Annotated in this window: 47 protein-coding genes, 1 tRNA gene, 1 riboswitch and 1 other annotated feature (1 of these 50 running past the window's edge); of the genes, 12 read left to right on the top strand and 36 right to left on the bottom strand. The window is 53.0% G+C overall.

What is annotated here, in order from left to right; genetic code table 11:
• The 15 genes from tgt to FZ041_RS09330 all read right to left on the bottom strand — a co-directional run.
• Positions 1–197: the start of a tRNA guanosine(34) transglycosylase Tgt gene (tgt, locus tag FZ041_RS09400; protein ID WP_149189375.1), read on the bottom strand. Its footprint begins 922 nt before the window's first position; 197 of the gene's 1,119 nt are visible here — the first part of the coding sequence; its start codon is at positions 195–197; its stop codon lies beyond the left edge, outside the window.
• 153 nt (positions 198–350) lie between these two features.
• Complete coding sequence (locus FZ041_RS09395; protein ID WP_149189374.1) at positions 351–18,371, bottom strand: hypothetical protein; 18,021 nt, start codon at positions 18,369–18,371, stop codon at positions 351–353.
• 77 nt (positions 18,372–18,448) lie between these two features.
• A complete protein-coding gene (locus tag FZ041_RS09390) occupies positions 18,449–20,107 on the bottom strand; it encodes a ShlB/FhaC/HecB family hemolysin secretion/activation protein (RefSeq protein ID WP_255449332.1) in 1,659 nt (552 codons plus the stop codon).
• Positions 20,108–20,198: 91 nt separating this feature from the next.
• Positions 20,199–20,360: a M15 family metallopeptidase gene (locus FZ041_RS14575; protein WP_222931153.1), complete on the bottom strand. Its 162-nt coding sequence runs from the start codon at positions 20,358–20,360 to the stop codon at positions 20,199–20,201.
• Positions 20,361–20,527: 167 nt separating this feature from the next.
• The gene (locus FZ041_RS09380; protein ID WP_149189371.1) at positions 20,528–21,379 is read right to left on the bottom strand and encodes a shikimate dehydrogenase; all 852 of its coding nucleotides are present in this window, start codon (positions 21,377–21,379) and stop codon (positions 20,528–20,530) included.
• A gap of 29 nt (positions 21,380–21,408) precedes the next feature.
• Entirely contained in the window at positions 21,409–22,866 is a 1,458-nt protein-coding gene (locus FZ041_RS09375; protein ID WP_149189370.1) for a nicotinate phosphoribosyltransferase, read from the bottom strand.
• Positions 22,867–23,032: 166 nt separating this feature from the next.
• Positions 23,033–23,257, bottom strand: coding sequence for a hypothetical protein (locus tag FZ041_RS09370; RefSeq protein ID WP_149189369.1), 225 nt, complete (start codon positions 23,255–23,257; stop codon positions 23,033–23,035).
• Between the two features lie 86 nt (positions 23,258–23,343).
• Positions 23,344–23,679, bottom strand: coding sequence for a hypothetical protein (locus tag FZ041_RS09365; protein ID WP_149189368.1), 336 nt, complete (start codon positions 23,677–23,679; stop codon positions 23,344–23,346).
• Positions 23,680–23,694: 15 nt separating this feature from the next.
• On the bottom strand, positions 23,695–24,108 hold the full coding sequence (locus FZ041_RS09360; RefSeq protein ID WP_149189367.1) for a UPF0158 family protein: 414 nt from the start codon (positions 24,106–24,108) through the stop codon (positions 23,695–23,697).
• Between the two features lie 84 nt (positions 24,109–24,192).
• On the bottom strand, positions 24,193–25,089 hold the full coding sequence (locus FZ041_RS09355; RefSeq protein WP_149189366.1) for a prephenate dehydrogenase: 897 nt from the start codon (positions 25,087–25,089) through the stop codon (positions 24,193–24,195).
• Positions 25,086–26,099: a 3-deoxy-7-phosphoheptulonate synthase gene (gene aroF / locus FZ041_RS09350; protein WP_149189365.1), complete on the bottom strand. Its 1,014-nt coding sequence runs from the start codon at positions 26,097–26,099 to the stop codon at positions 25,086–25,088. Before aroF ends, FZ041_RS09355 begins: the two co-directional genes overlap by 4 nt.
• Positions 26,100–26,183: 84 nt before the next feature.
• Positions 26,184–26,415 (bottom strand) — a binding site (T-box leader).
• 96 nt (positions 26,416–26,511) lie between these two features.
• Positions 26,512–26,964 (bottom strand): N-acetyltransferase, encoded by a 453-nt coding sequence (locus FZ041_RS09345; protein WP_149189364.1) that lies wholly within the window; start codon positions 26,962–26,964, stop codon positions 26,512–26,514.
• Positions 26,965–26,999: 35 nt separating this feature from the next.
• The gene (gene nth, locus FZ041_RS09340) at positions 27,000–27,635 is read right to left on the bottom strand and encodes an endonuclease III (protein ID WP_149189363.1); all 636 of its coding nucleotides are present in this window, start codon (positions 27,633–27,635) and stop codon (positions 27,000–27,002) included.
• 76 nt (positions 27,636–27,711) lie between these two features.
• Positions 27,712–29,073, bottom strand: coding sequence for a PFL family protein (locus FZ041_RS09335; protein WP_149189362.1), 1,362 nt, complete (start codon positions 29,071–29,073; stop codon positions 27,712–27,714).
• A 91-nt stretch (positions 29,074–29,164) separates the two neighbouring features.
• Entirely contained in the window at positions 29,165–29,434 is a 270-nt protein-coding gene (locus FZ041_RS09330) for an ACT domain-containing protein (protein ID WP_075428198.1), read from the bottom strand.
• Positions 29,435–29,640: 206 nt separating this feature from the next.
• Between FZ041_RS09330 and dat the strand changes: the two genes are divergently transcribed.
• Positions 29,641–30,501, top strand: a complete 861-nt coding sequence (gene dat, locus FZ041_RS09325; protein ID WP_187626356.1) for a D-amino-acid transaminase — start codon at positions 29,641–29,643, stop codon at positions 30,499–30,501.
• A 20-nt stretch (positions 30,502–30,521) separates the two neighbouring features.
• On the top strand, positions 30,522–31,295 hold the full coding sequence (locus FZ041_RS09320) for an acyloxyacyl hydrolase (protein WP_149189360.1): 774 nt from the start codon (positions 30,522–30,524) through the stop codon (positions 31,293–31,295).
• Positions 31,296–31,368: 73 nt separating this feature from the next.
• Here the strand turns inward: FZ041_RS09320 and FZ041_RS09315 are convergent, their stop codons facing one another.
• The 6 genes from FZ041_RS09315 to FZ041_RS09290 form a co-directional block, all read right to left on the bottom strand.
• A complete protein-coding gene (locus tag FZ041_RS09315; protein WP_149189359.1) occupies positions 31,369–32,688 on the bottom strand; it encodes a Na+/H+ antiporter NhaC family protein in 1,320 nt (439 codons plus the stop codon).
• An 82-nt stretch (positions 32,689–32,770) separates the two neighbouring features.
• Positions 32,771–33,421 carry a potassium channel family protein gene (locus FZ041_RS09310; protein WP_149189358.1) on the bottom strand — a complete coding sequence of 217 codons (651 nt, stop codon included), beginning with the start codon at positions 33,419–33,421 and terminating at the stop codon, positions 32,771–32,773.
• 13 nt (positions 33,422–33,434) lie between these two features.
• The gene (locus tag FZ041_RS09305) at positions 33,435–34,751 is read right to left on the bottom strand and encodes a TrkH family potassium uptake protein (RefSeq protein ID WP_149189357.1); all 1,317 of its coding nucleotides are present in this window, start codon (positions 34,749–34,751) and stop codon (positions 33,435–33,437) included.
• Positions 34,752–34,910: 159 nt separating this feature from the next.
• Entirely contained in the window at positions 34,911–35,342 is a 432-nt protein-coding gene (locus FZ041_RS09300) for a flavodoxin (RefSeq protein ID WP_149189356.1), read from the bottom strand.
• 38 nt (positions 35,343–35,380) lie between these two features.
• Entirely contained in the window at positions 35,381–35,914 is a 534-nt protein-coding gene (locus FZ041_RS09295; RefSeq protein ID WP_075428454.1) for a DUF3793 family protein, read from the bottom strand.
• A gap of 880 nt (positions 35,915–36,794) precedes the next feature.
• Positions 36,795–37,469, bottom strand: a complete 675-nt coding sequence (locus FZ041_RS09290) for a YczE/YyaS/YitT family protein (protein WP_149189355.1) — start codon at positions 37,467–37,469, stop codon at positions 36,795–36,797.
• Between the two features lie 255 nt (positions 37,470–37,724).
• Here FZ041_RS09290 and FZ041_RS09285 point away from each other — a divergent pair, with 255 nt between their 5' ends.
• On the top strand, positions 37,725–38,831 hold the full coding sequence (locus FZ041_RS09285) for an HAD family hydrolase (protein WP_187626355.1): 1,107 nt from the start codon (positions 37,725–37,727) through the stop codon (positions 38,829–38,831).
• Between the two features lie 76 nt (positions 38,832–38,907).
• Complete coding sequence (locus FZ041_RS09280; protein WP_149189353.1) at positions 38,908–39,513, top strand: DUF1847 domain-containing protein; 606 nt, start codon at positions 38,908–38,910, stop codon at positions 39,511–39,513.
• A 24-nt stretch (positions 39,514–39,537) separates the two neighbouring features.
• On the opposite strand, the gene pstA is transcribed toward FZ041_RS09280, so the two are convergent.
• From pstA to FZ041_RS09265, 3 genes are read right to left on the bottom strand one after another with little or no spacing between them, the layout of a single operon-like run.
• Positions 39,538–40,386, bottom strand: coding sequence for a phosphate ABC transporter permease PstA (gene pstA, locus FZ041_RS09275; protein WP_149189352.1), 849 nt, complete (start codon positions 40,384–40,386; stop codon positions 39,538–39,540).
• Complete coding sequence (gene pstC, locus FZ041_RS09270) at positions 40,386–41,303, bottom strand: phosphate ABC transporter permease subunit PstC (protein ID WP_255449331.1); 918 nt, start codon at positions 41,301–41,303, stop codon at positions 40,386–40,388. The genes pstA and pstC overlap by 1 nt, the downstream gene beginning before the upstream one ends.
• A 16-nt stretch (positions 41,304–41,319) precedes the next feature.
• A complete protein-coding gene (locus tag FZ041_RS09265; RefSeq protein WP_149189351.1) occupies positions 41,320–42,183 on the bottom strand; it encodes a phosphate ABC transporter substrate-binding protein in 864 nt (287 codons plus the stop codon).
• A 174-nt stretch (positions 42,184–42,357) separates the two neighbouring features.
• On the opposite strand from FZ041_RS09265, the gene FZ041_RS09260 reads away from it, so the two are divergent.
• A complete protein-coding gene (locus FZ041_RS09260) occupies positions 42,358–44,160 on the top strand; it encodes an ATP-binding protein (protein WP_149189350.1) in 1,803 nt (600 codons plus the stop codon).
• Here the strand turns inward: FZ041_RS09260 and phoU are convergent.
• The 11 genes from phoU to modA form a co-directional block, all read right to left on the bottom strand.
• Positions 44,144–44,848: a phosphate signaling complex protein PhoU gene (phoU, locus tag FZ041_RS09255; protein WP_149189349.1), complete on the bottom strand. Its 705-nt coding sequence runs from the start codon at positions 44,846–44,848 to the stop codon at positions 44,144–44,146. The two genes, FZ041_RS09260 and phoU, sit on opposite strands and share 17 nt — an antisense overlap.
• Before the next feature lies 1 nt (position 44,849).
• On the bottom strand, positions 44,850–45,599 hold the full coding sequence (gene pstB / locus FZ041_RS09250) for a phosphate ABC transporter ATP-binding protein PstB (protein WP_149189348.1): 750 nt from the start codon (positions 45,597–45,599) through the stop codon (positions 44,850–44,852).
• Positions 45,600–45,691: 92 nt separating this feature from the next.
• On the bottom strand, positions 45,692–46,372 hold the full coding sequence (locus tag FZ041_RS09245; RefSeq protein ID WP_075428213.1) for a winged helix-turn-helix domain-containing protein: 681 nt from the start codon (positions 46,370–46,372) through the stop codon (positions 45,692–45,694).
• Between the two features lie 18 nt (positions 46,373–46,390).
• Complete coding sequence (locus FZ041_RS09240; RefSeq protein WP_074514564.1) at positions 46,391–46,636, bottom strand: DUF1653 domain-containing protein; 246 nt, start codon at positions 46,634–46,636, stop codon at positions 46,391–46,393.
• On the bottom strand, positions 46,629–47,087 hold the full coding sequence (locus tag FZ041_RS09235) for a YaiI/YqxD family protein (protein WP_149189347.1): 459 nt from the start codon (positions 47,085–47,087) through the stop codon (positions 46,629–46,631). The genes FZ041_RS09240 and FZ041_RS09235 overlap by 8 nt, the downstream gene beginning before the upstream one ends.
• Positions 47,084–48,016 (bottom strand): DMT family transporter, encoded by a 933-nt coding sequence (locus FZ041_RS09230; protein ID WP_074514567.1) that lies wholly within the window; start codon positions 48,014–48,016, stop codon positions 47,084–47,086. Before FZ041_RS09230 ends, FZ041_RS09235 begins: the two co-directional genes overlap by 4 nt.
• A gap of 145 nt (positions 48,017–48,161) precedes the next feature.
• Complete coding sequence (locus tag FZ041_RS14825) at positions 48,162–49,499, bottom strand: MBL fold metallo-hydrolase (protein WP_255449330.1); 1,338 nt, start codon at positions 49,497–49,499, stop codon at positions 48,162–48,164.
• A 123-nt stretch (positions 49,500–49,622) separates the two neighbouring features.
• On the bottom strand, positions 49,623–50,390 hold the full coding sequence (locus FZ041_RS09215) for a Rossmann-like domain-containing protein (protein WP_149189346.1): 768 nt from the start codon (positions 50,388–50,390) through the stop codon (positions 49,623–49,625).
• Between the two features lie 11 nt (positions 50,391–50,401).
• Positions 50,402–51,142 (bottom strand): ATP-binding cassette domain-containing protein, encoded by a 741-nt coding sequence (locus tag FZ041_RS09210; RefSeq protein ID WP_149189345.1) that lies wholly within the window; start codon positions 51,140–51,142, stop codon positions 50,402–50,404.
• Entirely contained in the window at positions 51,126–51,938 is an 813-nt protein-coding gene (locus FZ041_RS09205) for an ABC transporter permease (protein ID WP_149189344.1), read from the bottom strand. The genes FZ041_RS09210 and FZ041_RS09205 overlap by 17 nt, the downstream gene beginning before the upstream one ends.
• Positions 51,935–52,732, bottom strand: coding sequence for a molybdate ABC transporter substrate-binding protein (gene modA, locus FZ041_RS09200; protein WP_222931152.1), 798 nt, complete (start codon positions 52,730–52,732; stop codon positions 51,935–51,937). Before modA ends, FZ041_RS09205 begins: the two co-directional genes overlap by 4 nt.
• 76 nt (positions 52,733–52,808) lie before the next feature.
• Positions 52,809–52,943: riboswitch (molybdenum cofactor riboswitch) on the bottom strand.
• A gap of 355 nt (positions 52,944–53,298) precedes the next feature.
• Here modA and FZ041_RS09195 point away from each other — a divergent pair.
• A complete protein-coding gene (locus FZ041_RS09195; RefSeq protein WP_075428215.1) occupies positions 53,299–53,628 on the top strand; it encodes a DMT family transporter in 330 nt (109 codons plus the stop codon).
• A gap of 124 nt (positions 53,629–53,752) precedes the next feature.
• A tRNA-OTHER gene (locus tag FZ041_RS09190) sits at positions 53,753–53,827 on the top strand.
• A 219-nt stretch (positions 53,828–54,046) separates the two neighbouring features.
• On the opposite strand, the gene FZ041_RS09185 is transcribed toward FZ041_RS09190, so the two are convergent.
• On the bottom strand, positions 54,047–54,754 hold the full coding sequence (locus FZ041_RS09185) for a site-specific integrase (RefSeq protein ID WP_187626354.1): 708 nt from the start codon (positions 54,752–54,754) through the stop codon (positions 54,047–54,049).
• Between the two features lie 153 nt (positions 54,755–54,907).
• Between FZ041_RS09185 and FZ041_RS09180 the strand changes: the two genes are divergently transcribed.
• The 5 genes from FZ041_RS09180 to FZ041_RS14570 all read left to right on the top strand — a co-directional run.
• The gene (locus FZ041_RS09180) at positions 54,908–55,525 is read left to right on the top strand and encodes an N-acetylmuramoyl-L-alanine amidase family protein (RefSeq protein ID WP_439653968.1); all 618 of its coding nucleotides are present in this window, start codon (positions 54,908–54,910) and stop codon (positions 55,523–55,525) included.
• A 397-nt stretch (positions 55,526–55,922) separates the two neighbouring features.
• Positions 55,923–56,462: a hypothetical protein gene (locus FZ041_RS09175; RefSeq protein WP_149189342.1), complete on the top strand. Its 540-nt coding sequence runs from the start codon at positions 55,923–55,925 to the stop codon at positions 56,460–56,462.
• A gap of 29 nt (positions 56,463–56,491) precedes the next feature.
• Entirely contained in the window at positions 56,492–57,001 is a 510-nt protein-coding gene (locus FZ041_RS09170) for a hypothetical protein (RefSeq protein WP_149189341.1), read from the top strand.
• 133 nt (positions 57,002–57,134) lie between these two features.
• Positions 57,135–57,332, top strand: a complete 198-nt coding sequence (locus FZ041_RS09165; protein WP_187626353.1) for a zinc-ribbon domain-containing protein — start codon at positions 57,135–57,137, stop codon at positions 57,330–57,332.
• Between the two features lie 77 nt (positions 57,333–57,409).
• A partial coding sequence (locus tag FZ041_RS14570; protein WP_222931151.1) for a hypothetical protein occupies positions 57,410–57,671 on the top strand: 262 nt, incomplete at its 3' end.

Genomic DNA, 57,671 nt, shown 5'->3' with positions numbered 1-57,671 from the left:
AAGTGATACGTATTCGATAGGATAATGCCAGCGCCCAGGTCCTTGAGCTCGTCGGGGCTCACACCCTTGACTGAAGCCTGCGTGCCCACCGGCATGAATATCGGTGTAGGGAAACTGCCATGCGGCGTATGGATGATACCCGCACGCGCCCCCGTCTTTTCATCTTTGCGAATCAATTCATAGGTAATCGCTGTCAAACAAAAACCTCCAATTTTCTTGCGATTTCAAGGCAGTAAAAGATACACTGCCATCAAGTCTATATCATAACATATATGATAGAAAAATACAAAAACATACACGAAAAAGGCTCCCAGGGAATCATTTCCTGAGAGCCTTTACCAGCTATTACTTCAAGTCTCCTCTTTACCGTCTTTTTTCTCCACTAAGATTTCCCCATAACCTGCCTGCTGTTGCCGGATAGCAGCAGCAGGCTCCATCTCAAAGAAAACTTGTTCCCGCAAGGTGCTGCCTGGTTCTGTCAACAGCTTGCTGTCAAAAGTGAAATTACCATGCGTATTGGTTACACGCTCACGCATCATATCCACTACACTAAGGTTATCACCGTAGAGTTTTGTGAGATTCTTACCGGCATCAATCAAAACAGTCCGGCTTGTCCGGAGTCTTCCATCTTCATAAAGATTGAAGACTCGTGCTTTTCTGTAGGCCCAATCCAAATTGTTCCAGTAAACCAGCTGTTCACCATCTCTAGTCGGGGTGCGTCCATAGATGGCCACATCGGTCTGCGCATTATCGAGATGAATTTTATTGCCTGCCAGCAAATCACTTGACTTGAAACTGCCCTCATCAATATGCACATAACCATTCTTCGACCAAAGCGTAGGCATCCAAGAACCAGTCGCAGAACTCAGTCTATCTACTGAGAACTCTTCAGCAATGTATCTCTCCCCATTTGCGCCAATGGCGGAAATCTGGAACGTTGAGCCGCCATTCTTCTTAGCAATCGAGCCAATACGGATATAGTTGCCCGTCAGGTCTATATCCGCTTCCATTGTACCGTTGGCATTCGCCTTGATTTCACCCACATAGGATATATCCGAATTGTTCTCCATCCGCAGCGTGACTTTCTTGCCGTCTGCAAGATTCAGGCAAAGATCGCCATTCTCCAGCGATATATAGACTTCCTTCTCCGACTTCACTTCATCACCAGGGAAGAAAATCCTGCCTTTACCCGTAACTGCAGCGTTCACATCCCGCCCCGCATGAATCCTGTCAGTGACAAGTATATCATCGTTCAATGCGCCGAGATTAACATCTCTGCCGGCCTCCACCATACCATTTTGTTCAATGATGATTGTATGTTCATCACTGTTGTACTGAGCTGCACCAGCGTATAGCGTAACATCTTCCAGATCCGCTGAGGTTTTGCCATAGATGGTAACAATTCCCAGACCAGTGCCAACGGTAGCGTTCTGTTTTGCCGTCACAGTTGGAACGTCTGGACCATTGTCGCCAATGAGAATATTACCCTGTACGGTGGTAACATCGATGTCTTTTCCAGCGGTAACTGCCTTCAGTACTTCAATATCGCCGTTGCCGGAATGCAAATTAACCGTCCCTTCATCCGAGTTGACAGTATGACCAACAGTAATGCTGCCTTTATCTGTGGAAATATCCACGTTCTCTGTAACAGACAACTCCCTGCCAAAACTAGCATTACCTTGCTCGGCAATATTAACGGTAATACCTTTAGTGGCCTGAATGTCATCCGTGATCTCGATATCGCCATTACGTCCGTAAAGGCCAATGCCTCCACCAGAGACTAGCTTGCCATCATCTCTGATGATGAAATTGCTATGAGCCGTACCTTCTTCATAGGTCTCCTTTCCTGCTTTCATCGTGATGTCGCCATCTTGCGTGATGGTCTGTCCCAAAATATAGACAGTGCCAAGATTGGTCCCAACAGTAACGTTCTGTTTCGCCTTTATTGTCTCATCATCTGTCATATTATCGGTACCAATGCTTATATCACCTTCTCCTGTCTGCACTGAGACACTCTCATCCTTGGATTGGATTGAATTGTCAATATCGATATTGCCTTTACCGGAAATATTAATATTAACATCTTTCGTCGCTTCAACTTTGCCCCACATCTCAATGTCCCCGTCGCCGTTCACATTGAAGCGAGCCTCATTGCCTGCTGTAAGTAAAGAGGTTCCACTAGACAAGTTAGCAATCCGGATGCCGCTCTCCTCGAAAATAGGCTTTTGGACCTGCATGTCAATATCATGTCCTGCCTCAATGGTTCCAATAAATTGAATCGCATTGCCCACTGACACATTGACATCGTTTCCTGCCACCATACCTCTGCCAAGCCCATAGAAAGAGCCGCCTTTGTTACTGTCAATCACAATATCATGTTTCGCATTGACATTTCCTAGCAACATCACATCCTGACTGGCCGTCAGGACCAGATTGCCTTTGGCGCCATTGCCGCCAAGGAGCTTAATTTCCTTATCATCATCAGGCTCCTTGATCAGAATTCCCAATTCACCATTTTGATGGAGATTCGTAAATTCCGCATCGCCACGAATACTTGTCCCTACCCCTACCGTAAAGGTATCATCACAGCTAGTCACAGCTTTGACACTGCCATTAATCGCCGTGTTTCCTTCCAGAGCATCCGCCAGGAATACTACAAATCCATTCTTCACGCTTTCCAGGGATACGCCATTTCCGCTGTAAGACTCTACCACCGGCGCTGTTATGTTCACGCCTGCTGCTTCATCCACAGCGCCACCTGCATGAATGACAAGAGAATTATGTGGACCTTCCAACGCAAGTGTTTCTTCATTCATATCAGGCATATTTCCTCCAGTGGTAATGTCACCATTGATAGACACATTACCTGTGGTGGAGGTGAACGCCACATTATTGGCTGCTGTAATCTTCTTGTCCGTCTGCATGCTGCCGTCGGATTTCAGCGTGATATCCCCCTTAGCAGCTGCTTCGTCGCCTGCGGCCTGAAGATCCGACAAGACTTGCAGCGTGCCTTGCGCTTTCAAGTTTTCTACCGCAATATTGCCATTGACAACGGGCTGCACCGAAAGCGCCAGCTTATCTGCACTATCCTTGACTAGAACGCTGCCATTGATGCCTGCATCCGCCACGGAACTTTGTACGGTGATTGCCTCGAACTGGTTGCCTGTGCCCTGCAAATCAACAGTCTTGGCGCTGGTAGCAGTGATATTGACAGCCTGGATGCCTGCATCAGCAGCCTGCCGGATAGCATCGCCTACCGAAGTCAGCGCTACATCCTTTCCAGCTGCAATGGTAGTATCTGCTGCCTGTGACAAATCACCTTTCGCATTAAGGGCAATATCCCCCGTGGCGATAAAGTTGCCAGCATTAGTCAGTGTGCCGCTGTCACGGAGGTTGATGATAGAGATATCCCCTGCCACCTTCCGCTTGACAGCCGTAGTCAAGGCGTCAGCGTTATCTACGATGCGCACATTGCCAGCAATATCCGGCTTTTCTGCCGCCGTGGTTTCAATGCCGTCCACTTCAATGCTGTTGAAGGCATTCTCTTCATTTTCCAGGAGCAGGGACTTGCCATTGAAGGTCTTGACCTTATCAGCGATGATGGCCCCTTTATCCGTCTGGGCAATATCGCCATTAACCGCTTTCAGCGTCAAGTTCTTCCCCTCTGCCTTCACGTTGCCGTCAAGGGTCAGACTGTCTGCAGCCTCAAGGTTTACATGGCCACCGGCAGTGATAGCACCAGCTACCGCCTCCTTCTTGACAGTTCCAGCATTGTCCTTCTCCTCTTCACGGCCCACAGTCAAGGAGCCTTCACTGACAGCAGTGAACTCACCGACCGTCTTGATGTCGCCCAAGACCAAGGTGCCATTCTGTATGCCCTGAGCCAGGCTGCCCAGGCCCTTTATATGGGCGGACTCAGCCGCGATGTTCACAGCAGCACGATCGTTCAGCACACGGATAGCATTGTCTGCATCACCTACGATACCGGTATTGACATTCGTATTGAACGCCAGCGTCTTTCCGGCATTGATGTACGACGCAGCAATATCCGCATTGGCATTGCTCATCAAGAATCCCTTGTCACTGTTTAAGGAAATAGTATCTTCTGCAAACATAGTTCCCAAACGGAGGTAATCATTATTGTTCATGTTCTTGATGAACACATTCTTCTGGGCACGTGCCTCAGTCAAATCCCCAATCAGGGAAACATTCAAAGGCTTATCTGCGGTACCGATACTCTCCTTGCCGCCAGTAAGGATCAGGTTGTTGCCTGTAATATTGGTAACGTCTGCAGTCTTGGCATTATAGATTCCCTCCTCAGAATGCAGGCGCACATCGCCTGTTGCGCTATTCTGGGTAGCATCAATGGTGCCAACGTTGATAGCAGAATGCTCCCCGGCTGCATCCTTACGGCCCGCCACAGAGATATTGCCCCCTGCCGTCACGTCTAAAGTTCCGCTAGCCTTTACGCCCAATGGCATGTTGCCCTTGATTTCAAAGAACAACAGATTACCGTCGGCATCCCGATGGGCAGTGACGTCAGACGCATCTACATTCATGAGCTCTTTCATCTTGGCAATGTTATCGTTACCTGTCAGTTCATCCACGGTAATCGTCTTGGACTGATTAGCAAAAGTACCCACTGCGCCCTTGGTAGCAGACAAGGTGACATTCTTGCCAAGAATATTAGCCGCCCGATCTGTCTGGAGGCTGCCGCCACCATCCGGATTCACGATCTTGTCGCTGACGGCATAGAGCATCATATCCTTCGTCCATTCAAAAGTTGGATGCGCTGCCTTATTCACCAAGTCTTGATAAGTGGCATCTGCTGCCAGATAAGCGTCGGCATTATCATACTGTGAATACTTGTATGCAGCAGTATCTTTCAGATATGCCTCTGCCGTTTCATAGCTACTGTACTGGTTATACTTCTCTGCACTTTCTGCATAGGCAAGGAAAGCACTGTCCTTATTGTCGGCCAGTTCCCTGCGCTCATCCGGGGTCAATTGGTCATACTTCGCCTTATTGCTAAGATAGTTACGATATTCGGCGGAATCATAGATTCCCTTTACCGCCGCCTGCTGATTGTCGTATTCCACTTGCCATTGTGCCTTGGTCTTGTTCGTATAAGCAAGTTCCACATTCGCCTTATAGTCATCGCGGTTCTTCTCCAGGCCCTCGATATACGCCCCCTTGTAGGTATAGTTTCCCTGTGCATCCTTTTCGCCATCAATCAGCCCGGCATCAATCCAGCGATGCACCATATTGTCAACACTTTCCGTAAAGCGGGATCTATCATCACCTGGCAGCGCGTCAACAAAGCCGCCATCAGCAACGGTCAGTTTCACATCCCCTTCCTGGGATTCAATCCTGCCCACACGCATGTCGCCGCCATCAGCCGTTTCGGTCAAATAGATACTGCCTTTGGCATCAGCATTGACCTGTGCACCGTAACGATCCGTAGAATATACCAGATCCGAAGCGGCAAGGTTGATAGCTTGCGTTTCCGTACCGATGCCACCATTAGCGCTGGTCAAATAGATTCCCCGGCCTTCTACGCTGGTACCACTGCCCGACTGGGTAATATTCCCAGCGGCATTCAGGGCTACATCACCAAGAGCCGCATCTTTCTTGAAAGCGGCATTTCCATCCTGGCTCTTGAGCGCCACGATTTCCACATTCCCCGGCAGGGACTGATTGTTCAGCAATCCGCCCACAGCGGTGATATCGATATCCCCCGCACCAGTGGAAACGGCATCGAGTTTGATATTGTCCGTCACATGACCATTTGCATCCTTCACTCCGATGGAAGTGATATGGATATTCTTGATATCATTCTTCGCCGTCAGATTCACGATTTCACTCTTCAAGGTAGTGCCATCATTCTGGAAGATGCCACCAGCTTGCGAGCTCACCGTCAGCGCTGCCTGGTTATGAGAATTGGCCACATTGCCCATCAAATTGATGTTACCACCAGTAGCATTGGTGCTCTTGATGTCGATCTTGCCCGTTTCCGCACCAATCAAGCCAATCGTGATAGGCTGCGAGGCATTGAGAGAATAATTATAGAGCTGAATCGTGGAGGTACCGACTTTCCACCGATCGTAAATGTGCTTGAACCAGCCCAGGAACCCGGAACGAGTAACCCAATGATTGTGGTCAAAACTTCTTTCACTCAGGACACTGGTATTTCCATCAAGGTGCAGTTTACCGCTTGCCGGAACACCATTGCTCTGCGTAATCACAGCACCTTCCGGCAAACCTAATCTCGCCCCTTCTTTTTTGTCAATAGGAGTCGAATTTTGGGTCCAGCCGTTCAGTGTGCTTTCATCTGCCGTCTGTACCAGGCCCCACATACCGCGCCGCTCATAATGCTGATATGTTCTAGTGGTCTCAACACTGTTGCCATTAACCCATGTATAGGCCTGATTTCCTTGTACTGCATATTGCAAAGTATTGTTATTGCCAACGGCAAGGTTATTACTTGTTTTCACAGCACCAGCATAGACATCCGTGTCGCCAGCGTGATTCTTCAAGTAAGTGGCATAGTTATCGATGGTGCGAGTCTGCCCCCGCTTGTATTCGGTCCAGGTATCCTTAGCCGTATCAGCAATGGTAATAACGCCTTCCCGCTGATTATTGAGGACATTGCCCACGTTCATATCCAGATTGGTCTGATTGATTACAGAGATTTCCGCTGCGCCATCCGCCGCCAGGATCCTGCCATCACCAGTGCTGGCAATCTTACCCGTCAGATAGACTTTGCCGCCTTGGGTGTCGATATCCTCCACCACCAGTTTGTTTGTAGAGGGATCCCAATAGACCTGTGGTACATAGTCAAAGACCTTATCCGTGCTGTTCCACTTTGCACCGCCATCATTGACCTCGTACATGGTGCGGTTCTGGACAACAGCCGCCCGGCTGGCCGGTCTCGTCTTAGCCGTAGTAAGTTGATCCTCCGTCACCGTAGCAGCATAAGTCTTGTAGCCACTCTGAATAAGCCCATTCACGTTGATATTGGCTGCAGATACATAGACGTCCCGGCCAGCGATATAGCCTGTAGCCACATTTGAGCTATCGGAACGCGTATAATCTTCCTCTTTATTCTTTTTATCATTATTCGTATCACTCAGACCAAGAGTATTTTTCATGGCAGTGGCTTTATCCGCCAAATATTTCTCTGGGTCGCCGTTGATATTGACAATACCCTCCTTGTAGTCCTGGGCAATAGTACCATTAGCGGCGATAAGTTTCACCGTATTTCCCTCTATGCCTGTCGGACGTTCCTTGGTGCCACCGCTGATGCGGATATCTCCGCTGGCGTTGCTGATAGTTACATTGCCATAGAAATTGCTGATCTTGCCATTCACTTCCACATCGGTGATGGCGGTATACTTCATCTCCCCATTTTCGATTGCTTTTTTATATTTCGTCTTTTCTTCTGACGTCATCTCAGTATTATTGTTGATCTCCTGCTCCAACTCCGGTGTCAAGGAAATAGTGCTGGTCTTATCACCACTGAAGGTCTTGGTGTTTTTCACCGTCAGGCCCGCAGCTGTGCTATCAGTTCTGCCGTAAATTTCCTTGAAAGCTGCTCCTGTTTTATGAACATTGACCGAGTTGATCTTCTCATTGCCCAGCATTGCCCCCGGCGGAATGACATTATCCTTATTATAGATAATGCTGCCGCCCTGCTCGCCCATAAGGATGTTATTCAGTTTCAGATAAGCATCCGATGCGTTCGTAATGGTTACAGATGGAGCAGAGTTGGCATGAAGATTCCCTGTCCCCGTCAGATCATTGGCTTGAACGTTGATATTGCCGCCACTGGTAGCAATATCCGGGATTTCCACGTAGTAAACCGAACGGCCAGAGCTAAGGTACACCGTATTGCCTTTTTCATCCTTCTCCGTAAGCCCCAAGCGCACCATTTCGCTTTGAATTCTATCACGCTCGGCGATATAAGCCGCCATTTTCGTACTATCACCGTTATAGGCAGCAATCAATTTGTTCAGTTCTCTAAGCCTCTCACCTAAGGTGTTGGCATAATCAAAGGTGCCCTTGGTGATGCCCTGCACAAGCCGCTGATTCGTGATATTGTTATCCGCCGTATAGTGAAGGCCGCCAGCAACAGAGCCACTGATGGTCAAGTTGATTGGATCAGCCGTGCCCGCAATAAGGGAGCCCGTGACATTGACTGTACTCAGTTTCGGCAAGGACTCTTCTGCAGAAACTGCATCGGAGGTCAGGAACTTCTTGTCGGTGCTGGAACCGCCTTTGGCCCAGTTCCAGAGGCTTTCGTCCTTGACAATCTCTTCCTTGCCACCACTGGCAATCACATTGATGTCCTTGGTGGAACGCACAATACCGCTGACATTTACCATTCCCTTGTCGGCAGTGATGTCATACTTCACCCTGGGCACAGTGATGGAAATAACCGAATAGTTGTAGGCGCCAGACTTGAAATCTGCATTCAGATTGGAGAGGGCCCCATACTTGTTAGCCCCCGCATAAAGGCCCACATTAGCACTGCTCGCAATATTTCCTGCCACCGTCACATCGCTCTTGCGGTTCATGTCGATGTTGTTCTTGGCCACGATGGGGCTGACAACTCCGGCATATACCGTTCCATCCACATGAGATTTAATCGTCTGATTGTCATAAGCGGCCAGGATAATATCCTCTGCAGATGCCGCCTTTTCATTGCTGAGGGTCGCCCCACCGGCCACATTGACTTTATTATTGACATCAATATCGATGTCACTGACTGCGTCTGTGACCGCGATGGCACCGCCGCCCTTAGCCTGCACCAGATTCGTCAGGTTATTCTGCGAGGAGGCAACATATTCCTGCAGATTGTTAGTGGTGATTTTCGCGTCTTTACCGATGTTGACTGTGCCGTTTTCCGTAACGTCCAGCAGGCTGCGCAGACGGTTGCCAGAAATGACACCGCCGAAATGGTCTTTCAACGTATAGGTCTGCTCATCCTTGTTGCCCTTGGAGTCTGTATCGTCATAGGCCCCAGTGGTAACGGCATTCGACGTGCCGATACGAACGCGGTCAGCATTGATTACCGTACCATCTGCCACATTGGCGTTGGTGGTGGTATCAATCGTGTTATCCACGCTGGTGCCGCCCACGCCAGCAATGCCGCCATGGCCTTCCGAGGCCGTCAGGCGCACCTCATCATTCTGCGATGCGCTAAGGGAAACTTCATCTGCTACCTCCCACTTGCCACTAAGGCTGCTGGTGACTTTATTGGTAGATTTGTTGTCCACATGGGCACCCACATAGCCCACGATTCCACCGCCACCTGCATCTGCAAAAGCCTTGCCAATGTTCTGGCCATTAGACATTACCTGCAAGCTATTCAGCTTCGTGGTTTCGTTCTTCCCCGTCAAGATGGTTGACATCGTCTCATTGCCAACGATATCTGCACTAGTATTGCCTACTGCCACAGCACCTGCCGTAACGCCATAGATATAGGCCTTGCGGTCCACATAAGACTTGTTATCCAAAATGAGATTGGTTTCCTTATCAAAGGTGCTGTTGGCCACATTAATCGTAGATTTAGCATCCGTATTCAGTACCACCGCATCCGGGGCCACTGCCACCGCAGAGACATTATGCCCCTTCACGTTACCTTCCAGAGTACGGCCATTGGCGGTTCCTAGCTGGGAAGTAAACTCCACCGTCTTGGCGTTGAACGAACCACCAGCCACACTTACCTCAGCCCCCATATTCATGACTCCTTTGCCCCGCATCCGGCTTACGCCGAGAATGGAGACAGCAGTATTGCCTGCGCTGAGTTTCGCCGTCGTATCGTTGGCTGCACCAAAATGGAACTTCGCGGCACTGGTATTATCATCCAGCCCCTTGATGTTGGTCGTGCCCGTGATTTTGGCCGTAGCATTCCCCGCGATTATCTTTCCTTTATCATCCTTTTCGCCGTCCTCAATGGTGGCGTGGTTTACTGCCACATTGACGCCACCGACGCCGACGCCCTGTGTATGGGCTTCCAGCATATTAGCTCTCTTAGCGTCAATCGTAATATTCTTGGCAGCGGAAATGTTGTTCGTTCCAGCCAGTGTTACGCCCACATTGTTCTTATTTTCTACACTGGCAAAGGTTGTAGTGACATTAAGCGCCGCAACCCCCACATTGGTGATCTGCGTCTTGCTCTTGCTGTCATCCTGGGCTTTGACCATGACATTCTCCGTGCCTTCAATGGTGCTGCCCGTGATATTGACATCCGTAGCGCCCTTATTGACAATACCAGCATAACCGACGCCCACACCAAGGCCAGCCCCCACGCTGACCGCCGTCACCGTGATTTCCGAACCGTTATTTTTCTGCCCCTGCAACGCATTAATGTTAATTTCCTTGCCCGTGATGGTGGCACCGCTTACGGTTACATCCGTATCGTAATTCGTGTGGATGATGGCATCCGTAACCCCTACAGCCGTTCCGCCCACATTGACCGTTACATTTTTCGCGGTAATGTCGTTGGTCTCCTGGGCCGTAACATTGACATTTTCCGCCGCCGTCAAAAGGGCACGATTGACTCCCGTATGAACACCCTGTTTATCGGACTTGGCTTTGGGCACGTCAAGGCTTACCTGTGCATTCTTAGCCGCATTGAGGTCGCTGTCCTTGTCGCTCAGGCCGAAGAACTTCGCGCCATCGACGCCTAGAGCCCCCTTCGCGTTATTCACGCCCTGGGAACCATTCAGATGAATGTTGATTTCATTCTGGGTAGTATTATTGACGCTCGTGGTATTCCCATTTTCATCTTTTGCATTGCTAAGCTGGGCCTGGGTGATGCCCTTGCCCACAGAAGTAACCGCTACGTTGACCCCTACACCAATACCGCCAACGGCTGCGCCGGTCACACTGCTCTCAAAATGGCGCTCTTCTTCCGCTTTTACCGCAATATCCTTCGCCGCTTTGACGGAACCGCCGGACACATGGGCACTGACACTGCTGTTGATATTGTTCAGTGCCACTGAAACACCTACGCCGCCCACACCGGCAGCGCCAACACCGCCCGTAGCATCTGCCACCAGCTTATCCGCAGCTTTCACCGTGACATTTTCCGCTTCAAGCTGACTGTTGGTCACCAGCGCCGCAGTCTCACCAGTGGTGTTGTTAATGCCCACGTTAGCAGCCAGGCCGGCGCCAAGGCCAACCGCTGCACTGGCGGTAACCAGCGTATTCTTCCAATTGTTTTCATTCTTCGCCAGCACCGAAATGTTCTTGCCATTGGTGCTGCTCTTGGCCTTCAAGTCGCTGCTATCCACCTCGGCCTTAACGGTGGAGGCATCGTCCATAACAGCCACACCGGCTCCCGCGGCAACGGCCGCATAGCCACCAGCCAAACTTGCACCGATGTTCATGGCGCGGCTGTTACCAAGATGCTCCGCTTTAATTTCTGCCGTACCGTCAAAGACCGCGTTCATATTACTCAGCAACGCACTGGTAGTGCTGGTATTGCTATGACGCATGATGCTGTCACCAGAAGCCACTCCCGCCGTTGCTGCGGCTCCCACAGCCCCTGCAAAGGACAGTCCGGAGGAACCGTGCTTGGCCGTGGCATCCACGGTGAGATTCTTGGCATAGAGGTTCTTCTTGGCCGAATTGCTGGAAATCTCTGCTGCCGTCGTCCGGTCAAAGGTCTCCCAGTTAGCAGACACACCAACGGAAACTCCTGCCGTTGCCGCCGCGCCTACGGTTGGCGTGCCAGTAAAGGAGCCGAAATTGGTATAATCTACGGCGTTGACATTTACATCCGAATGCTTGTCTTCGGCATTAAGCACTGTATCCTGGATTTTGGCCGTAGTATTCCCTTGGACGGTATTGAGGTTCACCGTGCCCGCGAGATCGACGCCCACGCTGCCCGAGGCCGCTACGCCGCCGGAAGCCAGCTGGGAAATGATGGTATGGGCAGCCGAGCTATCCACCACGATACCAGACTTCGTTTTTTCCTTGCGATTTTCGCTAAGGCGCTGTCTGTCCGTGGTAAGATCCAATTTTTCCGTGGTAAAGAGATTTTCGTCCTGGGGACGGGTAACCTTAATAGAACCAGTATCGGCGGCTTGCAAAGAGCCTCCCTGTACCAGCGCATTAGTATTCCCGCTAATTTTGTTGATGGAAACTGCCGCCCCAATCCCCGCCTTGGTGTTAGCGCCAATGGCAAAACCGCCGGCGAAGTTGTAGAGACGGTCGTCACTTTGGGCCACGATGCCCACACTGCTATCCATGGCAAGATTCTGATTCTTGATGATAGCATTCACGTTGTTATCAATGTAGTTGTAGCTGCCGGAACCAGCAAAGGCAACTTGTCCGCCAACGCCCACAGTTCCCCCGACACCTACGGAATGGATATCACCATCGCCAGCAGCGCGCACCTGGGTAAGTCCTGCGTTGACCGTGGTGGTACCGCTGTCCGTAGCCATTTCCGCTTTGGTATCCTGATACAGGCGGTTAATGGCAACGCCCGCCGTTCCCTTTACCTCCGTATTGATATCAACCGTGCCGCCGACACCGACGGTATTGATCTTACTCTTGGTATCGGCGGTAATATTGATGATGGGATGACTATCCGCATTGTTTGCGTTGATGTTGGTGTTGTTTAGCGCAGCTAGGCTGTCCTTATAGATATCCGAGACAGCAGCGCCTCCTTGGAGATTAAAGAGATTGCTGCCCCAGGATACGCCAAAGCCAGCCCCCACAGTAATGATGCGGGACTTGTCCGTATTCGTCCCCTCCGTCTTGCTGTCCTTGGTAGAAACTTCAATCGTACCAGCATCCGTGGTGGTGATATCCGCATTATTGATTTCGGCCCGCAGTTTCTCCCTCGTGCCATCAGTCCCGACCGAAGTATAGGCCACAGCACCGCCGATACCCACTTTCTTGCCGCCTACTGACACGCTGCCAGCAACGGTGGTCTTCTTGGTTAGCTCTTCAGCAGTGACGGAAAGCTCCTTCACCTTGTCGAGTTTCGTCTTTTCGCCGTTTTCCTTGCCGTCAACGATACTTTCCGTGTTGTTGACACCCCGGTTGATAGCCACGGTTCCCACGGCACCAAAAGTGGATTGGCTGATATTAACATCGACACCGCCAGCCACCGCCAAAGCCTTGCCCTGGTTAGCAGCTGCCAGTTTGACCGAGTTATCCGCATCCTCCGCCAGGGTGATAACATTGCCCTTCAGATAAGTTCCCGTGGTATTGTTCAGGGAATTATAGGCCAGGGACAATCCCATAGCCATGCCCTTTCCGCCGGCCACTTCCCCGGCGATATTGATGATGGAGCTGGTATTTTGTGCCTGCTCGCTGATGTTTTTCCCGGTGATGGTGTTGTTTTTAAAAGTGACTTTCGTATCATTCTTGAGGTCGTTCCAGCTGCCGGAACCGGCTCCGTTAAAGGATTTGCCGCCAATGGCAACGCCTGCGCCCACGGAAATAATCTTGGAATCGCTGGCGGCCTCCCCCGCTACTGTATCAGCCGTAATGGTGGAACCTTTGATATCCGCTGCCAGGTCATTCTTCACATAGTTATAGGCAATTCCCGCACCGACGCCGACATTTCCGTTCCAGCCTCCAGCCATAGCTGCCGTAATGGTCAGGCTATGATTTTTGCCCAATTCGTCTTTGGCTGCATCTTCATCGCCAGCGGCCTCGTCCGCAATCCGACCCTCGTCGGTAGTCTTGGCGTCATCATCCAGGGAAGATGATGCACTGCTCGTATCGAGATAGCTCTTCCCGGTGGTGTCTATTCCTTTATTTTCCAGTTTTTCCTTATTCGTTTTATCCGCATCCACCGAAGCTTTCAGCAACGATTTGATAATGTCCGTGAGATTGGTTTTGTTTTCAATCTGCCCTTTTTCCGTGCTGCGCTGTTCTTCCGTCTTTTGGACAGGGATTTCCCCGGCCTTGACATTTACTATGCTGTCCTGAGCTCCCACAATGGTAGCGCCAGAAATATAGGCACTGGTAGTATTCTTCACGCTGCCGTAAGCAAAGGCCCCCTCAAACCCGTATCCGCTATTGCCCCCGGCATAAGTAGCGGCCAGGGCGCCATCAATCTGGGTGGTGCCCTTCTGGGACTCAATATCCACGGACTTTAGATTCTGATAGCTGCCGCCGATGATGGCGCTAGACAGGTTGTTTTCCAAATTGCTGATGGCCACCACGCCGCCTACGCCCACATTGGTGTTTTCGCCGCTGGCAGAATTGGCCGCCAGGCCCCCTGCTATCTGATAATCGGTGCTGACAGCCTTGCTGGTGATGGTTCCCGTACCGTCAGAGATAATGATATTATCCAGCAGCAGGGCATGGATATCCTGCTCGGCCCGGTTGTAATACACCGCTCCGGCACCGGCCACATTGGTGCCATTGCCCTTAGAGGCACTGACTCCCATGCCTGCCACTACTTCAAGGCCCGTCTTGGAGGCGGAATTTTGGACAGACTTCACCTGTGGCAAATTGACATTGCGCAGGAAAGCATCCACATCCCGATTGGAGCTGTTCATGGCAAAGGTGCCGCCAATACCCACCTTGGTGGCAGAGCTGCCGGATTTTAGGGAGTTCTTGATATCCGTTCCCCCCGTGGTGATGGCACCGAGGAAATCCGTAGCCGACAGGGATACAGACTCCACTGCAGCCTCGTCAGCATTTTTCACCGTCACATTGTCGAGGACAGCATCCGTCCGGCCATCCAGGAAAGTCAAGGCCGCACTGCCCTCGATGCCGATGGACGCCCCGACACTCTTATTGGCAGCAGGAGCAGCCCCATCATCCTTCGGCGTTTCATCGGGATTGGCAGCAGAACTTGCTTCCTTCCCTGCTCCCGAAGCATTATTCTTCTGGGACGTTTCCCCAATGGTGGGAGCAGCAGACTCATTCTGAGCCTCTACCTTGTCCTGTTCCAAATCTTCCGTATTCTTCTTGGCGTCATTCGCCCCTTCTTTCCCCTTTTGGGACCAATTCGTCCATTTTTCCGAATCCTTCCGTTCGTTGGCATTCTCTGCCTTGTCTTCGGCGCTAGTGGAGACGGTCTTGGCCTTGGCATCGTTCTGTATCATGCCCAGGGTTATGGCCGACGCAGAGAGATTCCCCGTGGTGATGGTTCCCTTGTTGCCGCTGGCAGTAGCGTCCCCCATTTTCCCCGAAAAGGTATCGCCAGCAACACTGCGAGCCAGCGTCGCATTCTGATAGATTTTCTGAGCGGCCTTTTCCGCATCCGTTTTATCTCCTGCGGGTGCACTGATCCCACTGCCATTATCGCTTACCATAGCCAGGCTGTTTACATCATAATTGACAATGCCCACGCCGATACCAAAAGCTTTGGAACTTTCCTTTCCCGTGAACTCACTGCGGACAGAGTTATCCACCGTGGTGGAATTGACGGCCATAAGCATAGCCATGACCGGAGCATTGACTGTGGCCTCATCATCCAAAGACACGATGCTATTGCTATCGCCATAGGAGAGCGCCACCATGCCCGAAATGCCAAAGGAATCCCCTTTGCCAGCATTTTTGACTTCGTTCTTGGCGTCGATGGAATTGTTAGCCGTAGCGCTCACCTGGGCTCCGGTAAGTACTGTTTCCTTTCCCGCCATAATCAAGCTGTTGCCGCTGATATTCTGGATGCCCACCGTGGCACCGATACCTACTTTGCTGTTATCTTCTTCGCCACCGTATTTTCCCGCCGCCTTGGTGGTGGCATCTGTAGACAAGGTCAGGGCAGAACCTTCCAGCTGGCTCTTCTGTCCCAAAAGAACCACGGCGTTATTCTGCAGGTTGTTAATCCCCACCGAACCGTCCAACACCACCGTAGCCGGTTTATCCTTATTCGCTTTCTCTTCGTTACTCACCGCATAAGACAGGCTGCTGGTCTTCTTCTCGGAATCTTTTTCATACTCGCCCATTCCTGCCACAGCCCCCAGCGATACGGCCTCACCCTTGATTTGGGCAGACTTATCCCCCTCATTATCCAGCAGGATATTGGCATTATTCTTCACGTTGCTGACCAGTACAGCAGCACCAATCTCCACTTTGGCCGAGTTGGCCTGGGCATTCTTCACCGTAAATTGCAGACTGTCTTCCTTGTCGGCAGAAGCAGTCATCAGGGATTTGGCACTCGCATTAACCCCACCGTCTGCCCCATTTTCTACTGCCGTAGCCATAATGACAGCATTCTTCCCCAGGGTGATATTGGCATCGTTTTTATTGGCCACAACACCGACACTGGCCCCAAGGCCAAAGGCCGAAGTCTTTGCCTCATTGCTGCCGCTCTTATTGGTGCCTTCCACCTTGTCCTTGACCTTCTGAACACCTTCCTGGGCATCGCCAGCCTGTTTTTTCGTGGTATCTGCCGAAGCATCCTGGATGGTCTTCTCAGGATTGGCGGACTTTTTCTTGTTGTCATCCCCAGAATGGGAGGCATTTTGCTCTGCCGCTGCATCGGCATTATCCTTTGCCTTATCCTCATCACTGGTCTGGGCAGTATCCTTGCCGCCCTCATTTGCCGCAGCAGCTTTCAGGGTATTGTCCACGGTCATCTTAAAGCCGCTGACTTTATTTTCGGCCGCGATATCCACTGCCCCAGCCTTGATAGAACGGTCAACCGACACCGCTGCAGTGTTGTCGTAGTTAGCTACGCCCACGGTGGATACCACATAGCTCTTGCCTGCGCCAGTAGCCCCTGCTTCTACCGCAATATTGCTGTTCGTGACAGCCTTGATAGCAGCCTTGCCAGTTTCTGCCTTAAATGATTCATCTGTCCCCTGCGGCGCATTTACAGCCACATTGGCCTTGGTGTCGCCAGCAAGGACAGCCACGCCTACTACCGCTGAGGTATTAGCCCCACCGCTGGCGGTTGATTTGACGCTGGCCGTAGTAGTGGCATCGGCGGCAATGGTGATGGCATTGCCATCGCCATCTTTTCCCGTGGCCTGCAACTTACCATCAATGACAATATCGGCGTTATTGTAGACGCGGGAAACGGCCACCGTCGCGATGGGCAACACAGAATCCGATTTTTGCTCCTTGCCATCGCTGTCCTTCTTCTCCGCCTTAGGTACAGCAATGGACTGTTTGAGTTCCACCGTGGACTTGGCCCCAATGTCGATGCTATTTCCCTTCACGGTGCTATTTTTGCCGACGTTGATAGCAGACTTGTTCGTCTTGCTGGCATAATTGACATAGAGGTACTTGTTGGCCGAAGACTCTGCTCCAGCCAGTTTGTTGATAAGTCCCTCGGCAATGGTGTCTTCGCCCAGCACAATGCCCTTCAGGGTGTCTGTCAGGGTCATAGGTGTGCTGTCTTCATAGGTGCTCTTGCTCTCCGCCGTAAGTTTCACGGCGCCATCACTGCTGGTGATGAAAACACCTTTGGCAGTGGCATCCGTGCCGATATTGACGGCCGCGGAAATATCCGTGGAACGGTCGCGCCAATGGATGGTATTAGCCTCGGTCTTGTCGTTGCCATTTTCATCTTTCTCCGGCGTGCCATCCTCCTTCAAGACAGGCTTGGTGTCCTTGACAGCAGACTCCTGTCTAGCCGTCAGGATGATATCGCCGCCATCCCCGGCAACAGCAGTAAGGGTGCCTAAGCCCGCACTTCCCCCACCCTCTATATTTACTAAATTAGTAAAATCCAGTTTTTTTGTACTCTGGATTTGGGCACCATCATTGATATTGATGATGCCCGCCCCTAACATTACACCGCTATGGGTGTTGATATGTCCACTGATGTCAATGCCCTTGTCATTGGCATAAACGAGGTTCTCAATAGCTGCCACAGTAATATCTGTAGCAGGATTGGCAGCGTTATATAACTTATCAAAATCCCTTTGAGTCGGCACAATACCTGTAAACTGTCCCGCATTGATGACGCCTGTTGCCCCCACGGCGATCCCGTTAGGACTCAGAAACATAAGATGTCCGTCAATCTGTCCACTTTTCACAGCATTGACAATGCCATTGATGAAGATTCTATTCTGCACCAGGTTGGCAAGAATGGCAGTATTAAACTTCAAGTTGGCGATCTGTCCTTGAGCCAAATCGAAGTCCCTGAAACGATTGTAGGCTAGTCCATTCCCCTGCCCTTCTGGATCAATGTTGTAGACATTATCCGTAGCATTTATGGGTGTACCATCTTTTCTGGTAATCGCAGCTTCACTGATGGTGTACGGAGACGCAAGCACTCCCGTTGCCATCGCCAGAGAAACGAGCATATGCTGCCATTCCCGCTGACGTACTTTGGCCCGCGATTTTCTGCGTCCGCCTCTTGGAGTCCACTCCATATGAGGCACCGAAGTGAGCGTCCAATCCTTATCTTCTTTTGTGATTTTATATCCGTATGCCATAGTAAGCCCCCACTTTCCAGCTATCCATCTTTTTAATATACCAATTTCATCAGGACAGCCTAGGATTTACCCACAGCTTAGAACGTTGCCGACAAACTGAAATCCACTCTTGCGCTGTCCAGATAGTTATCATAAAATTTCTTTTTTATTGGAAAACCAATCGTAAAGGTACTGTACAAATGCTTGTACCGCATCTCAACTCCTACACCAGTACTCATCAAAGTCCGATGTTCCGGCGCTGTATCCCCAGCTACCGTCCCCCAGTCAAAGAAAGGGAACACAGTGAAACGCTTTACCTTGTCTAAGGGAATGTGATACTCAATGCTTGCCGTCAAGCCGCGGTCACCGCCGATAAAACCTTCCTCGTAGCCCCTGACGCTATTGACACCACCGATGAAAAAGCGGTCGGATGCGGCCAGATAATCATCGGCTGCCCACTGTCCATCGATCCTTCCCTGCCAGAATTGACCATTCTTGTAACGTTTCTGCCAAAAGGAATTCAGACGGTAAATCTTGGCCGTCTCTGAGACGCCATCTATGTCACTCCGTCTAGCCAGTACAAAGGAGTGTTTATGATAAAACACGGAAGAATCCCCATAATGGGTAAACGAAACATACGGTATTAGCCGCTGTATCGTATCATCCACCCAAGGCACCACCAGTGCAGTGCCATGTCCGAGTTCCGTTTTCGCCGTCTGACGAACATACTGCAAACCTGCTTCATGACGGGAATGCTCCGTTATATGAAAGGGCATACGCCAAGTCAAAGACAAGGAACTCGACTTACCCTGAACCCCTAAAGGCTTTAGCTCCCCATTTGTCACTTTCGTCGTATTGCCCGAATAGTTGAGTTCCAGCCGCATCCCTTTTTTAGAAATTGGGAAACTGTACCCCAAGGACCAGGCCTTAGTGCCCTGACTGCGGATAAAACTTGTCCATAGAGCGTCTCGTTGACCAGTCAAACTTTTCATATTATAGAAAAGACCTTCACGCCATCGTCCGCTGCTTTCGTACCCATCGTTATCCACATAGAGGGTCACATTCTGGTTCTGCGGCTCAAAGGCTATGATCTCATAGTCGGTTGTATTTTCTTTGTTGCCAGGCTTCAGCACCACTCGGAGCTGCATGTCATTGGTGCCATGGAACCAACGCAAGTCGCGGTTCAGCTTATCGACGTTGGCAATCTCCCCCGCTTTCAGTCCCAGCCTATCCGTGATATAGCCGGTTTTCGTATGACGGTTGCCCGTGATCTTGACTTCTCCCGTTTTGCCTTCGATAAGACGAATCTCCACGACGCCTTCATGAATCCGCTGCGGTGGCAGGACTGCTCCGCAGGTCATATACCCCTTATCCTTATAAAGTCCTGTAATCTGCTCGGCCATGGCCCACAGATCCTTTACCGTAATCTGTCGCCCGATGTAAGCATCCACAACAGCCTGGATTTCCTCTGATGTCAAGATTTCCGAGGGACTCCACTTAACCTTCTTCAACTCAAAGCTGATGTCTGTGCCGTTATCATCCGCAGGCGCCGTTTCTTCTTTTTCCACCTTGTTCTTCTTTGCAGCCTCGTCCTCGGCAATCTGTTCCATCACTCGTTCCCGTTCCATATCCCTGCGGTCACGCTCCATCTGCGCACCAGCATCCATGCCACCTGCTGACTCCGCAGCAACAGTCGCCTGGCCTCCTGCTAGTAATCCCAAAGCAAGCACCAAACAAATCGAATCAGATCTTTTCATCAGTTATCACCTGTTTATTGTAATATTGTTTTGTTATTTTCATTATCCCTTATTTATATATCGTATTATTTGTTCTTTTCCTTAAGCGATCTCACTTATTGTCAGGATAGAGGATTTCTGTCAATGCTATCAGCAATTCAAAGTGCTGATAGTCCTTGCGGTCTGACCAATCTCCGCCCCAGGTAAATCCATGTTCCGTAAACAACTTATATGGCAGGGAATCCTTATCGATCCAGTGGCAACGTACAATCATCCTTGTAGGATTTCCCCTTGATGCGCGCAAATATTTTTGCACAGCCATTTCACATCCCCCTCTCACCCTTGAAAATTCGCTGCCACCAGCATAAATACCTGCCCTCACAATGCAAAAACACCTCGAAACCCTTTCATAGGATTTCGAGGTGTTCATAGTTTTATTTGTCACGTAGCAAGTGCTGCCCGCAGTTTGGCTTTCATCAGCTCCACATTTGGCGCCACGCCTGTCCATTTGACAAAGGCGGCCGCGCCCTGGCCGGCGAGCATTCCCTCGCCATTGAGCACACGATGGCCGTACTCGCGTGCCTCACGCAGCAGACGCGTCTCAGCTGGTGTATAGATGATATCGTAGACAAAGGCATCAGCTTTGACTTTTGACCAGTCAACGGGCGGCATGGCGTCAACATGAGGCGTCATACCCAGCGGCGTAGTATTGACCAGCAAGTCAGCGGCTGACAGCTTAGCGGCAAAATCCTCACTTTCCCAATGGCTAACCGTAAGCGTTCCATAGGCGCTGAACTCATCCACCAGCGGCTGCACCTTCTCAGGGCTGCGCACGCCGATATAGATGGCCTGCACCCCTGCCTTGATAAGCCCCCAGACCACGGCACGGGCAGCGCCGCCTGCGCCTAAGAGCACCACCGTCTTGCCCTGCGGCACAAAGCCAGCATCGACAAGTGCCTGGATAAAGCCCGTCACATCGGTGTTATAGCCCGTCAGATGACCATCATCATTGACGACGGTATTGACCGCCCCGATGATGCGCGCATCTTCATCGATAGCATCCAGCAGCGGCATGATGGCCGTCTTGTGCGGGATCGTGACATTCCAGCCGCGAAACTGCAGCGCCTTGAGACCTGCCACAGCCGCGGGCAAATCTTCAGGCCGTACCGGCAATGCCGTGTAGACATAGTCAACACCCGCCTTGCCGATGGCTGCATTCTGCAAGACCGGCGACAAGGAATGTGCAATCGGCCAGCCCAACACACCGAGATTTTTCGTCTTTCCCGTAAGCATACAATGACCTCCTTTGCCTCAGCAACTACTCAGGCATGCTCCTCACGCGTCTTGGATAAGAGTTCCATCTTGAGCTCGTAGTAAGCCGGCGTCATGTCAAGATAATGACGGTGCGGATTCTCAAAACGCTGTTCCTCTTCCCAAATCTCATTTTCGAGCTGCTGTTTGACATAGTTGCGGATCTCATCGAGAGTCGGCAGCTCCTCCGTGCGCTTGCCCTGACGCACGTAGAGCTTGCGCAGGTTCTTGATGGTGCAGCCCTCAAACACGCGGTTCTTCCACGGCTTGACCGGGTCGACATAGCGGAACGGCTGGGAAAGGTCGATGGGCTCACCGCAGACCGCGAGCATATCTGCTACGGCATGGCCATCGGCATCGTAGACACGGTAAAGGTCCTTGAGTCCCGGGTTCGTGATCTTCTCGATATTCTCCGAGACCTTGATGCGCGGTGCGAATTCGCCATTCTCGCCGACAGCCGCCAGCTTGTAGACCGCGCCGAATACCGGCTCGGATTTCGCCGTGATCAGGCGCTCGCCGATGCCGAAACTGTCGATGCAGGCATCCTGATTCAGCAGCGACGTCACGGTGAACTCGTCCAGGCTGTTGGAGACGACAATCTTGCAGTCCTCAAGGCCGGCCTTGTCGAGCATCTTGCGCACGCGCTTGGAAAGGTACGCCAGGTCACCCGAGTCGATGCGGATGCCGACGAGGCGCTTGCCCATCGGCTCCAAGACCTCATGGGCCACGCGGATGGCATTCGGGATGCCCGAATGGATGACATCATAGGTATCGACCAGCAGCACCGTCGCATCCGGATACGTCTCGGCATATTTCTTGAAGGCCGTATACTCATCCTTATAGAACATGACCCAGCTATGGGCCATCGTGCCCGAAATCGGGATGTTGAACATCTGGCCGGCCGATACCGTAGCCGTGCCGACGACACCGCCGATATAGGCAGCCCGCGCGCCATAGGTCGCTGCGTCCATGTTATGGGCCCGGCGGGCACCGAAATCCGACACGGCCCGGCCGTTGGCTGCCTTGACGATGCGGCGCGCCTTCGTCGCGATCAGCGACTGATGGTTGATCTGCGCGAGGATTGCCGTCTCGACGAGCTGCGCATCGATAAGAGGTGCCACCACCGTGATGCACGGCTCATTCGGATACATGATCGTGCCCTCCGGCAGCGCATAGATATCGCCCGAGAAATGGAAGTTCTCCAGATATTGCAGGAACTCCTCCGAGAAGATCCCCTGCTGGCGGAAATACTCGACATCTTCCTTCGAGAACTCCATGTTCTCCACGTACTCGATAATCTGCTCCAAGCCGGCAAAGATTGCAAAGCCGCCCTTGTCGGGATTCGCACGATAAAAAACATCGAAGGCCACCTGTACGTCCTTATCATGATCCTGGAAATAACCATTGGCCATGGTCATTTCATAAAAATCCATCATCATGGTAATGTTTCGTTTGTCAAATTGTGTCAAAAAAGACACCTCCTGTTTGCAGCTCAGCCGCATCATAAAAAAATATACAGGACTAATTATATCATTCCGCGCTGGCTATGGCAAAAAAATACGGATATTCCACACAAAAACGGTGCATCGTCTGCTCTGCCAAACGATACACCGCCCCGTGTCTTTCCCTCTATCTTTATTTTTCCGTATTTTTTCTCTGCGCATAGTCCTGCATCCCCGGGCTTCCTGCCGCAGCAACAAAATCCAGCTCATCGTCGCGCATATGCCCATGCCAGCATTTCTTGCCCATATGATCCTGACGCTGCATCGTCAAAAGCTGCGCCAGCAGCTTCTCCCGGACCATATGGCAGCGGGAAAAGTCGAAATTCTCCAGCTCTGCGATTAAACGTTTGTCTTCCATTTCCGCTCCCCCTTTCTGATGTCTTTCTAATCTTTATATCCTTTGCGGCAGCAAACTGTTATCATAATTTTTTCATGTATTTCCCCTCAATGGATGAACATATACCAGATTGCCAGGATGCCGCCAGCTACCGTCGCGATTTTCTCGAGCTGCTCCGTACTCGTGCTCTGCAGCCAGTCCGTATTCACATCGATGATGTCCAGCCCCTTGCGCACCACCCAGCGCAGGGCACAGGCCAGCAGATAAGTCAGGGCGATCTTCACCAGCACCATGGCGATATTCACGGCCAGCCCGATGATCAGGCAGACCAGGGCTGCGACGAGCACGATGCCGGCCACCCCCGTCAATATGGTCATGACGGCGCCGCTGACAAGGGAGGCACCGAGAAGGAACACTACCACCAGTATCGCTAGAACTCCCATAAGGAACACCTCGCTTTACTCCTCATATTCCAGTGCGTTTTCCTCGCACCAGTCGCGGGCAGTCTCGATGAGCTGCGCCTGCAGGTATTTTTCCCAGACCGGCTTCAACAGCAGATGGCGCACCTGATGGTTGAACCGCGTCACCGCGCCACTGCCCTGCAGGGCATCCTGCAGGCGCTCCTTGACGTCTTCCCGCTCCCGCGAGGCAGCAAAGCCCTGCATGAAGCCCCGCAGGTCCTCATCGATGACATTGGGGACCGGGATGTAGTGCTCCCAGTCCTCTTCAATCGTGAACACATGCTCCAAGGCCTGTTCTTCATCCATATCATCAGCCACCACCATGACTTTTCCCTTCGCGATGTCGACATAACTCTGCCGCACATCCGACTGCGCCATAGCGGCCGCTAATTCTTCCAATTTGATCTTCATAGTATATCCTCCGTTGTTTTCCTCCTTATTATACGCATAATCGCTGAGAAAAAACAAGCCTTCCTGCTAAGGAAGGCTCGCGTATCAGTTGGGATCGAATTTCTTCGTGGCATTTTCGAGCAGGCTGTCACGCCGCTGCTTCGAGGCAGCAAAGTAGTCGTGCACCGCCTGGCGGTCGTGCTGCTCACAGGCCGTGATGACTTCGCCGAGGATATGCTGCAGCTCCTTGAGATTGGCTACGATGGCCTCCCCATTGGTCATGCAGATATCGGCCCACATGTCGGCATTCGAGGAGGCAATGCGCGTCGTATCGGTAAAGCCGCCGCCGATGAGCTTGATGCACGAGTCCAGGTCGCCGCCTGTGCGGTTGAGCAGCGTGACGAGGGCCGCCGCCGTCACATGCGGCACATGGCTGATGACCGACGCGCAGCGGTCATGCCGCGCGATGTCAAGCGTCGTAAAGTTTGCCCCTGTATGGCGCAGCACGCGCATGAGCTTATCGTGTGCCGCGGGCGGCGCCCCTGTGTCTTCAACGATCACATAGGCCTTGCCGGCAAACAAATCCTTCTTCGCCGCCGTGACGCCGCTCTTTTCGCGGCCAGTCATCGGATGGCCGGCGATATAGTAGACATCCTGGGGCAGGATATCCCGCAGATGACGCCAGATATACTGCTTGGTGCTGCCCGCATCGGTGAGGATGGCCCCTTTCTTCAGATAGGGCAGGATCTTTTCCACCATCGGCACGATCTGCAGGACCGGCGGGCTCAGAAAGACAATATCGGCGTCTTTGACCACCGCCTCGATATCCGCCGTCGCATAATCGACAGCCCCGAGCTTCATCGCATTATCCATCGAGGCTTGCGTGCGGCAAAGGCCTGTGATGTAGATATCCTCGCCCATCTTGTCCTTGAGGCACAGTCCCAGTGAGCCACCGATCAAACCGACGCCGATGATGGCAAGGTTTATCTTCGCCCGGCTCATAATTTCCGGCCCATGACAGCGGCGATCTTGCCCAAGTCCGCCATCAAGCGGTTGAAGTTCTTCGGCGTCAGGCTCTGGTCACCATCGGAAAGGGCGACCTCCGGATGCGGATGCACCTCGATGATCAGGCCGTCACAGCCAGCGGCGACAGCGGCGCGGGCCATCGGCTGCACCATCTGCCAGCGTCCCGTGCCATGGCTCGGGTCAACGATGATGGGCAGGTGGGAGAGCTCCTTGATGGCTGCCACAGCGCTGAGGTCGAGGGTGTTGCGCGTGAAGGTCTCATAGGTGCGGATGCCGCGCTCACAGAAAATGACGTTCTCGTTGCCGCCCGCGAGGATGTACTCGGCGGCATTGAGCCACTCGCTGATGGTAGCCGACAGGCCGCGCTTGAGCATGACCGGCTTTTTGACCTTGCCCAGTGCCTTCAGCAGTTGGAAGTTCTGCATATTGCGCGCACCGACCTGATAGACATCGGCATATTTTCCAACGAGCTCGATATCATCCTTATCGACGATTTCGGTCACGACCTTGAGGCCCACCTCATCGGCGACTTCGCGCAGCATCTTGAGACCATCTTCAGCCAGGCCCTGGAAATCATACGGGCTCGTGCGCGGTTTGAAAGCACCGCCGCGCAGGAACTGGGCCCCGCCGGCTTTTACGGCTTTGGCAGCCTCGCGCAGCTGCTCGATACTCTCGACCGAGCAGGGACCAGCCATGACGACGAGATTCTCGCCACCGACCTTGACGCCAGCCACATCGACCACCGAGTCCTCCGGATGCCAGGTACGACTGACGAGCTTGTATTTCTCCGTGATGCGGACCGTCTTTTCGACGCCTTCCATCATGTTCATCTCGAGATTGGCAATCTTTTTCTTGTCGCCGATAACACCGACAATCGTGACTTCCTCACCGGTTGATACATGCGCCTTGAGGCCGGCTGCATCTATTTTCTTGATAACCTTATCGATATTTTCCTTGGTTGCGCTGGGACTCATCACAATAATCATATTCATTCCCTCCAAAATTCTTAGCGATCTTTCACCGAAAACCATTCCGAAATGAAGTATTGCCACCAAAAAAGCCCGTCCCTCTACAGGGACGAGCCGATATACCCGTGGTACCACCCTGCTTGCTGCTGCAAGCCTCTCATTTCGGATACTGACATATCCTAGCCTGTGATAACGGTGGCATTCCGGCGCGGCCTACTGCTTGTTCAGCCTGCTGCTCAGGAGTGTATTTCCATCGAGGTCTTTACGGTGTTTCACCAGCCCACCGCTCTCTGCCAAAGCCACGGGATGTACTTCTCTCCATCCATGCATTTCACTTGTTGGTTAATACTATAGCAGTTCATTCGCGCAATGTCAACACATTTTGTAAATGTTACTATGTAAAATCCACTGGTATTACACGTTTATTCCATCAGACCTTGACCATCGCGATCTCGTCGCAATTCGGGAACTTCGGACAGTCGATGCATTCCTTCCAGACCTTATGAGGCAGTTCTTCTTTCGTGATGGTCTCAAAGCCCAGCGTCTGGAAGAAGCCCGGCTTGTAGGTAAGGGTGAAGACCTTCTCCACCCCCAGCTGCTCGCCCTCGGCAATCAGCCGCTTCACGATCTGGGCGCCGATGCCCTGCCGCGTCTTCTGGGGCGCTACGGCCAGGGTGCGGACCTCAGCCAGCCGGTCCCAGATGATATGCAGGCCGCCCACGCCGGCAATCGTGCCGTCCTCATCCTCGGCCACGATCATATCGCGCAGCGTCTCATAGAGCGTATTGCGCGAACGGGCCAGCATCACACCCTCCTCCGCATAATCAGCCACAAGCTGATAGATTGCCTCGATGTCTTTAAACGTCGCCTTACGATATTTCACTCAACCATCTCATTTCCTTTTCAGTTCTAGTTTCCTTATGCCGGCTCGCTGCTCGGACAGACAGGCGCCAGCGGGCATTCGGTGCAGAGCGGCTTGCGCGCCTTGCAGATCTTGCGCCCATGCCAGATCAGCCAATGATGGGCATCCGACCACTTCTCCCGGGGGATGGCCTTCTGCAGGCCATGCTCGACCTCCAGCGGCGTCTTGCCCGTCGCCAGCTTCAGCCGGTTGGCGATGCGGAACACATGGGTATCCACCGCGATCGCCGGCTGATGGAAGGCCACGCTCATGACGACGTTGGCCGTCTTGCGTCCGACACCGGGCAACGACTGGAGCGCTTCGAAATCTGCCGGCACCTCGCCCCCGTACTGCTCGCAGAGCATCTGGCAGGCCGCCATGATGTTCTTGGCCTTGTTGCGGAAAAGCCCGCAGTCGCGGATTTCCTCCTCGAGCTGCGCCAGGCCCAGCGCAAGGATCGCCTCTGGCGTCGCTGCCTTCTGGAACAGCCGCGCCGTCGTCACATTGACGCGCTTATCCGTGCACTGCGCCGACAGAATCACCGCAATCAAGAGCTCAAACGCATTGCCGAAGACGAGCTCGGGCTTGGCCCCCCGATAGAGCCGCTCGAGGATAGCCAGCTGCTCCTGCTTGATTTTCTTTGTTACTCGCATCGCTTTCCCCTTCAAAATACGGATAAGCCTTCCCCGGCAGAGGAAGGCTTATCGGATACTAGCTTAGGTTGCCCGCTTAGTTCGTCAAGCTGCGGATTGGGGCCGGAATGCGGCCGCCGCGGGCGATGAACGCCTCCGAACTGTACTGGTTGCGGACCGGCACAATCGGGCAATAGCCCAAAAGGCCGCCATACTCGACCATATCGCCGACCTTCGCCCCCGGCACCGGGATGACGCGGACAGCCGTCGTCTTGTTGTTGATCATGCCGATAGCTGCCTCGTCGGCGATGATGCCCGAAATCGTAGCCGCCGAGCAGTCGCCCTCGATGGCAATCATATCAAGGCCAACCGAGCAGACGCAGGTCATGGCCTCGAGTTTCTCGATCGAGAGGCTGCCCGACTTGATGGCTGCGATCATGCCCTCGTCCTCGCTGACCGGGATGAAGGCACCCGAGAGGCCGCCGACATGCGAGGACGCCATAAGGCCGCCCTTCTTGACCGCATCGTTCAAGAGGGCCAGTGCCGCCGTGGTACCCGGTGCACCGCAGCTCTCGATGCCCATCTCCTCGATGATGCGCGCCACGCTGTCGCCGACGGCCGGCGTCGGTGCCAGCGACAAGTCGATGATGCCAAAGGGCACGCCGAGGCGCTTCGATGCCTCACGGGCAACGAGCTGGCCGACACGCGTGATCTTGAACGCCGTCTTCTTGATGGTCTCAGCCACTTCCGTGAAGTCAGCACCCTTGAGGTTTTCCAGCGCATGCTTGACAACGCCCGGGCCGCTGACGCCGACGCTCACGACCTTGTCCGCCTCGCTGACGCCGTGGAAGGCACCAGCCATGAAGGGATTGTCCCCCGGCGCGTTGCAGAACACGACGAGCTTGGCGCAGCCCAATGCCTGCGTATCACGCGTGAGCTCCGCCGTGCGCTTGATGACCTCGCCCATCTCGCGCACGCAGTCCATATTGATGCCCGTCTTCGTCGAGCCGAGATTGACCGACGAGCAGACAAGATCCGTCGAGGCCAATGCCTGCGGAATCGAGTTGATGAGCACGCGGTCACCATGGGTAAAGCCCTTCTCGACCAACGCCGAGAAACCGCCGATGAAGTTGACACCGACAGCCTTGGCGGCGCGGTCCATAGCCTCAGCAACCGGTACATACGAATCGGTCTTGCAGGCATCGGCCGCAATGGAAATCGGCGTTACCGAAATGCGTTTATGAATGATAGGAATGCCATACTCCGCCTCGATATCCTCACCGGTTTTCACGAGGAACTCTGCCGATTTCGTAATCTTGTCATAGACATTCTGGCAGAACTGGTTGATATTCGGATGCGCGCAGTCACGGAGCGAGATGCCCATCGTGATCGTACGCACGTCGAGCTTGTTCTCCGTAATCATGGCATTTGTTTCTAAAATATCATCTATCGTTATCACGTGTCTAAAATCCTCCTAATCGATTCCATCCATTGACATGTCAACCTGACCCGTCAATTTGACATGTCATTTGACCGGTCATTTTGACTGGTCAGATATTGTGCATGATGTTGAAGATATCCTCATGCTGGGCCTTGATGTCCACGTTGATTTCCTGCCCGCGCTCCTTGAGCGTCTTCTGCAGATCCGTGAGCTTGATTTTGCTGCCGCTGATCTCAGCGATCAAAATCATATTGAAGAACCCATCCATGATATTCTGGTTGATCGACAGGATATTGACATTGTTCTCGGCAAGAATCTGGCTGACCATCGCAATGATACCGACACGGTCTTTACCAACGACTGTCACTACAAGTTTCATTTACACATTTCTCCTTTTCATTCCTAAGACTACGACTCATTGTGTAAACCATAGAACAATGTGTCAACACAAATCATTTTCCCCCATTATACCAATAGAATACTGAAAAACCAAGTATTCCGCGAAAATTCTTTCGAAAAAATCATGTCATATGTCCCCGAATCCGATATAATAGAGCTATGACTAGTAATCAGGAGGCATCATTTATGGAATATGGTTTTTTCAATGGCGAATTCATCACGCTTGATACCGCGAAAGTACAGCTTGAGGACCGCGGCTATCAATTCGGCGACGGCATCTACGAAGCCACGCGGGTCTACAACGGCAAATGCTTTGCGCTGGAGCGCCATCTGGCCCGCTGCCGCCGCTCCCTGCGCGAGCTGCGCATTCCGATTACCTATATGGATGAGGAACTCACGGCCATCCACTACGACCTCATCCAAAAAAGCGGCATCCAAAACGGCGTCATCTATTTCCAGATTACGCGCGCCACGGCCCCGCGCACGCATTATTTCCCCGACCAGGTCATCCCGAATCTCTCGATGACCATCCGCGAATCAGAGCCCAACCGCAAGTGGCAGGAAGACGGCATCGCATGCATGCTGGCCGAAGACATCCGCTGGCTGCGCTGCGACATCAAGAGCCTGAACCTTTTGGGCAATGTATTAGCCAAACAGGCCGCGCATGAGAAAGGTCTGCAGGGTGCCATTCAGTTCCGCAAGGATACGGATCTGATTACCGAAGGCTCAAGCAGCAACTTCTTTATCGTCAAAGACGGCCTGATTTGGACGCATCCGACTGACAACCTTATTCTCAAGGGCGTCACGCGCTCCATCCTGCTCGAAGAAGTCATCCCGCAGCTCGGCTATACCGTCGTCGAAAAAGCATTCACGCCGGAATTTGCCCTGAGCGCTGCGGAAGCCTTCGTCACCAGCACCAGCCTCGAAGTCACACCAGTCGTCAACATCGACGGACACACCATCGGCAACGGCACCCCGGGCAAAATCACCCAGAGCCTGCTCCAGGGCTACCGCGAGCTCGTCCAGAAGGAATGCTATAACGCTTGACGAAAGGGATGTGACAGAACATGCGAACAGGGATCATTCTCGCCGGCGCGCTCCTGGCGGCCTCTTGGGGAACCGGCGCCGCACAGGCAGCAGCCGTTGACGCAGCAACAGTACCAGCAGCACCAGCTGCCAGCAGGGAATACCAGCTCACGGACAAGGCCAGCCCTGCCATACCGGCCGCGCAGCTGCCGGAAAACACGGCGCGCCCTCAGGACACGCCCAAGGCGTCCCCGGCAGCAGAAGCCAGCACAGCAGAAGCGCCAGCTCCGGATTCCCGCCCCCAAAAGGCAGCCAGCCAGCCCAAGAACGAGATCGAAGTGCAGTTTGATTATCTGCATCACTGCTATTTCGATAAGCGCTACATCGATAACTACAACCTGCATATCTATAAGAAATGGAAGCGCATCCATGCCCTCTCCATCTATGGCGGCGTGACCATCACAGGCGCCAGCGGCTATCTGATTGACGACAGCCAGCCGGACGTACATAAAAACAGCGACGCCTTCGGCATCGGCCCTTCCGTTTTGCTGCGCTTCGAAAAACGCATCACGGGCAAGCTCTATGCCGACCTTGATGCGTCAGGCTCCCTGCGGATCTATGGCAAGGCCCATCCTGCCGGCGGCCGCGCCTTCGACTTCCTCTGGCGCATCGGCCCCCGCCTGACCTACCGCTGCACCGATGACATGGCCATCAGCCTGGGCTATCTGTTTGCCCATATGTCAAACGGCTTCAGCGATCATAACCCGGGCTACAATGCCGCCGGTATTTCCCTGGGCTTCCAGTATCGTTTCTGACAGGCACCATAAAACAAAAAGGAGCTGCAAAGACGCGGCGGATCAATCCGCCACATCTTTGCAGCTCTTTTCTTTATGCGCGCTTGGCGCCCATGGCAATCCACGCCAGAACGGCGACCGCCAGGAAGAAAGGATACAACAGATACGGTATGATGCTGAGGCTGGTGATGCCCGCAATGGCTGACGCAATCAAGAGCTGCGCCCCATAGGGAATGATGCCCTGGGCGATGCAGGAGCAGGTATCGAGCAAGGAGGCACTATCGCGTGCCTCGATGCCATACTCCTCGCTGATGTTCTTTGCAATTGGCCCGGCAACGACAATCGCCACCGTGTTATTCGCCGTAGCCACATCCATCAGCACAGTCAGCAGGCCGATGCCCAGCCGCCCGCCGCGCTGCCCCTTGAAGTGCTTGCGGATGAAGGCCAAGAGCGCTGCAAAGCCGCCGCCATCCCGCATGATCGCACTGATGGAGGCCGCCAGTATCGTGACGATCATCGTCTCGAACATGCCGTTCGTACCAGCTCCCATAGCCGAGAACGCCTTCGACAGCGACGTCGTCCCCGTAGCGATGCCCAGGATAAAAAACAAGGTAATCCCTGTGCCCAGCACCAGGAAGACATTGCGGCCCGTAAGCGCCATGAGGAGAACGAGGAAATACGGCAGGGCCAGCAGCAGCGAATAATCAAACTGCCCCAGGTCCGCAGGTGCCCCCGACAAGGCCAGCACAAAGAGCACCATGAGCGTAACCACCGCCGCCGGCAGGGCCAGCTTGAGATTCGCATAGAACTTGTCCTGCATGCGCGTGCCCTGGGTCCGCGTCGCCGCGATCGTCGTGTCCGAAATGAACGAGAGATTATCGCCAAACATCGCGCCGCCGACCACCGAGCCGACCGTCAGCGGCAGGCTCAGCCCGGCATTCTGCGCCACCGAAGCGGCAATCGGCACCAGTACCGTGATCGTGCCGACGCTGGTGCCCATCGACATCGAGATCAGGCAGGCAATGAGGAACAACCCCGGCACGGCAAAGGTCCCCGGTACGAAGTTCAGCAGCAGGTGCGCCGTGCTTTCCACTCCGCCAGCGGCTTTGGCAATGCCGCTGAAGGCGCCGGCCATCAAGAAGATGAACAGCATGATCGTGATATTCGTATCGCCGATACTCTTGGCACAAAGCTGGATGTTCTCGATAAAGAGCCGCCGCCTGTTCTGGACAAACGCCACGATAAGGGCCAGGCCAAAGGCCACGACGACCGACATCACGTAGAAGCCCATCTGCCCTTCCACCGGCTCGATATACTCATACCAGATCCCCGCGCCGAGATAAAGCGCCAGAAACACCAATATCGGCAGCAGCGCAATCGCCCGCGCTTTAGGCTGCCCTGTAATCTGTTCCATAGATTCCATCATCCTTTGTCTCGAAATAACTGCATACAGCTCCCTATTATACGGCAAATGCTGCTGCCAAGGCAAGGGATGCTTAAATCTGGAAATACTTGTGCATGTCCTCATGACGGCCGATCACCAGGATGGTATCCTCCGCCACCAGCCGGGTCTGGGGGGTGATCTCGACGTTGAGCGCCCCCTTCTGCTTGATGCCCAGCACGTTCACATGGTAATTCTGACGGATCTTGAGCTCACCGATCGTGTGGTTGCACCAGTCCGCCGGCATCGGCAGCTCGTAGACCGCATAGCGGTCGCTGAGCTCAAAGTAGTCGAGCAGATGGTCATAGCCATAGCGGATGGCCGTCCAGCTCGCCAATTGCTTTTCCGGATAAACCGCCTCGTCGGCGCCGTTGCGCAGCAGGAACTTCTCGTGGATGCCGCGCGAGGCGCGCGCCACCACATATTTCGCCCCCATGTCTTTCAGCAGCGAAGTCGTCTCCAGCGAGCTCTGGAAATCATCGCCGATGGCCACGATGCACAGGTCGAAGTTGCGGATGCCCAGAGACCGCAGGAACTCCTCATCCGTACTGTCTGCCACCAGGGCATTCGTCACATAGGGCAGCACCATGTTCACCCGTGCCTCGCTCTTGTCCACTGCCATGATCTCGTGATGCAGTTCATGCAGCTTCTCGGCCACATGGCGGCCATAGCGGCCCAGTCCGATCAATAGTACCGTTTTCTTCATATTCTCTACTCTCCTAGCCTACCGTAATCTTCTCTTCTGGCAGCCGTCCCCGGTTCGGACGGTATTGGTTGTTCAGCGTATAGATCATCGTCAGCGCCCCCACACGGCCAAAATACATCAGCCCGATCAATATGAGCTGCGACGCGACGCTCAAATGCTCCGTGAGCCCGATGGAAAGCCCCACGGTCCCCAGTGCCGAGGAAGTCTCGACCATGCAGTCGATGACCGGGATCGCATCGATCTCACTGATCAGAAAGGTACTGCCCGCAAACAAGCCCAAATACAGCAGGAAAATCGTCACTGCCTGCTGCAGGCTCTGGGGGGCGATGCGCCGCTTGAAGCAGGCGATATCCGTCTTCATGCGCAGCGATGCCACAGCCGAAGCCATGAGGACAAAGGCCGTCGTGACCTTGACGCCGCCAGCCGTCGACCCCGGCGCACCGCCTGTGAGCATCAAGCCCACCAGGACGATGCGCCCGGCCTCCGTCAGCGACTCGATATCCATCGTATTGAAGCCGGCCGTCCGCGGGGTCACGGCCTGGAACAGCGCCATCAGGACCCGCTGGGACAGAGGCTCTGCCGCCAGATCGCGGAAAAAAAGCAGGGCCGCAGGCAGCAGGATGAGCAGCACCGTCATGCAGAGTATGATTTTCGTCTGCACATGATAATGCTTCCAGCGCCAGCCCTTGTCAAAAAGGTCCGCCCAGGTGATGAAGCCCAGCCCGCCGGAGATGATGAGGCCGATGATGACCAGATTGACGACGGGATCGCCCGCATAGGCCATCAAGGAGCCGCCGCCGCGCTCGCCCATGAGGTCGAAGCCGGCGTTGCAGAAAGCCGAGATCGAATGGAAGAAGGCCATCCAGAGCCCCTCCCCAAGCCCATAATCGCGGCAGAAAACTGGCGCCAGCACTGCGGCGCCTGCCAGCTCCAGACCCACGGTCAGCCGCAGGACAAACCGCAGGATACGGACGATGCCGCCGAGCTGGGAGCAGCCCCACGCCTCCTGTATCGTACTGCGCTGACGCAGATCTATCCGCCGCCCCGAAGCCATGGTAAGGGCCACAGCCATCGTCACGACGCCCAGGCCGCCGATCTGTATCAGCACCAGGATAACCGCCTGTCCCCAATGCGACCAGTAAAGTGCCGTATTCTCCACCGTCAGCCCCGTAACGCACGAGGCTGACACCGTCGTGAAAAGCGCCGTCAAAAGCGGCGCCCCGCGGCCATCATTCGTAGCCACCGGCAGCATAAGCAAAACCGTCCCCAAAAAGATCAGCAGCAAGAAACTCAGGCTGATGATTTTAAACGACGACAATCGATTTAACATAATCTGCAATCCCTTTCTGCAAATATTCCCCCAACTTATACTAGCATAGACACCCTGACTATCCCTGTCAACCAAAAATAAGACAGCCCGTAACCAAAAACGTTACGGACTGTCTTCCCCAATTCCTTATCCTATTGTTCTCTGCTTGCCGCGCTGCGGTCAAAACTGCGCCGAAAACTCCTTGCCGAGTTTTTGGCAGGCCGCGATGCCATCAGCATCCGGCGCATTCTCGATGGCCAGGCCATCATCGAACAGCTTGGCACCATCCTTGCGCGTCCGCTCGGCCCAATCCTGCATCCAGGCACCGCCGCCCCAGCCGTACGAGCCAAACAGCGCCACCGGCTTGTCTTTCAGCAAGGGCTCCAGCTCCGTGAAGAAGGGCTCGAAGCAGCCTTCCTCCAGCACCTCATCCCCCATTGCCGGGCAGCCCAGCAGCAGACCATCGTAGCTGCCGACCTCGTTGATATCGAACTGCTCCACCTCGAACAGCTTCGCCTCGCTGCCTGCCTGTGCAGCCCCTTCGGCAATAGCCTCCGCCATCGCCTGCGTGTTTCCCGTACCCGTCCAATAAATGATTGCCATCTTTGCCATGTAACAATTCCCTCTTTCTTGTCCATTTGCCTGCGGCCTCAGACCGCACGCACCAGTTCCTCAAAGCGGCGGCCCCGCTCCAGCTCGCTGCAGAAGTGCTGCGAGCAGTCCGTATAGCGGTCGAACAAAGCACGCGTACGCTCCTCGTTGGCATATACTTTCCAATAGCCGCTGAAAGCGTAATCACGTCCCTTATGCTCGATGAAACCAGCTACATCCTCCGGCGGATAGCCCAGGAACAAGCCGATCTCATGCGGAAAAGTCTTGCGCAGCCGCATGCGCAGCCGCAGGTGTTCCAGCAATTCGGCCAGCGTATCCTCACGCCGGTAGCCGTATGCTTCCAGCAGCTTCATCGCTTCCGGCTGGCGCAGCTCCTGTGACAATACGCCCGGCCGGTAAAAGAGCAGCAAGACATACTCCTCGCCCTCCGACACCCGGAACACCGATATGCCCTTGCAGCGGAAGCAGGTGGTATACGATGCCAACAAGGCATCAAAATCCTCAAAGCAGCTTTTGCGGAACGACAAGAGATTCGCCGTCTTGATTCCCAGCAGCACCGGCGCTGCATGCATGCCAAGGACCTGTTCAAAATCGTCTTTTGCCAACCATCATCACCTCTTGCAAATGATATATATTCTCATTTATGTAATCATAATAACGAAAACGTTTCTCAATTGCAAGTAGAAATTTGACTTGTCAAAATAAGGCGGACTTGACTTGTCAACGTAAAGAAACTTGACTTGTCAAAACAATACAGCGCGATCTGCACGGCAAAAATTTATAATAAATTGCAGTTTGCCGGTCAGTTCCAGCCTTCCCCTTACCGAGGGGAAGGTGGGCGCGAAGCGCTCGGATGAGGTGTATGCGTCCGTATGGAATCCCGCTACTACGAAGCTCGGGGTTCACGGGGTAGTACTTTTTCTGTTTCCGCTAAATGGACCGTACGACCAGAACTACGGACTTAGTTACCTGCTCCCGTCACCAGGTCGCGGCGTACACATCGGAGTCTAGCTTATGCGCTTACGGCCCAGTCCTGCTGCGCAGGACAGTCGCTCCAGACAGAAAGAAGCACTACCCCGTTCGCCCCTTTGGTAATGGAAATCTGAGATGGTACGAACCGTTTCTCCCGCAGCAAGCACATCGATGTAATTCGTTGCCTATCGCCGGAAAGGAACAGACTTGTTCCAACATATCGGAGGGCGAGGGGGGTACACTTTCTTCGTAGACGGAGCGACTGCCCGAACGCAGTGAGGGATGGCCCGCGGTAGATAATCACTAGAACGTCTAGATGTATTGGCGCGCCGCCGGCTTGCCCGGCGCATGTCACTAAGTACGTACAAGGGTATCCGCGCGGGTCATTTAGCGGAGCGGAGAAAAAGAGCACCCACCCTCACCCAAGCTGAGCTGCTCCAAGCCTATTTTCAGCTCGCACGAACAAACAAACTGCAAGTTTCAGTGCTCCATATTTTTTCTTCCATAGAGCCATGGCTGACTGATATGTTTGTTGAAGAATTCGATAAGCGGCCCTGTCCCGCAAGCCAGCACCAGCGTCCCGAGCCCCACGATGCTGCCGCAGGCAAAACCAAGGGAAACGGCGCAACTATCGATGAGCACACGGACTGTGCGGAAGGACAACCGGCCCTGCGTGCGCGCTGCCAAAATCCAGCCGATGGCATCATAAGGCCCCATGCCCAGCCGCGCGCTCATGTAAAACGAGCAGGCCAGGCAGGTCAGCAGCACGCCGCCCAGCAGCAAGGTTCCCCGCAGCAGCAGCGACGGCTCGCTGAATAAAGCGATTGGCGACAGCAGCGCATACCAGAAATCCGCGATGATTCCCAGCAAAAACATATTGACCAGAGTCCCCACGCGGATATAACTCCGGTCGAGCAGCAACACCGGCACGATGAGCAGCAGGTTGAAGATAATCACGCAGGTACCATAGCTAAGGCCGGATACATTGGCATAGCCCAGGTTCATGCAGGAAAACGGATCGTTGCCACACAAACTGAACCGCATGAGGACCACCGAAAATCCCATGGCCACATGCGCGCCAAGAATTGCCGCGATCCTTCTGCGCATAAAAGATTCTTTCGTTTCTTCCCAAGAAGCCGTTTCTGTCCTCCCCATAATCATCCTCCTCCAATATTTCTGCCATTATTGTATTCGCTTTGCCAAAAACAGCGCAAGCGATTTGCTCGTTTCGGGCCATTGTTGCAAAGAAATTCTTTACCTTTCAAATTTTATGAAACAATGTTTCGAAAGCAACGAATAATTTTTATCTGTTCATTTTTTTCTACATTTTTGCAGGATTTAGGATTGTTTCATCTAATTCTGTCAGATAGACTGTTTATGTGAATGAATCAGGAAAGGATCGATGTATTTATGAAAAAGATTTATGCCAAGAAAGCCGCTGGCCGCGTACTGCTGGCACTTTCGCTTATGACTGCTTCCGTCTGGAGCACGGCTCCCGCTGTGGATGCCGCCAGCCGTGCCGAGGTAGCAGCGATCCATGTGCAGAAGGCCGCCGACTTCAAGTATTGGAATGACAATTCTCCCACCATCGCCGCACTGACGCAGTTCGTGGAGAATGCTGTGAATCCGGCGAGCAAGGAGTATATTCCGCCCGAAGCCCGCATCGCTACCTTCGATCTCGATGGCACGCTGTACTGCGAGACAGCCCCCTATTATTTCCAGGAGATGATGTTCCTGCACCGTGCCCTGGAGGACAAGGACTATCAGGCGTCCCCGGAAATGAAGGCCGTAGCGGAAAAGGCAAAGCCCTATATCATGAACAAGAAGCCGATTCCCGCTGAGCTCAATGCCCAGATCTCCAAATACACCCATAAGGCCTATATGGGCATGACCCCGGACGAGTACAAGGCTTACGTCAAGAAATTCATGGACACCAACGAAGTCGACCTTTCGAACCTCAAGCGCGGCGAGGCTTACTACCTGCCGATGGTAGAGGTCGTTTCCTATCTGGAATCCAACGGCTTCACGGTCTTCCTGAATTCCGCCTGCGAGCGGGAAATCCTGCGCTGCCTGGCCGAAGATGTCCTGCACATCCCCTATTGGCATATGATCGGTTCCAATGTCGCCTACACCACTACTGCGATGAAACCTGGCGAGACGCCGGACAAGCATACCTTCGACAAGACGAAAGACAAGATTGTCCGCACCGATAAGTTCCTCGGCGAGAACGGCAAGACCAGCAAGGCCATCAGCAATATCGTCGAGATCGGCCAGCAGCCCGTGCTGTCCTTCGGCAACTCCTCCGGTGACGTCGGCATGCTCGAATATACGCTCCAGAACAACCGCTACCCGAGCATGGCCTTCTTCGTCCTTTGCGACGATACAGAACGCGAACTCGGCAATCTGGAAAAAGCCAGCAAGCTCAAAGCCACCGCGGTCAAGAATGGCTGGCATACCATCTCGATGCATGAGGAATTCAAAACCATCTATGGCGACAACGTAAAACGTACCAAATAAAAGCATCCATATAGTATAATGAAGGTGCCCGGCAATTGGCCGGACACCTTTTACTAACTTCAGGAGGGATTTCATTATGAAAGCCGATTGTGCCAACTGTCCATCACATGCCTGCTACACCAAGGGCGTCAACTGCACGGGCATTGACCGCGAAACGATTCTTGCCGCCTACAGCGAGGAAGAACGCCGCATCATGAAAGCTGCGGCGTATGTCGAAGGCACCTTTTACAGCAACATCACGCGCCTGCAGGAAATCGCCGAATTTGCCAAGGCCATGGGCTATACGAAACTCGGCATGGCCTTCTGCATCGGCCTCAATGCCGAGGCCCGCTACATTGCCCGCTACTATGAGCAGCAGGGCTTTGCCTTTTACAGTGTCTGCTGCAAGAATTGCAGCTTCAACAAAAAAGAGCTTGACCTCAAACAGGTCAAGCCCGAGCTGGCACACGAGGCCATGTGCAATCCCAAGTTCCAAGCCAGGCTCCTGGCGGAAAAAGGCACGGAGCTTTTCATCTCCTGCGGCCTCTGCGTGGGACACGATGCCATCTTCAACAGCAGCTGCCCCGGCCCCGTCACCACGCTGGCCGTAAAAGACCGGCTGCTGGCCCACAATCCCCTCGGCGCCATTTATTCGCGCTACTGGAAGCGGAAGCTGGGCATCATGGAAGATGGCGAAGTATAAGTCCGGCGCGAAAGCGGCCAGCCATCAGCCTACCCGCCGCTGCCAAAATCTGACGGACAGCAGCAGCACCATATTAAACGCCAGTATGATCAATAGCAGCAGGGCACCGATTCCGTCGGCAATGATATCCCGATCGGGGACCAGGCCTGTGCTCATGAGATACCATAGATGCACCGCCAGTGTTTCTCCCCCCGCCATGACATCGAAATCAAACCTATGGCGCGATACCGTGGTACCAGCGGTGAAAATCAGGATGGCCGTCTCGCCCAAAGCCCGGCCGGCCGTGAGGGTGATGCCCGTGAGGATGCCCGGCAGCGCCTTCGGCAGGATCACCCGCGTGATGGTCTGGAGCTTTGTCGCTCCGAGCGCCAGACTCGCCTCCCGGTAGGATTTGGGTACCGTACGGATGGCCTCCTCCGTGACCCGGACCAGCAGCGGCAGGTTCAGCAAGACCAGCGTCAAAGCGCCGCCCAGGATGCTGAACCCCAGCCCCAGCACGTTGACAAACAGTATCATGCCAAACAAGCCCAGGACAATCGAGGGCACCGTAGCCAGGCTTTCTACGGACAGGCGGATGCACTTCGTCAGCTTCGTTTCTTTGGCATACTCAGCCAGATAGATGCCAGCCCCTAACGCCACAGGGATCGAAAGCCCCAGGGAAAGTGCCAGCATGTAGAACGAGTTGAAAAGCTGCGCCCCCACGCCACCGCCAGCCAGGATATCGCTGGATTTGCCGAGCACAAAGTCCAGCGATAAGACTGGCAGGCCCCGATAGAGGATATAGCCAAGGAACACGGCCAACAAGCCAAGGATAGACAGGCCCGCAAGCCATAAGACCACCACGGCCGCTTGATTCTGCATTCTTGTATCCATCAGGCAAATCTCCTTTGTCCAAACCGCCGTACCAGAAGAATCATCGCCAGCGAAAGCAGCAGCAGGACAAACGCCATCAAGAACAGCGCATTGCCCCAGACCGAACCGAAGGGCGTATTGCCCATCTCTACCACGATGTTGCTGGTAAGGGTCGCCGTCGGTGAAAACAGCGACACCGCCAGCTGGGGTGTGTTGCCGATCAGCATCTGGACCGCCATGGTTTCGCCGATGGCCCTGGCCATAGCCAGCACCACGGCGGTCAGGATGCCTGGTGCCGCGGCGGGCAGGACAACATGCTGCACAGTCTGCCACCAAGTCGCCCCGAGGGCCAGGCTCGCTTCCTCCAGCGATGGATCCACCGCCTGCAGCGCATCGGTGCTGATGGATAATATCGTCGGCAGGATCATGACAGCCAATACCAACGAAGCTGCGAGCAAACCAAAGCCCGTCGCCTGCCCAAAGGTTTCGCGCAGCCATGGCACCAGCACCACCAGACCAGCATAGCCATAGACCACCGAAGGGATGGCTGTATAGAGATCTATCGCCGGCCGCATGATATGCTGGAGCCACGTCGGTGCCACCTTGGCCAGGAAGATCGCCCCCATGAGCCCCAGCGGCGCTCCGATAAGGATGGCCAACGCCGTCGACAAGAAGGAGCCGAGGATGAAAAACAGTGCCCCGTACTTCCCGGACAGCGGGTCCCACTGCCCGGAGAAAAAGAATTCCAGCGGGCTGACCTCGGCAAACGTCTGCAGTCCCTGCTTGCCCACCAAAAAGATGATCGCAAAGATCACGATGGACATCACGCAGGCAGCTGCGCCAAAGAACCAGCGCCCGCACGTATCGTAAAACAGTCTGCGCCGATGACCCTTATCGTTTTTCTTTGCCGCCATCTGACCGGCTGCTGCCTGTTCCATAAATTCCTCCCGCCCCTCACGCTTTTAATTTATTGATAGGGATGAAGCCCAGTTTTTCCACCTGCGTGTTCTGGAAGTCATCGCTGAGGATATAGTCGATGAACGCCTTGACCGGACCCTCGGGCTCGCCCTTCGTATACATATGGCCATAGCCATAGATGGGATATCTCCCCTCGAGGATATTCTGCGGCGAGTATTCCACGCCGTCAAACTGCAAGACCTTCACGCTATCATCGGCATAAGGCGCATCCACATAGCCGACAGCCCCCGGCGTATTGCTGACAGCTGTCCGTACCGCCCCATTGGAGTCCTGGATGATCGCGTTATCCGTAAAGGACTGCCCCGCCAGTACCACTTCGCTGATGGCCGCCCGGGAGCCAGAGGATTTGGCCCGATGGATCAGCGTGATGGCCCGGTCCTCGCCGCCGACCTCCTTCCAATTGGTGATCTGACCCGTCAAGATACCGATGGCCTGCTGCCTGGTGAGATTGTCTACCTTATTCTCCTTATCGGTGATAAAGACAAAGGGTTCCACTACGACCTTATGATCCACCAGCCCCTTGTCCTTATAGGCAGCAGGCAGATCCACATCGGAGGTGCCGATCTGTACCGCTCCCTCGGCGGCCTGATTCATTCCTGTGAACGAGCCGCCGCCAGCGACATTGACCGTCACCTGCTTGTGCTTCTCCTGAAAGGCTTCCTGTGCGGGCTTGAGGAGCGGCAGCAGCGCCGTCGACCCCGAAACGGTGACCTTGCCGGCAAGCTCTGCCGTTGCTCCCGCCTTGTCCCCCTCGGACTGGGTGCCGCAGCCTGTAAGCAGGACTGCCATGCTCATAGCCACCATTCCTAGCGAAATCATCTGTTTCATTCTGCTGAACATTTTTTCTCCCTCCAACTGATACGATTCCTGAAGGCATCTCCTTCGTTCTCCTTTATCCTAGCAGGCTCTCCCTCTCTGATTGTTGTGTCTTTGTTAATTCTTTGTAAAAACATGATATGGCCCCAGCCTTTATGCTAGAATGGACATAACTCAGAAAAAGGAGGCTGACTTCTGATGTTCCACTCCCGCATCACCCGCAGATGCCTGGCATCACTCCTCTTGGCGGCCCTTACGGCGCTGACGATCACAGGCCTATATCTGCTCCATTATTTCCACGCCTATACCATGAAAAAAGAACAGGACGCCCTCGTGCTCAATGCCCAGATCATCGAGCAGATGCTTGCGGCACAGGATTTCCAGGACTCCCATAAGTTCCCCCCGCTCTTGCAGCAGCTCAGCAACAACACAGGCCTGCGCATCACGATCCTGCGCGTGGACGGCACGGTGCTCGCAGATACCTCGGAACCAGCCGCAACCCTCGACAACCATTTCCAGCGCCCAGAGGTCCAGCAGGCTTTCGCCCACGAATACGGCACCGCTATCCGTTATAGTGCTACGCTAGGCGAGAACCGCATGTATGTAGCCATCCCCGTATATGCCGAGGACAGGCTCATGGGAATCATCCGCACCTCGAACTCCCTGGCAGCTGCCGAAGCCTCCTATCGGACACTGGAGCAGGCCCTGATCGCCGCCATCTTCCTGTCTATTGCCATCGCCCTCCTCCTGGCCATCTGGCTGGCCAAACGGCAGGTTGCTCCGCTCAGGCGCCTAAGCCACGATGCCGCCATCATTGCCCATGGCAACTACGGCCATCGCATCACTTGGCACTCGGAGGACGAATTCGGGCAGCTGATCCAGACCATCAACCTGCTGACCGAAAACCTCGGCCGCAGGATTGCCGGGGCACGGGCTGAAGCCGAGAAACTCAGCTTGGTGCTGGAGCAGATGGACAATGCGGTCATGCTCATCGACAAGCAGGGCCATATCACCGACACCAACCGCAAAGCACAGGAACTGTTCGGCCTTGGAAGCCAGCCGCTGAAGTGCCATAGCATCCACCTGCTGGGCAGTGCCGGACTTTCCGAGACCGCCCAGCGTGTAAGCCGCAGGCAGCAGCCCGAGACCATCACCTATGTGCACAGATCTGGCCAGCAGGCGGCAAACGCCAGCCATACCTTCACGATTTTCCTGACGCCCTTCCCCGGCAGGGATGCCTCCGAGATCCTGGCGGTCTTCCACGATATCTCCCTGCTGCAGGAAATCAACGAACGCCAGGCGGAGTTCATCAGCAATGCCGCCCATGAGCTCAGTACACCGCTGACATCGATTTCCGGCTTTGCCGAAACCCTTTTGGAGGATGACTGCCGCCAGCCGGAGCTGACGCAGCATTTTGCCCAGGTCATCTATGACCAGTCCCAGCGCATGAACCGCCTGATCCAGGACCTCCTGCAGCTGGCCCGGCTCGAAACCCTCAGCCAGCGCCAGGACCTCTGCCTGACGCCTGTTCCCGTACAGGAGGCCATCTGCGCCGTCCTCTCCCAGCTGGCCCCCTCCTTCCAAGAAAAAAAGCAGACGGTCCTGTTCCCGTCTGCTGAAGATGACTCCTTGAAGGAGCTGCAGGTTGCTGCCATCCCTGAGTTATTCCGCCAGATTCTCCGCAATCTGCTTGAAAACGCCAACAAATATACACCGGCCGGCGGCAGGATCAGCATCGGCCTTGAGGCCACACCCCAAAGGCTGGCCATCCGCATCACCGATAATGGCATCGGCATTGCCCCCGAGCATCTGCCGCGGATCTTTGACCGCTTCTACCGTATCGACAAGGCCCGGGCCCGCAGCACCGGCGGCAACGGCATCGGCCTTTCGCTGGTCCATTACCTGACGGAGCTCTTCCATGGCTCCATCCAAGCCGAAAGCACCTTGGGCCAGGGCACGACCTTCACCCTGCATTTCCCGCCGTTCAATCCCCAGGCTTGACCTGGTCCCGGCTTGCCGGGCAAGCCGGTTTCTTTTGCTGGATGCGCGCTGCCGTTTCCCGGTAGATGACCCATTCGGCGATGTTCACGGCATGGTCGCCGATCCGCTCGAGGAACCGGGCGATGAACAGCAGCTGCGTGATGCGCTTCTGCCGCGCCGCCTCCGTCGTCACGAACTCGGACAACGCATAAAACGCACGCGCGAAGACCTCGTCCATCTTCTTGTCCAGCCTGCGGACCTCATCAGCCAGACAGACATCATGCTCCCGGTAGGCCCGCATCGCCTTGGCCACCATTTCCACCGCGCAGGCTCCCAGCAGCTGCACCCATTTCATCCGTTCACTGTCCAGCGGCACCGTGACGTTCTGGACGGTCTTGGCGATATCGTAGGCATGGTCGCCGATGCGCTCGATATCTGTCGCTATCTTGAAGCCCGCCACAATGACACGCAGATCGTGGGCAATGGGCTGCTGCTTGGCAATCAGCAGGATGCAGCTGTCCTCGATATCGACGATCATATCATCCAGGACATCGTCTGCCTGCATCACTTCACAGGCCAGCTCCGCATCTCCCGCCAGCAGGGCTTCCATGGCCAGCTGCACCTCTGTGCAGGCCTTATCGCCCATCACCGCCACTTTTTCCTGTATGATATCCAGCTCATGGATGTATTCCTTCCGCGTCTGTTCCATATCAGCCAAACCTCCCAGTGATATAATCTTCCGTCTTCCTGTCCTGCGGATTGGTAAAGATCGTATCCGTCACATCATGCTCGATGAGCTTCCCGTTCAGGAAAAATGCCGTATAGTCCGAAACGCGTGCCGCCTGCTGCATATTGTGGGTGACCATCACGATGGTATAGGCCTGCTTGAGTTCCTGGACCAGTTCTTCGATCTTCATGGTCGAGATGGGATCGAGCGCCGAGCAGGGCTCATCCATCAGCAGCACCTCCGGTTCGACGGCCAGTACGCGGGCAATGCAGAGACGCTGCTGCTGGCCGCCGGACATCCCCATAGCCGGCGCCTGCAGGCGGTCCTTCACCTCATCCCAGAGGGCTGCCCGCCGCAGGCTGCGCTCCACGATCTCATCCAGCCGCTTCTTATCCTTCAACCCGTGGACACGGCAGCCATAGATGACATTCTCGTAAATGGACAGCGGGAACGGATTGGGCCGCTGGAACACCATGCCCACGCGTTTGCGCAGGGTGACGAGATCCGTATCCTCCGCATAGATATTGACGGCATCAAGCTCGATCCTGCCATCGATACGAACGCCGCCGATCAGATCATTCATGCGGTTCAGCGTCCGCAGGAAGGTCGACTTGCCGCATCCCGATGGGCCGATCAAGGCCACGACACAGTTTTGGGGAATCTCCAGGGACACATCATACAGGGCCTGCTGCTCGCCATAATAGAGATTCAGATTGCTTGTCATCATTTTCATCTTGGGGCCTCCTCTGTTTTTCGGTTACCCCAAGCATAACAAAAGCGCAACCATGAAATGTTGCGCTTTTGTTATATTCTTGTTAAGAGTCATCAACACCGCGCGAAGCGGTAGCCTACGCCACGGACTGTCTCGATCCGCTCGGAAAGGCCCGGCCTTTCCCCCAGCTTCGCCCGCAGATGGCGGATATGGACATCGACGGTGCGGGTGTCGCCATAGTATTCATAGCCCCAGATCCGCTCCAGCAGCTCATCCCGGGAAAAGGCCCTGCCGGGGCTCGTCACCAGAAGTTTCAGCAATTCAAACTCCTTGGGCGTCAAGACGAGTTCTTCCCCCGCCAGCCAGGCCTGATAGGAGGAAAAATCCAGCCGCAGGCAGTCGATCTGCAAGGTCTCCTCCTGCGGCCCCTCCTGACTGGAGCGGCGCAAGACCGCTTTCACGCGCGCCATCAGCTCGCGGACGGAAAAGGGCTTGACCACATAGTCATCCGCCCCTAATTCCAGCCCCAAGACCTTGTCGATTTCCTCGGCCTTTGCCGTCAGCATGATGATGGGAATCCTGGCCGTCCTTTTATCAGCCTTCAGCCGCCTGCACACTTCCAGCCCGTCAAGCCCCGGCAGCATCAGATCCAACAGGATGAGATCCATGCCCTCCGCCTTTGCCAACGCCTCCTGGCCATCCTCCGCCATCAATGCTTCATAGCCATGCTTTTGCAGCTGGAACGCCAGCAGCTCCCGTATGCTCTGCTCATCGTCTACTGCTAAAACCTTCATCGGCACCACCTCTTGGCATCATTTGCATTCAAACCGGTATTTCTGCTCTGCCTGGGGATATTTCGCATGATCCACCTCGCTCATGAACATGGCTAGCGGCCGACAGAATATGCCATAGTCCCCATAAAGCGCCTGATACACGCAGTACAGCTCCTCCGTTTCGGTATGGATCACCGGGCAGGCGATGATCTTGTAATCGTTGTGTTTGAAATGCTGCCATATCTCGCCCGCCTGCGGGATCGGCCGCCCATATTGTTTATCCATCGGTTTCCTCCATAATCTTTTTCAGCAATCCTTCCAGTTTTGCCTGGTACTGTATATTATCTTCCACAAAGCGCTTCCGTGGCCCTTTCCAATGGCTTTTACTCGAGGCACGACGTGCCTTCTTCCCCAGATGGCGTTCCATCAGCAGCCGCTCGATATTTTCATTGGTATACTGCCAGCCATTCTGGTGAATAGCATACGCCTTCTTGCCCAAAGCCATGGCTGCCACTCCATAATCCTGCGTAACCACCAAATCGCCAGACCGGCAGCAATTGACCAGTGCAAAGTCCACCGCATCGGCTCCCGCGCCGATTATCTTTACCTCGCTATAAGCAGACTGCAGGATGTGATTGGTATCGCATAGCAAAACCACTGGCACCGAATATTTTGCCGCCACTTCTTCTGTTTCCTTGACCACCGGGCAGGCATCTGCATCGACAAATATTTTCATAGCGAAGCTCCTTGTCTTGGATTTGCCAGGGCCAGCTTTTCTGCGGCGGTGGTGTTGCCGCCCCGCATAGCCAGCACCACCCCGCTGGCAATAAGGGCAAAACCTGGCGCAAAATAGCTGGTGATTGCCTCGCCGAGCAGGAAATGCCCCAGCAGCGTTCCCACCACCGGCTGGAAGAACATGAAAAGGCCGCCGATAGAGGCATCCATATAGGTAAGGCCCTTGCTCCAAAGGACAAAGCCGGCAGTCGTGGAAACCACTCCCACATAGAGCACCGAGCCCCCTATCTCCGGCCGGGCCAGCGCGGCAAGATCCGCTTCAGCAGCCAGCCACCAGAGGCCATAAGGACTCAGCGCCAAAAAGGCAATCAGCACACTGTAAAAAGTCAGGGCAAACACCGAATAGCGGCTCAGCAGCTTGAGCAATATGGACATCAGGGCCCAGGTAACGGCGGCAATACTGAGGTAGAGCCCGCCCAGCAGGCTGCCGCTGCGCATATTATCGGGATCAACCACGATGAGCAGTACCCCAACGGTGGCCAGAACCACCGACAACAAGCGGCTGAGATTGAACCGCTCATGGAGCAGCAGACAGCCAAAGACCACCATGAACGCCGGGGTAGCTGCTGTTATGACAGACCCCATTTGCGCAGAAGTCAGCATGGTGCCGGATTCCTGGGTGACAATCGACAAAGTGTTTCCCGTAAGGGCCGAAAGCAGGAGCAGTTTCCAGTCCTTGCGCTCGATCTTCCACGAGATTTTTTGCTGGTACATGAGAAATACCAAGGGGATAAGCGCCACGCCATACCGCATCCAGACCAAGGCCACAGGCGTAATAACCCCTGTCGTCAGCCGGACGGCGATGAACATGGCGCCCCAGATACTGCCCGCCAGTGACAACAGTACCGAGCCGATAAGCAGATTACGCAATAGATTCCTCCTCCTTTGTTCCTCGATTATAACGCGTTGCTGGTATAAAGTAAATCCAGCCCACAGAAACAGCCGGCAGGTTGACCAGTCAATTTGACCAGTCAACCTGCCGGCTTACAGAGAACTGCCACGAGCAGATATCGCGTCAGGCCAGCCAGGCTGCCAGTTTCCCCATGCGCTCCCCATAGGCCACGAACAGATCCCGGAAGGATCCGATATCCTGGCTCATGCCCACAGGGCCGAGATGGATGATTGGCTTGCCATAAGCCTTGCCCCCCGAATAAGTCATCATGCCCTGCACCATCATGAATGTCAGCATTTCCCGGATCGCATTTTCCCCGCCACCGTGGATATACTGCTCCGTGGCAAAGGCTCCGCCCACTTTATAGGCCAGATCCAGCTTGGAGCCTTTCTCCTCGAGCCAGGTTTTCATTTTAGCGGTGACCGAAGCCATATAGGTAGGCGAGCCGAGGATAATAAGGTCTGCTTTTTCGATATATTCCGCATCCGCCTCATCGATATGAAAACAAGCAGGCTGCAGGCCTGCCCTTTGCACGCCTTCGGCGATAAAGGCGGCCGCCTTTTCCGTGGTATGCGTGCGCGAATCATAGAGGATGGCCGCCAACAATGGCCCCCCCTCCTCCTGTCCGCTGCAGATTGCCGAGCCGGCAGCAAAAGTATCAAGATACATGGGCCAAACACCAGAGCTGTGGCACGCATCCAGGGAACAATGGCACAGATTGAAATACGCTACGCCAAGATTTTTAAGCTCTTTAACGGTTTGACTGACACACGCCTCGCTGGCCCCTGCCAGATGAATGCCGCCAACCACACGAAGGACTTGCTTTCCCGTCCGCGCCTTGACGGCTGCCACCATATTCACAATTCCCCTATGGGAGCAGCCTACGACCATGCAGAGGCCATTTCCCTCCTCCAGCAGCAAGCAGATCTCATCGGTAAAGGAATCCGGTTCCTTCGCTGCCCCACGCACGAATTTTTCAGGGATATGCTCAAAGTCCGTCGTTCGCGCAAAACCAGTGAAGAGGGTTGCATGATTGTCCAGCCTTATCATATCCTGGCATTCGCGCTGCTCGATACCCCAGGCAGCCAGATCGTCCGCCGTAAAGCCGCAGCCCTTATACAGGTATTCATCCTTCTCCCGATCATAGGAATACTTCTCCTGCCAGAAATCCGGGCCGGTATAAAGCACCTTGGGCTTTACGTGCGCCAGCAGCGCAGGGAACCCACCCGCATGATCATAATGGGAGTGGCTCAAGGCGACAAAATCCACGGCAAATAGGTCTACACCCATCTTCTCCGCATTGCGCCAGGCCGCCCCGGTATGCCCGCAGTCGAAGAGGAACTTGCTCTCCGGGGTCTCGACGTAAAAGGAAAGGCCATGCTCCCCCTCCAGTTCCCAAGGCTTTTCCTCCACCCAATCATCAATCAGGACCCTTAACGTATATTTTGCTTCATATGCCATGACAAATGCCTCCAATGGTAAATCAATATGTAAACATCATAAAGCATACGCCCAAAGCTGTCCAGCGCAGGACCTCTGCCACCCCCGCGAATATTCCCGATAAATAATCAACAGCAGTGCCTCTTATCCCATGTAGCGATGGGCAAAGCAAAGCCGTTTCCAGCCCAGCAAGGCGCAAGCGCCGGCTGCGGTTATGCCGAAAAAATGAACTTCGGGCTGGATATCCAAATAATCTACGATGGTTCCATTCGCCAGCGTACTGCCCGTGCAAAAAATGATATCCGCATAGTTATGGATGATATCGTCTTTTACCGCCTGATCCGCCCCGTCCTCTATCGTTATACCGGATTTTACCTGGCCAATGTTTTGGGGATTCAGATCCAGGACACGTACCTCGTAGGGGGATTTTGCCAGCATCTCCAGTATCGCTGGCTGAAAGCCTACCTGTGCAATGCGTTTGACACAGGGATAATATTCGCGCAGATACGCTGAAATATCCGCAGCACATTGCTCAGGTCCATCGTTATGGCAATGTGACGTACCGGTACACAGCCCAATAGAAGCCATCACTGCATTGACAGCCGCCAGAAATAAGCTGCGGTCATGACGGCTGCCCTCGATGTCCATACAGAGGATTTCCTTTAGCGGCCCATGATATTCAGCGGGGGCATCAGTAAAGGCCTGTCCTTTATAGCCACGATATTCAGCCTGGATCATGACATCCTTTCCTGTAAGTATCGGAAAGTCGTGCCGTTTGACGTTAGCGCCAATAGCTTCCGCAGGAGTGAGCGCCCGGCAGACAATATCGATAGCATCGTCTTGGATATGATAGCGCTGTAACACAACAGCAAAGCGTGCACGCAAGGTTTGATATAGTTTTTCTTGAGTCATAGCGTTCTCCTTTACAACAATGAAGCAGGTGTCAATCCCAAAAATTCCTGCACCGTCTCATTCCACCCATGCGTAAACAACTCCGCTGCCGGAACGATAGCTTGCAGTTTCCCCTCCAGCAGAATACCGATCCTATCCGCCAGCCGCCGCGCTTCATGGAAATCATGGGTGACAAAGAGGATCGCGCAGTCATAACGCTGCCGTATTTCATCGAGCAGCGTATAGAGTCCCTGCTTGGTAACGGGATCGAGGGCAGAAAACGGTTCATCAAGCAACAGCAAGGGCGGATGCGTAATCAAAGCTCTAGCCAGCGCAGTGCGCTGCTGCTCGCCACCACTTAATGTCAGCGGATATTGCTCCAACAGGTGACCGATGCCAAAACGCTTGGCAATCGCCTGCACCTCGTGCAAGCAGCTTTTCTTGTCCACCCCGCGCATCTTCAGACCATAGGCAATATTCTCCCCCACCGTCATATGTGGGAACATGCAATATTCTTGATAAAGATAGCCGATGTTGCGTCTGTGCAACGGAATGCGATGCAGATCCCTTCCCTTAAACAGAATCTGGCCCTCAGCCGGCTGGTGAAAGCCCGCAATCGTTTCCAACAAAAGCGTCTTGCCCGAACCAGTTTCGCCAAGGATGGCCAGGACCTCCCCGGAGCCAAGCGCGAAATCAATGGAGCAGAGGGCAAAAGAACCTCGCTGCAAAGAAACCTGCTGGACAGCCAGCAGCCTTTCACAAGAAGGATTCATAGCGGCACCTCCCAGGCGATCTATGCGTCAAATAATTGGCTGCTGCCAGCGACAGCGCCGACAACACTAACAACATAAAGGCACTTGCCATAGCACTGTCTAAATCGTTAGCACTGACATTCAAATAAATATTCCCAGGCAGCGTTTCCGTTCTCATCCGGGTAACACCTACCAACATCAAAGTAGCGCCGAATTCGCCCAAGGCCCTTGACCAGATCAGCACAAACGAACCAATCAGCGACGTCCTGCACAGTGGCAGCAGGATGGTCCGGAACCGCTGGAAAGACGAAGCCCCCAGCAGCCCAGCTGCCAGCTCCATCTTGCGATCTACGCGCTGGAACGACATGACACAGAGTTTTATGGCAAAGGGCAAATTGACAACTAATTGCGCTAAAATGATACCATTGGTATCAAAAACAACCGGCAGCCCCGCTTCCTTCAAGGCTTTACCCACAGGCATAGAAAACAATAGCAACAGGCTCAGCCCTAAGACAATGTAGGGAAGCGACATCGTCAATTCCAGCAGCACTTCGATTGCCCCCCGCCCCGGCAGGGACTGACGGGTCAATACATAAGCGGCTGGAATAGCCAGAATAAAACAAAAGATTGTCGAAAGGCAGGCGCTTTTGATGCTAAGCGTCATGGCAAAAACACTTTCTACATGATTGAAATACGCAGGCAGCTTTTGCAGACCATCGAAAAGAATCAAAAAGATATTACCGCCAAGGAACAAGAAAACCAGCAAGGTGAGAAACAGGCATACCGCTCCAAACGGATCAAAAGGTACCTGTCTCATGGTACCAGCTCATAGCCGAAGGAGGCCCAGATGGCATGGACTTCTTCGCTGTCCAGGAATACGGCAAAGGCATCGGCAGCTGGATTATCTTTGCTAAAGCTCAAATGCGCTGCAGGGATCGTCTTGCCATAGGCATCCATTTCCTCTGTGGGAACAACTTCCACACCGTTCTCACAGTTCTCCTTCCAGATAATGGCAGCATCAGCCTCCTGCAAAGCCAGAAGTGTTGCCATCTGCGGCGCAGTTGTAGTCGTCGAAACAATGTGCAAAGCCTCAAATATCCCCGCATCATCAAAGGCCTTTTGGGCTATCTTGCCGATTGGCGTGGCCTTAGGATCCCCCATGACCACACGGATCCCCGCTTGGCTTAAATCCTTAAGACTATGAATATGCTTTGGATTCCCCTGACTGACAGCCAGCACCGGAATATGCTTGACCAACGGCTTGCTTCCAGCCACATAATCTTTTATTGGCTGGATTTCCTGCGCTGAGCCTGCGATAAAAAAATCCCCTTCTGCCGTTGTCTTGATTTGCGTTTGGATTTGAGCTGCATTGGCATAAGTCACCTGCACATCACAACCGGTTTCATCCCGAAAGGCGTCCGCAATCTGTTGAAAAGGCTTCTGCATACCAGCCCCGCAATAAACGCGTAAGGTTTGACCGGTCAACTTTCCTGTACTTATTGCTGCAGCCGGATCATACTCCGTTTTAGCCGGGCCACTGCCACAGCCAATCAAAGCCATGCTAGCCAGCAGCGCCAGACTGCCAGCAAGAATCAAATTTTTCCCATTCACGTAAAACAACCCCTCCTAAAAAAAAACACGCTCCCGAAGGAACGTGCAAAAAATACACAAAGAAACAGACAGTATTCCACTGCCTGCATTTTTTCCTTCTCAAACACGGAAAGCCAGCCCGTTTCCAGCCTGACTCGGGAGCCCCTAGCTCCGGCATCAGCCACATATACCTGCCGTACGTAGCCGCTGATGCTTGGAAAACGCATATGCTTTTGTTGAACCAGCACTGATTCATTGGCATTATAGCATTTATAGCCTATTTTGTCTGTAACATTTTACAACAATCTTTACTTTTCTCTTCCCGCTTCATTCCACTCCCTAACATCGTTATGCAGATCCTGCCAAGGTTCCAGGCAAGATTCCTGCCTCAGCTGATTTGACATGTCAAAAAATCAAATCACGGTTGACATCCATCAGCCTATTTGCTAAAATCAATACTCGTATCGGACGGCAAGCAATCGCCTGCTTGCCAGATAAGGTGTCCATAGACACCGGAACGGGTTATTCAGGCCAGATAAGATCGCCTTCTTATCTGGCCTTATTTTTTTCGAAAGGATTTTAAACACATGCTAAAAGGTTATCTTCTGCTCGCCATCGCTATCGCCCTGGAAATTGTTTCCACCTCTATGCTGAAAGCCTCCTGCGGTTTTACCAAACTAATGCCCAGCGTTGCTTTCATAGCGGGAATGGGAACCTGTTTCTACATTTTTTCCAAATCCTTGCTGCTGCTCCCCCTGGGCATTGCCTATGCAATATGGGCTGGCGTCGGCACAGCTCTTACGGCGCTGGTGGCGGTATTTATCTGGCATGAACAGATGGACCTTACCACCGGCTTGGGCATCTTGTTCATCATCATAGGAGTGATCCTGTTAAACATCCGCAGCATCACCAGTTGATAGCGGCACATCATCCCAGCCAGGACGCCCCATAGCGCAGCATGCCCTGCACCACCATGCGCATCAACATTCCCCCGCTAGCTTCAATGGTCAATTCTCCATCATGGTTCCTGGTACAATTCCAGCAAACAGCAATCTTGTTTGACTCGAAATCAAGTGTGGTTAATAGCCACCGTGGGTTCGAATCCCACCCTCTGCCATTGAGATTAAAGGGTTCGCGCGTTTTTGTGCGTGTCTTTTTTGCTGTCTGTTTTTCGCGTTCAGCGGGTTTAGCGTATACAGTATTTTGCCGTCAAAGGGCGCTTAGGGCTATTTCGCCTGCATTTTTGCAGGCGCGATAGTCCTCTTTTTTATGCGCGGGTTGTGGACACGACAGTCGGCTGACCGGTCAAATTTTAATGAAAGAAACTGGTCAAGGTCACCGTATCTTGCGCTTTGTTTTTTCCTGTCCCAGGCTGACGATATTTTTCGCGTCCCCGTCGAGCCAATGGCTGACGGCGGCTTTGCCCTCCTCGTCGATATGGGTATAGATATCCATGGTAATCTGGATGGTCGAGTGCCCAAGCTGCTCATGAATATCCTTGAAGTCAAACTGCCCCGAGGCCTTCATGCGGCTGGCCATATCGTGGCGCAGCATATGGAAGGTGGTCTTGATGCCCAGTTTGCGGCGGATATTGCAAAAGTCCGAGGAAAATTTAGCAGGATTGATGTATTTCCCGTTTTCCCCGGTAAACACGAGGTCGGGTTGCTCCCAGTGCTCTGCCTGCAAGCGTTTGGCGGCCTGCATGGCCTTGTAGCGGGAAAGCTCCTGACAAAGGGCGGCGGGAATAAAGAGGTCCCGCTTGCTGGTGGCGGTTTTGGGTTCGGCCATGTACACAGGCGCGTCCTCCCCGACCTTTTTGATGCCGTTGACCAGGGCATGGCGCACGCGGAGCCTGCCGCCCGTCAAATCAATATCCGCCCAATGGAGGCCCAACAGCTCGCCGCGCCGCAAGCCGGTGAAAAATTCGGTCAGCAAAAGATACCGCCAGCAATAGTAAGGCGACTCTGCCGCAAGCAGCGCCTCCCTATCCTCGCGGGGTGGCCGCACAAAGGGCTTTTTCGGCTGCCGCTTGGGAAGTTCCAAATCGGCGGCAGAATTGTCGGGAATGAGTTTTAATACCGTCTACTCCCACGAATACGAAGGCGAGGACACCTATCTGACCGAAACGACCGAAGACGGCTTTATTGTGAGCTAGTATATCACCTCGTCCATAGATAGCATAAACAATCGTCAAAGATGATTATTGCCAATCTGGGCGAGGCGGTACACGAGAGAAAGGCGCGTTTCATGCGCATATTTATCAATCCTGGCCACGCCCTCGGCGGTGACCCTGACCCCGGCTGCATAAATCCCGCCCTGACTTTGCGCGAATGCGACCTGGCCCTGACCTACGGCTCCCTCTGCGGCAAATACCTAGAGGCCGCAGGTTTAGAAGTCAAACTCCTCCAAAGCCATAACCTCTACGGCGAAGCCCCCGGCTACCCTTGCGTCGTAGACGAGGCCAACAACTGGCCCGCCGATATCTTCCTCAGCATCCACGTCAACGCCGGCGGCGGACGCGGCGCAGAAACCTACTGCTACGACCTGCAAGGCGCGGGCGGAAGACTCGCCCGCGCCATCCAAAACCAGCTCGTAAAAACCCTTTCCCCCTTTGACCCAGACTACAAAGACCGCGGCGTAAAAGCCCATCCCTCCTTCTGTGTCCTGCGCAACACCACTATGCCCGCCGTCCTCATCGAAACCGGCTTTATCGACAGCGAGGACGTAAACCTCCTCACCCGCCACGGCGACGACATAGCAAGATCTATCGCACGAGGGGTGACGGATTACGCAAATTTTCTTGTCCGTGCGTAGGTGAGGTAGTATAATAAAGCTACAAACGATATAGAGAGTAGCCCACGGGGTTACATCAAAAGAGAGTCTCCAGCTTGGTAACCTGTGAGACTCTTTTATTTTCCTATTAACGTAACAACCACAAATTACGCATATTGTGAATAAGAAATATCCATTTACTTCTCTCCAATATAATCCTATGCATGGCAAAAATGTAGATATCGTCGATGACGGACAGGCTGAGTCCATTCCTGTGTTGTGGATTATTGCCAGGTATAACAATTTAGCCTGCAATTAGTAGTTTAAATTCACGTATAGTCAAATCTTTTCAGAAACAATCATGTAATGCGATTAATATTGATTGGGAGAGAGGATTTCTAATCCGTATAACGAATATAGATATTCGGGAGGAATATGTATGAAACTTTTACAAATAATTATTTCAACATTTGTTTTTCTTGCACAGGTTACAATTGCAAGTGCTAGTCCTGTACCGTTATGTAAAGATGGTTCTCGAATGTTCAACCATGAGGTATCATCCTTAATCAGTCGCAATGCTCCACAATACCGATTACATGAATTAGAACACTACGGAAAGTCAAAAGATAATAAATATGATTGCTATTATACGTATTTAGGTGCAATAGAACATGCAGCCGTTATAATATATTTTGATGATGAGAAAATTTATGCAAAAAAAATAAAAGTAAAATGGTTAAGAAACGATCAATCAGCGGCTATAGCAGCCTCACACGCAATGACTGCCATACAAGTAGCATTAGATATTCAAAGACCAGAACTAATTATTTTAGGCAATAGAATGAAAGAATCCAACGGCAGCGGTGCTGTTTGGTGTCCCAATTTAAGAAAAACATTCATAGCATGGATAGCTCCATCTCCGGAAGATGCAAGATACAATACTTTCACAATAGTTGCTGACGATAGAGAAATTATGTAGATAGAACAATATAGTAGGATGATTTTGATATGAAAACAATAAAAGTTGTGTATTTTTTTATTTTTATGACCATATTGACGATATGCACAGGCTGTGGTGAAAAAGGATTATTGGGCATTATTGATAAAGAATCAATCTCTACTGAGGCAAAAAACATTTCCATCCGTAATTCACATTCAACGCTAAACATCAACCTTCCCTTTGACCTATCAAATGAAAAAAAACCAAACTTATCTGGTGACATCGCACCGTATATAGGTAATTCTTTTAACAAATTTGGGAGTAATCAGTATGTTGCTGTTAGAATCTTAGGATATAGTTTTGATGTCGACTCTATAAGCAAAGACTATGGCATTAAATTTAATATAAACTTGGATAATATGATAAACGCTGCAAAGAACAATGTGACGAAATTAAAAAATGCAGAGAATGTAAAATTTGATAACCCCAAAGACATTATAATAAATGATCAAAAAATGACACATATAACTGGCTCATACACATATAATGATAAAAAAATTCATTTGAATGCTATGTAGATTTAATTATATTTATAAAAGGTGCAGATTCTTGGGAAATAACTATAATTGGAAAAAATGATGATGATATAAGCAAAAATTGTGCAAAAGATATGATTAATAGCATAAAAATCAATTAAAAGAGGTGTTAGGGTTGTTTTGTTATCGCTGTGGACATAAGTTAAGAGATGACGCAAATTATTGCAGTTTTTGTGGAACTCCAGTTGATAAAACAGGAGAAACTTCTACTCAAAAAGACTATCAACTCCAATCAAATCCATCTAAACATGATACGGTTGATGTAATTATTGATGCCAAAAACGAATCTGAAAACAAAAAACAGATATTGTAGATGAGATTTGGAATGGGAGTTTATAGATTTTTAAAGGAATAGGAAAAACTATATTATATCTCATAATTTGTATGATTTTGGTAAAAACAATCATTAGTATATTATCAGTAGCATCAGGAAATGATCCTAACAAATTCCTTTTACTAACTACTATATTCTGGGGTATATTTTATGGTTTAATTGGTGGATATTTCCTTTGGATTATTTCTTCTCAATTATACAAAAAAGATGAATGTATATGGAAAAGAAGGAGTATCTATCCGCTCTGTATAACAGCTGGTGTTTTAGGAGGAATTTCATGGGTTTTCATTGTAGGAATAATTCTTTTTATAGTGATAA

Origin of the sequence: Pseudoselenomonas caprae, assembly GCF_008271345.1 — a bacterium.
Classification (GTDB): Bacteria; Bacillota; Negativicutes; order Selenomonadales; family Selenomonadaceae; genus Selenomonas_A; species Selenomonas_A caprae.
Note: the sequence above shows the minus strand (reverse complement) of the source record. Positions and strands in the feature narration are given on the sequence as shown.

What these genes read in the sequence shown, in the direction of transcription:
- FZ041_RS09285 (WP_187626355.1), top strand. Translation starts at nt 37,725, where the DNA reads ATGAAAAAGATTTATGCCAAGAAAGCCGCTGGCCGCGTACTGCTGGCA.
- FZ041_RS14825 (WP_255449330.1), bottom strand. Translation starts at nt 49,499, where the DNA reads ATGGCATATGAAGCAAAATATACGTTAAGGGTCCTGATTGATGATTGG.
- FZ041_RS09180 (WP_439653968.1), top strand. Translation starts at nt 54,908, where the DNA reads ATGATTATTGCCAATCTGGGCGAGGCGGTACACGAGAGAAAGGCGCGT.
- FZ041_RS09295 (WP_075428454.1), bottom strand. Translation starts at nt 35,914, where the DNA reads ATGCATGCAGCGCCGGTGCTGCTGGGAATCAAGACGGCGAATCTCTTG.
- FZ041_RS09265 (WP_149189351.1), bottom strand. Translation starts at nt 42,183, where the DNA reads ATGTTCAGCAGAATGAAACAGATGATTTCGCTAGGAATGGTGGCTATG.
- FZ041_RS09330 (WP_075428198.1), bottom strand. Translation starts at nt 29,434, where the DNA reads ATGAAACTTGTAGTGACAGTCGTTGGTAAAGACCGTGTCGGTATCATT.
- FZ041_RS09310 (WP_149189358.1), bottom strand. Translation starts at nt 33,421, where the DNA reads ATGAAGAAAACGGTACTATTGATCGGACTGGGCCGCTATGGCCGCCAT.
- FZ041_RS09175 (WP_149189342.1), top strand. Translation starts at nt 55,923, where the DNA reads ATGAAACTTTTACAAATAATTATTTCAACATTTGTTTTTCTTGCACAG.
- FZ041_RS09215 (WP_149189346.1), bottom strand. Translation starts at nt 50,390, where the DNA reads ATGACTCAAGAAAAACTATATCAAACCTTGCGTGCACGCTTTGCTGTT.
- FZ041_RS09355 (WP_149189366.1), bottom strand. Translation starts at nt 25,089, where the DNA reads ATGAGCCGGGCGAAGATAAACCTTGCCATCATCGGCGTCGGTTTGATC.
- FZ041_RS09390 (WP_255449332.1), bottom strand. Translation starts at nt 20,107, where the DNA reads ATGAAAAGATCTGATTCGATTTGTTTGGTGCTTGCTTTGGGATTACTA.
- FZ041_RS09210 (WP_149189345.1), bottom strand. Translation starts at nt 51,142, where the DNA reads ATGAATCCTTCTTGTGAAAGGCTGCTGGCTGTCCAGCAGGTTTCTTTG.
- FZ041_RS09315 (WP_149189359.1), bottom strand. Translation starts at nt 32,688, where the DNA reads ATGGAACAGATTACAGGGCAGCCTAAAGCGCGGGCGATTGCGCTGCTG.
- aroF (WP_149189365.1), bottom strand. Translation starts at nt 26,099, where the DNA reads ATGATTATTGTGATGAGTCCCAGCGCAACCAAGGAAAATATCGATAAG.
- FZ041_RS09320 (WP_149189360.1), top strand. Translation starts at nt 30,522, where the DNA reads ATGCGAACAGGGATCATTCTCGCCGGCGCGCTCCTGGCGGCCTCTTGG.
- FZ041_RS09300 (WP_149189356.1), bottom strand. Translation starts at nt 35,342, where the DNA reads ATGGCAAAGATGGCAATCATTTATTGGACGGGTACGGGAAACACGCAG.
- FZ041_RS09395 (WP_149189374.1), bottom strand. Translation starts at nt 18,371, where the DNA reads ATGGCATACGGATATAAAATCACAAAAGAAGATAAGGATTGGACGCTC.
- FZ041_RS09195 (WP_075428215.1), top strand. Translation starts at nt 53,299, where the DNA reads ATGCTAAAAGGTTATCTTCTGCTCGCCATCGCTATCGCCCTGGAAATT.
- FZ041_RS09205 (WP_149189344.1), bottom strand. Translation starts at nt 51,938, where the DNA reads ATGAGACAGGTACCTTTTGATCCGTTTGGAGCGGTATGCCTGTTTCTC.
- pstA (WP_149189352.1), bottom strand. Translation starts at nt 40,386, where the DNA reads ATGGATACAAGAATGCAGAATCAAGCGGCCGTGGTGGTCTTATGGCTT.
- FZ041_RS09360 (WP_149189367.1), bottom strand. Translation starts at nt 24,108, where the DNA reads ATGAAGATCAAATTGGAAGAATTAGCGGCCGCTATGGCGCAGTCGGAT.
- FZ041_RS09365 (WP_149189368.1), bottom strand. Translation starts at nt 23,679, where the DNA reads ATGGGAGTTCTAGCGATACTGGTGGTAGTGTTCCTTCTCGGTGCCTCC.
- dat (WP_187626356.1), top strand. Translation starts at nt 29,641, where the DNA reads ATGGAATATGGTTTTTTCAATGGCGAATTCATCACGCTTGATACCGCG.
- FZ041_RS09235 (WP_149189347.1), bottom strand. Translation starts at nt 47,087, where the DNA reads ATGAAAATATTTGTCGATGCAGATGCCTGCCCGGTGGTCAAGGAAACA.
- FZ041_RS09240 (WP_074514564.1), bottom strand. Translation starts at nt 46,636, where the DNA reads ATGGATAAACAATATGGGCGGCCGATCCCGCAGGCGGGCGAGATATGG.
- FZ041_RS14575 (WP_222931153.1), bottom strand. Translation starts at nt 20,360, where the DNA reads ATGATTGTACGTTGCCACTGGATCGATAAGGATTCCCTGCCATATAAG.
- FZ041_RS09305 (WP_149189357.1), bottom strand. Translation starts at nt 34,751, where the DNA reads ATGTTAAATCGATTGTCGTCGTTTAAAATCATCAGCCTGAGTTTCTTG.
- FZ041_RS09370 (WP_149189369.1), bottom strand. Translation starts at nt 23,257, where the DNA reads ATGGAAGACAAACGTTTAATCGCAGAGCTGGAGAATTTCGACTTTTCC.
- FZ041_RS09380 (WP_149189371.1), bottom strand. Translation starts at nt 21,379, where the DNA reads ATGCTTACGGGAAAGACGAAAAATCTCGGTGTGTTGGGCTGGCCGATT.
- FZ041_RS09245 (WP_075428213.1), bottom strand. Translation starts at nt 46,372, where the DNA reads ATGAAGGTTTTAGCAGTAGACGATGAGCAGAGCATACGGGAGCTGCTG.
- FZ041_RS09290 (WP_149189355.1), bottom strand. Translation starts at nt 37,469, where the DNA reads ATGGGGAGGACAGAAACGGCTTCTTGGGAAGAAACGAAAGAATCTTTT.
- pstC (WP_255449331.1), bottom strand. Translation starts at nt 41,303, where the DNA reads ATGGAACAGGCAGCAGCCGGTCAGATGGCGGCAAAGAAAAACGATAAG.
- FZ041_RS09170 (WP_149189341.1), top strand. Translation starts at nt 56,492, where the DNA reads ATGAAAACAATAAAAGTTGTGTATTTTTTTATTTTTATGACCATATTG.
- nth (WP_149189363.1), bottom strand. Translation starts at nt 27,635, where the DNA reads ATGCGAGTAACAAAGAAAATCAAGCAGGAGCAGCTGGCTATCCTCGAG.
- FZ041_RS09260 (WP_149189350.1), top strand. Translation starts at nt 42,358, where the DNA reads ATGTTCCACTCCCGCATCACCCGCAGATGCCTGGCATCACTCCTCTTG.
- FZ041_RS09280 (WP_149189353.1), top strand. Translation starts at nt 38,908, where the DNA reads ATGAAAGCCGATTGTGCCAACTGTCCATCACATGCCTGCTACACCAAG.
- pstB (WP_149189348.1), bottom strand. Translation starts at nt 45,599, where the DNA reads ATGAAAATGATGACAAGCAATCTGAATCTCTATTATGGCGAGCAGCAG.
- phoU (WP_149189349.1), bottom strand. Translation starts at nt 44,848, where the DNA reads ATGGAACAGACGCGGAAGGAATACATCCATGAGCTGGATATCATACAG.